At 65.7% G+C, this 56,848-nt stretch carries 52 protein-coding genes, 1 tRNA gene and 2 pseudogenes (1 of these 55 cut by a window edge); 25 read left to right on the top strand and 30 right to left on the bottom strand.

Annotation, left to right across the window (positions count from 1 at the left end; all coding sequences use genetic code 11):
* A protein-coding gene (locus tag FDW81_RS13710; protein WP_138134733.1) for a LacI family DNA-binding transcriptional regulator crosses the window boundary here: on the top strand, positions 1-628 show its 3' portion. Its footprint begins 410 nt before the window's first position; the window shows 628 of its 1,038 coding nt (coding positions 411-1,038); the start codon falls outside the window, past its left edge; the stop codon is at positions 626-628.
* Here FDW81_RS13710 and FDW81_RS13705 read toward each other — a convergent pair.
* Positions 625-1,350 (bottom strand): FadR/GntR family transcriptional regulator, encoded by a 726-nt coding sequence (locus FDW81_RS13705; protein ID WP_138134732.1) that lies wholly within the window; start codon positions 1,348-1,350, stop codon positions 625-627. The two genes, FDW81_RS13710 and FDW81_RS13705, sit on opposite strands and share 4 nt — an antisense overlap.
* A gap of 108 nt (positions 1,351-1,458) precedes the next feature.
* Between FDW81_RS13705 and FDW81_RS13700 the strand changes: the two genes are divergently transcribed.
* Positions 1,459-2,808, top strand: a complete 1,350-nt coding sequence (locus FDW81_RS13700) for an alpha-hydroxy acid oxidase (RefSeq protein WP_138134731.1) — start codon at positions 1,459-1,461, stop codon at positions 2,806-2,808.
* An 8-nt stretch (positions 2,809-2,816) separates the two neighbouring features.
* Here FDW81_RS13700 and FDW81_RS13695 read toward each other — a convergent pair whose 3' ends face one another.
* Positions 2,817-3,416, bottom strand: coding sequence for a helix-turn-helix transcriptional regulator (locus FDW81_RS13695; protein ID WP_138134730.1), 600 nt, complete (start codon positions 3,414-3,416; stop codon positions 2,817-2,819).
* Between the two features lie 151 nt (positions 3,417-3,567).
* On the opposite strand from FDW81_RS13695, the gene FDW81_RS13690 reads away from it, so the two are divergent.
* Positions 3,568-4,065 (top strand): hypothetical protein, encoded by a 498-nt coding sequence (locus FDW81_RS13690; RefSeq protein WP_138134729.1) that lies wholly within the window; start codon positions 3,568-3,570, stop codon positions 4,063-4,065.
* A 7-nt stretch (positions 4,066-4,072) separates the two neighbouring features.
* On the opposite strand, the gene FDW81_RS13685 is transcribed toward FDW81_RS13690, so the two are convergent.
* Positions 4,073-5,284, bottom strand: a complete 1,212-nt coding sequence (locus tag FDW81_RS13685; protein WP_138134728.1) for an acetoin utilization protein AcuC — start codon at positions 5,282-5,284, stop codon at positions 4,073-4,075.
* Between the two features lie 105 nt (positions 5,285-5,389).
* Between FDW81_RS13685 and FDW81_RS13680 the strand changes: the two genes are divergently transcribed.
* Together FDW81_RS13680 and FDW81_RS13675 are read left to right on the top strand one after the other, a co-directional pair.
* Positions 5,390-6,823, top strand: coding sequence for a TrkH family potassium uptake protein (locus tag FDW81_RS13680; RefSeq protein ID WP_138134727.1), 1,434 nt, complete (start codon positions 5,390-5,392; stop codon positions 6,821-6,823).
* Positions 6,816-7,502 carry a TrkA family potassium uptake protein gene (locus FDW81_RS13675; RefSeq protein ID WP_138134726.1) on the top strand — a complete coding sequence of 229 codons (687 nt, stop codon included), beginning with the start codon at positions 6,816-6,818 and terminating at the stop codon, positions 7,500-7,502. Before FDW81_RS13680 ends, FDW81_RS13675 begins: the two co-directional genes overlap by 8 nt.
* On the opposite strand, the gene proC is transcribed toward FDW81_RS13675, so the two are convergent.
* The 5 genes from proC to FDW81_RS13650 all read right to left on the bottom strand — a co-directional run bounded on the left by proC (position 7,499) and on the right by FDW81_RS13650 (position 14,703).
* Positions 7,499-8,335, bottom strand: coding sequence for a pyrroline-5-carboxylate reductase (gene proC / locus FDW81_RS13670; RefSeq protein WP_138134725.1), 837 nt, complete (start codon positions 8,333-8,335; stop codon positions 7,499-7,501). The genes FDW81_RS13675 and proC overlap by 4 nt on opposite strands.
* A 281-nt stretch (positions 8,336-8,616) precedes the next feature.
* Positions 8,617-9,615, bottom strand: a complete 999-nt coding sequence (locus FDW81_RS13665) for a Ppx/GppA phosphatase family protein (RefSeq protein WP_138134724.1) — start codon at positions 9,613-9,615, stop codon at positions 8,617-8,619.
* 63 nt (positions 9,616-9,678) lie between these two features.
* Positions 9,679-10,131, bottom strand: a complete 453-nt coding sequence (locus FDW81_RS13660) for an SseB family protein (RefSeq protein ID WP_138134723.1) — start codon at positions 10,129-10,131, stop codon at positions 9,679-9,681.
* A 71-nt stretch (positions 10,132-10,202) separates the two neighbouring features.
* Positions 10,203-12,929, bottom strand: coding sequence for a type I DNA topoisomerase (gene topA / locus FDW81_RS13655; protein WP_138134722.1), 2,727 nt, complete (start codon positions 12,927-12,929; stop codon positions 10,203-10,205).
* Positions 12,930-13,053: 124 nt separating this feature from the next.
* On the bottom strand, positions 13,054-14,703 hold the full coding sequence (locus tag FDW81_RS13650; RefSeq protein WP_138134721.1) for a methyltransferase: 1,650 nt from the start codon (positions 14,701-14,703) through the stop codon (positions 13,054-13,056).
* 226 nt (positions 14,704-14,929) lie between these two features.
* On the opposite strand from FDW81_RS13650, the gene FDW81_RS13645 reads away from it, so the two are divergent.
* Positions 14,930-15,463 (top strand): hypothetical protein, encoded by a 534-nt coding sequence (locus FDW81_RS13645; protein ID WP_240720271.1) that lies wholly within the window; start codon positions 14,930-14,932, stop codon positions 15,461-15,463.
* An 11-nt stretch (positions 15,464-15,474) separates the two neighbouring features.
* Here FDW81_RS13645 and FDW81_RS13640 read toward each other — a convergent pair whose 3' ends face one another.
* The gene (locus FDW81_RS13640) at positions 15,475-16,368 is read right to left on the bottom strand and encodes a rhodanese-related sulfurtransferase (protein ID WP_138134719.1); all 894 of its coding nucleotides are present in this window, start codon (positions 16,366-16,368) and stop codon (positions 15,475-15,477) included.
* A 116-nt stretch (positions 16,369-16,484) separates the two neighbouring features.
* Here FDW81_RS13640 and FDW81_RS13635 point away from each other — a divergent pair, with 116 nt between their 5' ends.
* Positions 16,485-17,177 carry a GNAT family N-acetyltransferase gene (locus FDW81_RS13635; protein WP_138134718.1) on the top strand — a complete coding sequence of 231 codons (693 nt, stop codon included), beginning with the start codon at positions 16,485-16,487 and terminating at the stop codon, positions 17,175-17,177.
* Positions 17,178-17,255: 78 nt separating this feature from the next.
* Complete coding sequence (locus FDW81_RS13630) at positions 17,256-19,637, top strand: DEAD/DEAH box helicase (RefSeq protein ID WP_138134717.1); 2,382 nt, start codon at positions 17,256-17,258, stop codon at positions 19,635-19,637.
* Positions 19,638-19,701: 64 nt separating this feature from the next.
* Here FDW81_RS13630 and FDW81_RS13625 read toward each other — a convergent pair whose 3' ends face one another.
* The 7 genes from FDW81_RS13625 to ssd form a co-directional block, all read right to left on the bottom strand.
* Positions 19,702-20,076, bottom strand: coding sequence for an Rv3654c family TadE-like protein (locus FDW81_RS13625; protein ID WP_138134716.1), 375 nt, complete (start codon positions 20,074-20,076; stop codon positions 19,702-19,704).
* 62 nt (positions 20,077-20,138) lie between these two features.
* Positions 20,139-20,513: a TadE family type IV pilus minor pilin gene (locus FDW81_RS13620; RefSeq protein ID WP_138134715.1), complete on the bottom strand. Its 375-nt coding sequence runs from the start codon at positions 20,511-20,513 to the stop codon at positions 20,139-20,141.
* 38 nt (positions 20,514-20,551) lie between these two features.
* Positions 20,552-20,899, bottom strand: coding sequence for a DUF4244 domain-containing protein (locus FDW81_RS13615; protein WP_138134714.1), 348 nt, complete (start codon positions 20,897-20,899; stop codon positions 20,552-20,554).
* 157 nt (positions 20,900-21,056) lie between these two features.
* A complete protein-coding gene (locus FDW81_RS13610; RefSeq protein WP_138134713.1) occupies positions 21,057-21,677 on the bottom strand; it encodes a type II secretion system F family protein in 621 nt (206 codons plus the stop codon).
* A complete protein-coding gene (locus FDW81_RS13605; protein WP_138134712.1) occupies positions 21,674-22,516 on the bottom strand; it encodes a hypothetical protein in 843 nt (280 codons plus the stop codon). The genes FDW81_RS13610 and FDW81_RS13605 overlap by 4 nt, the downstream gene beginning before the upstream one ends.
* Positions 22,513-23,820, bottom strand: coding sequence for a TadA family conjugal transfer-associated ATPase (locus tag FDW81_RS13600; protein ID WP_138134711.1), 1,308 nt, complete (start codon positions 23,818-23,820; stop codon positions 22,513-22,515). Before FDW81_RS13600 ends, FDW81_RS13605 begins: the two co-directional genes overlap by 4 nt.
* Positions 23,817-24,881, bottom strand: a complete 1,065-nt coding sequence (ssd, locus tag FDW81_RS13595; RefSeq protein WP_240720279.1) for a septum site-determining protein Ssd — start codon at positions 24,879-24,881, stop codon at positions 23,817-23,819. Before ssd ends, FDW81_RS13600 begins: the two co-directional genes overlap by 4 nt.
* 285 nt (positions 24,882-25,166) lie before the next feature.
* Here ssd and FDW81_RS13590 point away from each other — a divergent pair, with 285 nt between their 5' ends.
* On the top strand, positions 25,167-26,885 hold the full coding sequence (locus FDW81_RS13590) for a bifunctional 3'-5' exonuclease/DNA polymerase (protein ID WP_138134709.1): 1,719 nt from the start codon (positions 25,167-25,169) through the stop codon (positions 26,883-26,885).
* 195 nt (positions 26,886-27,080) lie between these two features.
* Positions 27,081-27,245 carry a YegP family protein gene (locus FDW81_RS13585; RefSeq protein ID WP_370279042.1) on the top strand — a complete coding sequence of 55 codons (165 nt, stop codon included), beginning with the start codon at positions 27,081-27,083 and terminating at the stop codon, positions 27,243-27,245.
* 2 nt (positions 27,246-27,247) lie between these two features.
* On the opposite strand, the gene FDW81_RS13580 is transcribed toward FDW81_RS13585, so the two are convergent.
* The 3 genes from FDW81_RS13580 to FDW81_RS13570 form a co-directional block, all read right to left on the bottom strand.
* Positions 27,248-27,925: a CoA pyrophosphatase gene (locus FDW81_RS13580; protein WP_138134707.1), complete on the bottom strand. Its 678-nt coding sequence runs from the start codon at positions 27,923-27,925 to the stop codon at positions 27,248-27,250.
* Positions 27,922-28,716: an endonuclease III gene (gene nth / locus FDW81_RS13575; protein WP_138134772.1), complete on the bottom strand. Its 795-nt coding sequence runs from the start codon at positions 28,714-28,716 to the stop codon at positions 27,922-27,924. The genes FDW81_RS13580 and nth overlap by 4 nt, the downstream gene beginning before the upstream one ends.
* 66 nt (positions 28,717-28,782) lie before the next feature.
* Complete coding sequence (locus FDW81_RS13570) at positions 28,783-30,192, bottom strand: hypothetical protein (protein WP_138134706.1); 1,410 nt, start codon at positions 30,190-30,192, stop codon at positions 28,783-28,785.
* Positions 30,193-30,601: 409 nt separating this feature from the next.
* Between FDW81_RS13570 and acs the strand changes: the two genes are divergently transcribed.
* A complete protein-coding gene (gene acs, locus FDW81_RS13565; protein ID WP_138134771.1) occupies positions 30,602-32,626 on the top strand; it encodes an acetate--CoA ligase in 2,025 nt (674 codons plus the stop codon).
* A gap of 91 nt (positions 32,627-32,717) precedes the next feature.
* The gene (locus FDW81_RS13560) at positions 32,718-33,518 is read left to right on the top strand and encodes a DeoR/GlpR family DNA-binding transcription regulator (protein ID WP_138134705.1); all 801 of its coding nucleotides are present in this window, start codon (positions 32,718-32,720) and stop codon (positions 33,516-33,518) included.
* Between the two features lie 9 nt (positions 33,519-33,527).
* On the opposite strand, the pseudogene FDW81_RS13555 reads toward FDW81_RS13560, so the two are convergent.
* Positions 33,528-33,819 (bottom strand): annotated as a pseudogene (locus tag FDW81_RS13555) (substrate-binding domain-containing protein); the annotation flags it as partial.
* A gap of 31 nt (positions 33,820-33,850) precedes the next feature.
* Here FDW81_RS13555 and FDW81_RS13550 point away from each other — a divergent pair.
* A pseudogene (locus FDW81_RS13550) lies at positions 33,851-34,125 on the top strand (alpha-galactosidase); the annotation flags it as partial.
* Positions 34,126-34,203: 78 nt separating this feature from the next.
* Entirely contained in the window at positions 34,204-34,665 is a 462-nt protein-coding gene (aroQ, locus tag FDW81_RS13545; protein WP_138134704.1) for a type II 3-dehydroquinate dehydratase, read from the top strand.
* Between the two features lie 12 nt (positions 34,666-34,677).
* Here aroQ and FDW81_RS13540 read toward each other — a convergent pair whose 3' ends face one another.
* Complete coding sequence (locus FDW81_RS13540) at positions 34,678-35,862, bottom strand: MarP family serine protease (protein WP_138134703.1); 1,185 nt, start codon at positions 35,860-35,862, stop codon at positions 34,678-34,680.
* Between the two features lie 186 nt (positions 35,863-36,048).
* Between FDW81_RS13540 and FDW81_RS13535 the strand changes: the two genes are divergently transcribed.
* Both FDW81_RS13535 and FDW81_RS18225 read left to right on the top strand, forming a co-directional pair.
* Positions 36,049-36,726, top strand: a complete 678-nt coding sequence (locus tag FDW81_RS13535; RefSeq protein WP_138134702.1) for a Crp/Fnr family transcriptional regulator — start codon at positions 36,049-36,051, stop codon at positions 36,724-36,726.
* A 319-nt stretch (positions 36,727-37,045) separates the two neighbouring features.
* Positions 37,046-37,234, top strand: a complete 189-nt coding sequence (locus FDW81_RS18225; RefSeq protein ID WP_138134701.1) for a hypothetical protein — start codon at positions 37,046-37,048, stop codon at positions 37,232-37,234.
* On the opposite strand, the gene FDW81_RS13525 is transcribed toward FDW81_RS18225, so the two are convergent.
* Genes FDW81_RS13525 through FDW81_RS13515 form a run of 3 tightly spaced genes read right to left on the bottom strand, consistent with a single transcriptional unit; the run spans position 37,231 to position 38,839 of the window.
* Positions 37,231-38,142, bottom strand: a complete 912-nt coding sequence (locus FDW81_RS13525) for an NUDIX hydrolase (RefSeq protein ID WP_138134700.1) — start codon at positions 38,140-38,142, stop codon at positions 37,231-37,233. The two genes, FDW81_RS18225 and FDW81_RS13525, sit on opposite strands and share 4 nt — an antisense overlap.
* A 15-nt stretch (positions 38,143-38,157) precedes the next feature.
* Positions 38,158-38,682, bottom strand: a complete 525-nt coding sequence (locus FDW81_RS13520) for a RidA family protein (protein ID WP_138134699.1) — start codon at positions 38,680-38,682, stop codon at positions 38,158-38,160.
* A gap of 1 nt (position 38,683) precedes the next feature.
* The gene (locus FDW81_RS13515; RefSeq protein ID WP_003797879.1) at positions 38,684-38,839 is read right to left on the bottom strand and encodes a DUF4177 domain-containing protein; all 156 of its coding nucleotides are present in this window, start codon (positions 38,837-38,839) and stop codon (positions 38,684-38,686) included.
* Between the two features lie 37 nt (positions 38,840-38,876).
* Here FDW81_RS13515 and FDW81_RS13510 point away from each other — a divergent pair, with 37 nt between their 5' ends.
* The 5 genes from FDW81_RS13510 to FDW81_RS13490 all read left to right on the top strand — a co-directional run bounded on the left by FDW81_RS13510 (position 38,877) and on the right by FDW81_RS13490 (position 46,188).
* On the top strand, positions 38,877-41,213 hold the full coding sequence (locus FDW81_RS13510) for a transglycosylase domain-containing protein (protein WP_138134698.1): 2,337 nt from the start codon (positions 38,877-38,879) through the stop codon (positions 41,211-41,213).
* A 5-nt stretch (positions 41,214-41,218) separates the two neighbouring features.
* Positions 41,219-42,163 carry a metallophosphoesterase gene (locus tag FDW81_RS13505; RefSeq protein WP_171027211.1) on the top strand — a complete coding sequence of 315 codons (945 nt, stop codon included), beginning with the start codon at positions 41,219-41,221 and terminating at the stop codon, positions 42,161-42,163.
* 134 nt (positions 42,164-42,297) lie between these two features.
* Positions 42,298-44,124, top strand: coding sequence for an ABC transporter ATP-binding protein (locus FDW81_RS13500; RefSeq protein WP_138134696.1), 1,827 nt, complete (start codon positions 42,298-42,300; stop codon positions 44,122-44,124).
* Positions 44,121-45,947, top strand: a complete 1,827-nt coding sequence (locus FDW81_RS13495) for an ABC transporter ATP-binding protein (RefSeq protein ID WP_138134695.1) — start codon at positions 44,121-44,123, stop codon at positions 45,945-45,947. Before FDW81_RS13500 ends, FDW81_RS13495 begins: the two co-directional genes overlap by 4 nt.
* Positions 45,948-46,111: 164 nt before the next feature.
* Positions 46,112-46,188, top strand: a tRNA-Pro gene (locus FDW81_RS13490).
* Positions 46,189-46,306: 118 nt separating this feature from the next.
* Here the strand turns inward: FDW81_RS13490 and FDW81_RS13485 are convergent.
* Positions 46,307-46,534: a hypothetical protein gene (locus FDW81_RS13485; RefSeq protein WP_138134694.1), complete on the bottom strand. Its 228-nt coding sequence runs from the start codon at positions 46,532-46,534 to the stop codon at positions 46,307-46,309.
* 133 nt (positions 46,535-46,667) lie between these two features.
* Here FDW81_RS13485 and FDW81_RS13480 point away from each other — a divergent pair, with 133 nt between their 5' ends.
* Positions 46,668-47,930 (top strand): helix-turn-helix transcriptional regulator, encoded by a 1,263-nt coding sequence (locus FDW81_RS13480; protein WP_138134693.1) that lies wholly within the window; start codon positions 46,668-46,670, stop codon positions 47,928-47,930.
* A gap of 37 nt (positions 47,931-47,967) precedes the next feature.
* Here FDW81_RS13480 and FDW81_RS13475 read toward each other — a convergent pair whose 3' ends face one another.
* Positions 47,968-48,906 (bottom strand): phosphoribosylaminoimidazolesuccinocarboxamide synthase, encoded by a 939-nt coding sequence (locus tag FDW81_RS13475; protein WP_138134692.1) that lies wholly within the window; start codon positions 48,904-48,906, stop codon positions 47,968-47,970.
* Between the two features lies 1 nt (position 48,907).
* On the bottom strand, positions 48,908-50,218 hold the full coding sequence (gene purD / locus FDW81_RS13470) for a phosphoribosylamine--glycine ligase (protein ID WP_138134770.1): 1,311 nt from the start codon (positions 50,216-50,218) through the stop codon (positions 48,908-48,910).
* 98 nt (positions 50,219-50,316) lie between these two features.
* Between purD and FDW81_RS13465 the strand changes: the two genes are divergently transcribed.
* From FDW81_RS13465 to FDW81_RS13455, 3 genes are all read left to right on the top strand, one after another.
* On the top strand, positions 50,317-51,909 hold the full coding sequence (locus FDW81_RS13465) for a molybdopterin-dependent oxidoreductase (protein ID WP_138134691.1): 1,593 nt from the start codon (positions 50,317-50,319) through the stop codon (positions 51,907-51,909).
* A gap of 36 nt (positions 51,910-51,945) precedes the next feature.
* Positions 51,946-52,962, top strand: coding sequence for an asparaginase (locus tag FDW81_RS13460; protein WP_138134690.1), 1,017 nt, complete (start codon positions 51,946-51,948; stop codon positions 52,960-52,962).
* Between the two features lie 68 nt (positions 52,963-53,030).
* Positions 53,031-53,408, top strand: a complete 378-nt coding sequence (locus FDW81_RS13455) for a sterol carrier family protein (protein ID WP_138134689.1) — start codon at positions 53,031-53,033, stop codon at positions 53,406-53,408.
* Between the two features lie 7 nt (positions 53,409-53,415).
* On the opposite strand, the gene FDW81_RS13450 is transcribed toward FDW81_RS13455, so the two are convergent.
* From FDW81_RS13450 to FDW81_RS13440, 3 genes are read right to left on the bottom strand one after another with little or no spacing between them, the layout of a single operon-like run.
* Positions 53,416-54,177 carry an SDR family oxidoreductase gene (locus FDW81_RS13450; protein WP_138134688.1) on the bottom strand — a complete coding sequence of 254 codons (762 nt, stop codon included), beginning with the start codon at positions 54,175-54,177 and terminating at the stop codon, positions 53,416-53,418.
* Positions 54,178-54,219: 42 nt separating this feature from the next.
* The gene (locus FDW81_RS13445) at positions 54,220-54,963 is read right to left on the bottom strand and encodes an aspartate/glutamate racemase family protein (RefSeq protein ID WP_138134687.1); all 744 of its coding nucleotides are present in this window, start codon (positions 54,961-54,963) and stop codon (positions 54,220-54,222) included.
* Between the two features lie 9 nt (positions 54,964-54,972).
* Positions 54,973-56,541 (bottom strand): NCS1 family nucleobase:cation symporter-1, encoded by a 1,569-nt coding sequence (locus FDW81_RS13440; RefSeq protein ID WP_138134686.1) that lies wholly within the window; start codon positions 56,539-56,541, stop codon positions 54,973-54,975.
* Positions 56,542-56,848 lie beyond the last annotated feature (307 nt).

The raw sequence follows: 56,848 nt of genomic DNA, 5'->3' as shown, positions 1-56,848 counted from the left end.
ACTGGAGGAGATTGCGCCGTCACTGCGGCCGCTGGTGCTGATCAACCGAACTACGGCAGCAGCCGAAGTTCCCAGCCTGGTGGTGGACTACGGGCAGGGCGTGCAGGACATCGCCGAGCACCTGGTGGAACTGGGCCATACCCGCCTTGCCTTCCTTGCCGGCCCTCCCCGCAGCGCCTCGAACGGCATGCGGCTCCAGGGCCTGGAAACATTCAAGGCGGCCCATCCCCAGGTGGAGGTCACCATGCTGGAGGGCGGCTCAGACTTCGATACGGGGCACGAGGCAGTGGACGCGGTCCTGGAAAGCGGCGCTACGGGAATCCTGGCGTTCAACGACCTGGTGGCCATGGGCCTGATGAGCGGGCTGCACGAACGCGGCCTCGACGTCCCAGGCGACATCTCAGTCACCGGCTTCGATGACATCCCCTTCGCGAAGTACACAACCCCGGCCCTCACCACCGCGGCCGTCCCCATCACCGAACTGGGGGAACAGGCGTGGCACCAGCTGCGCGCCCTGATCCGCAATGAAGAGAGCGCCGCCCCGGGCAGCAGCAGGTACCAGCCCCGGCTCGAAGTACGGGCCAGCACCGGCCCGGAGAAGGCCCCGCGCTCAACGGTGCACGGCTAAATCACAGGATGGTTAGGGCGGACTGGTACCGTTCCTCCGGAAGCCAGCCCCGCCTCCTTGTAGTAGCCCTCGATATGGTCGGCCACCAGCTTGGCTGCCCGTTCGCCGTCGTTGTTCTGCACGGCTGCCAGGATCCCGTGGTGCTCGGCCCGCAGCCTGGCCGCCGTGGCATCCCAGTCTGGGAGGTTGGCGGTGAGCCGTGACGCGTAGCCGGTGATGGACTCGCGCAGCGATCCCATCATTGCGCTGACCACCGCATTGCCGGCGGCGTCCGCCAGCGCCAGGTGGAAACGGACGTCCAGCGCCAGGAACGCGTCCACGCCAACGTCGTCAGAATCCATCTCAGCCAGCAGCCGCGAAGCATCAGCCAGCTCCGGGGAACCGGGCTTGGCGTGGGACACCGCCCAGGACTCCAAGAGCACGCGTGTCTCCACGATGTCCGCCACCGGAAGATGCTGGGTGGCAACGTGCAGCCGAAGCGCTGAGCCGAGCGCCGCCGTCGGATCCGAAATCACCACAGTCCCTGCATCCGGACCGGAACCCACCCCTGCCCGCACCACTCCCATGGCCTCCAGGATGCGGATCGCCTCCCGGACGGAGGTCCGGGACACCCTGAGCTGCTCAGCCAGGGACCGCTCGGCGGGAAGCCGCCCGCCCACGGCCAGCCGTCCCTCGGAAAGCTCATTCTCTATCCATGCCAGGACAAGCTGATGGGTCCTCATGGGGCAATAGTAGTTGATGTGGTTAGACCACATGGCCTACAGTGTGGTTAGACCACAGGTAGGGTCCGTGCGAGCGCCGGACCTGTCACCGGCCCAATGGAGGACGCCATGACCCACACCATCCAGCCCAACAATCCGGAAACTACGCCCGCGCCGGATGCCACGGACATCCCCGTTACCGCTCCCCCCGCGGCTGCTCCCACTCCCGCCGGCACCCCATCCGCGGTACCCGCCGCCTTGAAGCGCCGCGTTCCCAAGTACTCCGACCTGGCGCCCCTAATGCAGTTCAAGAAGCCGGAGTTCAGCAAGGAAGCTCGCCTCAAGCGTGCGAGCACCATTTGGGAGCTGCGTGACATCGCCAAGCGCCGCACCCCGCAGGCACCCTTCGACTACACGGACGGCGCGGCGGAGGAGGAAATTACCCTCCGCCGGGCGCGCCAGGCATTCCTGGACATCGAGTTCCGCCCGGGCATCCTCCGGAATGTTTCCGCGATTGACCTCGGCACCGAAATCCTCGGCAGGCCCTCCCGCCTCCCGGTGGGCATCGCCCCCACCGGCTTCACCCGCATGATGCAGTCCGAAGGCGAATATGCGGGTTCCCAGGCAGCCGAGGCAGCGGGCATCCCTTACACGCTTTCCACCATGGGCACGGCCTCCATTGAGGATGTTGCCGCAGCTGCCCCGAACGGTCGCAACTGGTTCCAGCTGTACCTGTGGACGGACCGCGACCGGTCCCTGGAACTGATCGAGCGGGCCGCCAAGGCCGGCAATGACGCCCTGATGGTCACCGTGGACACGGCAGTTGCCGGTGCCCGGCTCCGCGACGTCCGCAACGGCATGACCATTCCGCCGGCACTGACCATCAAGACCGTACTCGACGCGTCCTACCGGCCCGCCTGGTGGTTCAACTTCCTCACGCACGAGCCGCTCACCTTCGCCTCGCTCTCCCGGTACACCGGCACCGTGGCGGACCTGATCAACTCCATGTTCGACCCCACCCTCACCTTCGAGGACCTGGACTGGCTGCGCGAAACCTGGAAGGGCAAGCTGGTGGTCAAGGGCATCCAAACCGTAGAGGACGCCCGCCGCGTGGTGGACCACGGCGCAGACGGCGTTGTCCTGTCCAACCATGGCGGCCGCCAGCTGGACCGGGCACCCATCCCGTTCCACCTGCTCCCCGAGGTCAAGCAGGCCTTCACCGCAGACAACACTGACGCAGCGATCATGCTGGACACCGGCATCATGAGCGGCGCGGACATCGTGGCGGCCCTGGCCCTGGGCGCCGACTTCACGCTGATCGGCCGCGCCTACCTCTACGGCCTCATGGCCGGCGGCCGGGGAGGCGTGGACCGCACAATCCAGATCCTCGAGAAGGACATGGCCCGCACCCTGGCCCTGCTCGGCGTCAGCAGGATTTCCGAGCTGACTCCGGACCACGTGCGGCTGCTGAACAAGTAGGACGTTTCCTACTTCTTGCGTCCAAACTTGGGCAGGTTGGGGAGGTTCGCGAGCAGGTCCGCGGCTTTGGTTGCGGCACGGCCAACAGTCCTGCCGATCTGCTGGGGCACGCTGTCATCTGTGAGGGGAGCGCTGGTCCCGCCGGGGATGACGACGGCGGGACTGAGCTCTGCGCCGCCCGACTCCAGGACCCCGTCCGACACAGCCTCGGCTGCCACGGCGCCGGCGGCTGCAGTTTCCTTTTGGGCTGCATCCGCCTTGCGCTCCGGTGCGGAAGCAGGTTCCGGCTGGCCGCTTTCGCTCGCAGCGGACGGGGCTGGCGCCGTCGGAGGCACGGGAGCTGCAGAACCCACGTCAAGGGTTTCGAGCCAGCTGGCGATCCCCTCGAGCGGCTTGCGGTTCAGCGCGTAGTAGCGCTTCTGGCCCTGCGCCCGCATGCTCACCAACTGGGCTTCGCGCAGGACTTTGAGGTGCTTGGAAATGGTGGGTTGACTGGCGGACAGTTCCTCCACAAGTTCGCCGACGGCTTTGTCCCCGGAGCGGAGGGAAACAAGGATCTCCCGCCGGGTCGATTCCGCTATGACGGCAAATACGTCGTCTGTCACCATGCCTCCCACCCTAACGACATATACGCCGAAAGGCATCAACTATTTCGGCCAGCCGTTCACTATTGCCCGGTGACGGTCCTGGTGCTAGAACAGTTCCACCGCTGCCCGGCCGGGTGGCTGCCGCCGCCACGAGTGAAGGGGGTGGGCCGTCGTGGATGTCCTCCGCCAGCAGCTGTTTAATATCATCGCGTTCGTGTTCCTGAGCCTCTTCGTGGCGGTGTGGGGCAGCGTACTGCTCCGCGTCGGTTTCTGGGTGCCGGACGGGAGGACGGCCGCACCTCCCCTGAACGGGGCGCTGGTCACGGCTGCGGGGGTTCTGGCCACTTCCCTGAGCTCGCTGACGGCGTCCGCCCTGGGGTTCACGATTGCGGAGGTCCGCCAGGCGGAGGGAGCGGACCGTTCCGGCCGCGCCGCAGTCGCCGGCGTTGGAACCTCTGCGATCAGCCCGGGTGAGGTTACTGCCAGGCTGTCCGGACGGATCGTGGCAGCCATCGTCGTCTACCTGGCAGTGGGGCTGATGGTGCTGCTTCTCTGGCTGGTCAAGGGAACTGCGTCCACGGACCTCATCGGAGCGTTCGCCTTATCCCTGTTGGGCTGGCTGATTGGTGCCGCCGGAGTGGTCTTCCAAACCGAAAAGACCAGCTCCTGACCCGTAATTAGTCGAACCAGGGGTCCAGCCCGTGGAGCGGAAAGACGGCTTTCCTGGTGGCCATGACGGCACGGTCCACGGCATCGTTGGGGTCGAAGCCGACTTCCCACGAACGCCACCACAGCTCCACGTCATCGCTCATCAGCTCCGGCGCCGAACCTCCGAACTTTTCCTGCACGTATGCCCGCCAGTCCTGCGGGACCGGTGTGCGCAGCGGCACGGGCTTCCCGGCGGCGATGGCGATCAGGTGACTCCAGGACCGGGGCACCACCTGGAGAACGTTGTAGCCACCGCCGCCCGTGGAGATCCAACGGTTTTCGCAGTGGCGGGCAGCAAGGGCTGCGACGGCGGATGCGGCCTCCCGCTGCCCGTCGACGCTGAGGTTGAGGTGCGCCAAGGGGTCGGTGCGGTGGGAATCGCAACCGTGCTGGCTAACGATAACCTCCGGCTGGAACGCGGCAACCAGCTGGGGCACCACGGCGTAGAAGGCGCGAAGCCAGCCGGCATCGCCAGTACCCGACGGCAGCGCGACGTTCACCGCCATCCCCTCTGCCTGCGGACCGCCGGTCTCGTTGGCAAACCCTGTACCCGGAAAGAGTGTGAGGCCACTCTCGTGCAGGGAGACGGTGAGCACGCGGGGATCGTTCCAGAAGATACTCTCCGTCCCGTCCCCGTGGTGGGCGTCGACGTCGATATACGCCACCCTGCGGATGCCGCCGTCGAGCAGCTTCTGCACGGCGAGTGCGGCGTCGTTGTAGATGCAGAATCCGCTGGCCCGTTCGCGGGCCGCATGATGCATGCCGCCGCCGAAGTTGATGGCACGCAGCGCTGAACCGTCGAGAATTCGGGCGGCAGCCATCAGGGATCCGCCGGCCAGCCTGGCCGCGGCCTCATGCATTCCGGCAAAGGCGGGATCGTCCTCAGTTCCCAGTCCACGTGCCTCGTCGGGTTCACCCGGGTTCGCGCTGACCCTTCGGACCGCCGCAACAAAGTCGGCCGAATGCACGGATTCAAGATCAACGTCCGCCGCTACACCTGGCGCCTCCACGGCAACATGCTCCAGTTCGAACAGGCCCAAGCTCCGCGCCAGGCGGGCAGTCAGGTCCATTCGTTCCGGGGCCATGGGGTGGCCCGGGCCGAAGTTGTAGGCGGTCATGTCAGAACTCCACGCCACCACCGTTGGGAGCGCGGGCTGGCTTAGACCCGGGAGGTATGTCATCAATCACAGGCTACCCGAGCCGGCAGCCCTTCCTGCCCGGCCATGACGCGGGCATTAGTGGTTTACTACTGAAGGAAGCAGTTTCTACCGAGGAAAAAGCCACACATGACGCAAAGCCAGTCGAGGGCCCGCAAACCGGCCCCCTGGCATCCCGCGGTGCCGGAGCGGGAAGGCCTCTGGATCCTAACTCGGCTGCGCGACTTCATCGACGACATAGCGAACACCTCGCCGGCGAGGCTTGCCCTGACAGTGTTCGCCGCCGTGTGCCTGGTGTTCGCTTTCGTGCTGTCGCTGCCCATCTCCTCTGCCGCCGGCACCGCCACCCCCGTCCATCAGGCACTGTTCACCGCCGTCTCCGCAGTGTGCGTCACCGGGCTGACCGTGGTGTCCACTGCGGTGCACTGGTCCTTCTTCGGCCAGCTGGTGATCCTCATCGGCGTGTTCATCGGAGGTTTGGGAACGCTGACGCTGGCGTCACTGCTGGCACTGATGGTGAGCAAGCGGCTCGGGGTCCGCGGCAAGATCATTGCGGCGGAATCCATGAACAATGCCGGACGCCTGGGCGAAGTGGGCACCTTGCTCCGGATCGTCATCACCACGTCCGTGGTCATCGAAGGGATCCTGGCGCTGGCCCTGATCCCAAGGTTCCTGACGCTTGGAGAGCCGTTCTGGCAAGCCGTGTGGCACGGAGTCTTTTACTCCATCTCCTCCTTCAACAATGCAGGGTTCACACCACACTCAGACGGGATCGTGCCCTACGAGACGGACCTGTGGATCCTGGTCCCCCTGATGCTGGGCGTGTTCCTGGGCAGCCTGGGCTTCCCCGTAGTTATGGTCCTGCAGCAGAACGGCCTGAACTGGAAGAAGTGGAACCTGCACACCAAGCTCACCATCCAGGTGTCCTTCATCCTCCTGGCGGCGGGCATGTTCCTTTGGGGGCTCATGGAATGGGACAACGCCCGGACCATCGGTGGCATGGACCTCGGCGACAAGATCACCCATTCACTTTTCGCCTCCGTGATGACCCGCTCGGGCGGCTTCAACCTTGTGGACCAGAACCAGATGGAATCCACCACCATGCTCCTGACGGACGCGCTGATGTTTGCCGGCGGCGGCTCGGCGTCCACGGCAGGCGGCATCAAAGTCACCACCATCGCCGTGATGTTCCTGGCCATCGTGGCCGAAGCCCGGGGTGATGCAGACGTGAAGGTGTATGGGCGGACTATCCCCGAGGGAACCATGCGGGTGGCCATCTCGGTTATCGTTGCCGGCGCCACGCTGGTCTCCGTGTCCGCATTCCTCCTGCTGCACATCAGCGGCGCTTCCCTGGACCGTGTGCTGTTCGAGACGATTTCGGCATTTGCCACTGTGGGCCTGAGTACCAACCTCAGCGCCGAAGTGCCCGAAGAGGGCGTCTACGTCCTCACCGCCCTCATGTTCGCCGGCCGCGTGGGCACCGTGACCCTCGCCGCTGCCCTGGCTCTGCGCCAGCGCAGCCAGTTGTACCACTATCCCGAAGAGAGGCCCATCATTGGCTAGTTCCTCAGACGACGCTCGGCGCCCAGCCCACAATGCTCCGGTATTGGTGATCGGGCTCGGCCGCTTCGGTTCCTCCACCGCTGAACAGCTGGTCAAGCAGGGCCGGGAAGTGCTCGCCATCGAACGCGACCGTACCCTGGTGCAGAAGTTCGCACCGCTCCTGACCCATGTGGTGGAGGCGGACGCCACCAACATTGATGCGCTCCGCCAGCTGGGTGCACAGGAGTTCAGCTCCGCCGTCGTAGGCGTTGGCACCTCCATCGAGTCCTCGGTGCTGATCACCGTCAACCTGGTGGACCTCGGGATCGAACATCTGTGGGTGAAGGCGATCACCCCCTCACACGGCAAGATCCTGACCCGGATCGGCGCCAATCATGTGATCTACCCGGAGGCAGACGCCGGCGTGCGTGCCGCGCACCTGGTGTCCGGCCGGATGCTTGACTTCATCGAGTTCGACGACGACTTCGCCATCGTAAAAATGTACCCGCCACGCGAAACAGTGGGCTTCACTCTGGATGAATCCAAGGTGCGCTCCAAATACGGCGTGACAATCGTCGGAGTGAAGTCACCCGGTGAAGACTTCACCTACGCCCGGCCCGAGACCAAGGTATCCTCGCGGGACATGCTGATCGTGTCCGGCCACGTGGACCTGCTCGAACGATTCGCCGCCCGCCCCTAGCCCCCAAGCTGCTTCGTGATTTCGGCGGCGCGGTCCGCAGCCGCGCGGGCTCCGGCAGCAATAATCGCGGGCAGGCCCCGCTCGTCGAACGTGGCAATGGCCCTTTCGGTGGTCCCGTTGGGGCTGGTTACTGCTTCTCGCAGGTCGGTGGGATCAGCGCCGGGCTCGGCCAGCATGAAACCGGCACCTGCCACCGTTTCCCTGGCCAGGAGCAGGGACAGCTCACGGTCCAGGCCCAGCTCCGCCCCTGCTGCCGCCATCGCCTCGGCCAGGTAAAAGGCGTAGGCCGGTCCTGAACCACTGATGGCGGACAGGGCATCTACCTGCTCCTCGGGCACTTCGACGACGGTCCCCGCACCCTGCAGGACGTCCTTGACCCGCTGCAGCTGCTCCCGGGTGCAGTTGGTGCCCCGCGACACCGAGACGACTCCACGTCCAAGCTTGGCCGGGGTGTTGGGCATGGAGCGGATCACGGGCTGCCCTGCCGGAAGCGCGGCCTCCAGCTGGGCAATGGACACCGCAGCGGCCACGCTGACCACCACGGTGGAGGGCGAAAGGGCTCCGCTGATCTCCCGGGCCAGGTCGGCAATGCCCGCCGGCTTGACGCCCAGGATGACGACGCCGGAACCCTTCGTTGCCTGCTTGTTGTTGTCCGGTTCCTCCTCGCCGGCGATCGCGGTCACCCCGTGGTGCCGCTCCGCCAGCTCCGCGGCGCGCCCCGCACGCCTGACCGTGGCCACGACGTCCGCCGGATCAGTCCCGGCTTCCAGCAAGCCACTCAGAATTGCTTCGTTCATGGATCCACAGCCAAGGAAGGCGATTCGGTTGCTCATGGTCTCCATCATTACAGTTCCGCCCTGTCGGCGCAGAAATGCATGACTCGAATGGACGGCGAAACAGTGGGAACTTCCAAAAATTCATTCACAGGTTGCTCCCATGAAAGGCGCAGGTGCCTTTCACCTTCGGCCCCTATCGTAGTAACTACCTCATTGAGGGTGCGAGTGATGCGGCAGGGATGGGGATTCCTGCCAGGGCACCGGCGGTCGGCACCAGGTTTTCCCCCATTTTCCTGGCGCCGACGCCGGTGCTTCCGCTTTTGAAGGCGACGAGGGATTCAGACTGTCGCGTCGACCACGTCGATGGCCTCAGCAGGCGCTACGTGGGGCGCAGGCTCCAGCGGGCCGGAGAACACCAGTTGGTCGATCCGCCGGAGGATCAGGCCCTCCCGCAGCGCCCAGGGGCAGATTCGCAGCTTCTTGAACTTGAAAAGCTCCAGTGCGGCCTCGGCCACGAGCGCCCCGGCCAGCAGTTGGTGGGCGCGGGCCTCGGAAACGCCGGGAAGGTGCAGCCGGTCTTCGGCCTTCATCGCGGAAATGCGCTGCGCCCATACCCCCAGGTCAAGGGCGTTCAGCTCCCGCTTGACGTAGGGGCCGGCCGCGCTGGGGGCAGCGCCTGCAATCCTGGCAAGGGAACGGAAAGTCTTTGAAGTTCCAGCAACCAGGTTCGCACGGCCCAGCCCGTCGAATTCGCGGACGGCTGGCTTGAGGGTGGCGCGGATGTAGCGGCGCAGTTCCTTGACGCTCCTGGCGGAGGGCGGGTCCTCGGCGAGCCAGTCCCGTGTGAGGCGGCTGGCGCCCAGCGGCACGGACGTTGCCATCTCCGGAAGCTCGTCCTGACCGAACGCCATTTCAAAGGAGCCGCCGCCGATGTCCAGGTTCAGGATGGGCCCGGCACCCCAGCCGTACCAGCGCCTGACGGCGAAGAAGGTCATGGACGCTTCTTCGCTGCCGGTGAGCTCCTGCAACGTGACCGTGGTTTCGTGCTTCACCCGAGCCAGGACCTCGGGGCCGTTGGTGGCCTCGCGGATGGCGGACGTACAGAAGGCCAGCAGGTCCTCCGCCTTGTGCCTGGCGGCAAACTCCCACGCTTCCAGCACGAACTCGGTCAGCTCGTGCTGCCCCGCATCACTGATGCTGCCGTCCGGCTCCAGGTACTGGACCAGGGACAGCGGCCGTTTGTGCGAGGCGAACGGTACCGGCCGAGCGCCGGGGTGGGCATCCACCAGGAGGAGATGGACAGTGTTGGACCCGATATCGAGGACGCCTAGCCGCATGCTGCCATTATTGCCCGGCAGCGCCCTGCGGTTCCAACTGCTACCCGGCGGCGCGGAGTTGTGTCAGTTGCCGGGCTGGTCCGGGGAGCCGGCGTCCGGAAGCTCATCCGCCCGCTTGAAATCGCGTCTGATGTTCGCCACGCCTTCGGGATTGATCTCGAAGCCGTAGGCGGCACCAGGATTAATCACCATTCCCAGCTCCTCGCCAATGTTGGCAATGATGGCTGCGCCCTGCGTGCCGAGGATGTTGGGCGCCGCGTCTAGGTACTGCTGGTCAACCCGGCTGGGGTGCGAGAAAACGGCAAGGACGGGGTCGCCGTCGGCATTGCCCAGGACCAGGGGTTCCACCTGCGAGTCCTCGCCCTCGATGCTGTCCGAACTGACGATGTAGACCTCACTGTTCAGGAAGGACAGAATGACGTCCACCGGGCTCGCATCAGGCTGGCCACCCTTGGCGAGCTTCTCCTCGAGGTCGTTGAGCGGAGTGGGATCGGCGATTCCGGGCTGTTCAGTCATTCCCCTAGCCGATCACGTTCCGGTGCCCCATGCAAACGGATTCTCTCAAACACGGGGCGCCCTCCCCTCCCCTACTTCTTGGCGGTTGCCTTCTTCTTGGCCGGAGCCTTGCGGGTGGCGGTGCGCTTGACCGGGCCCTTGGCTCGCTTCTCGGCCAGGAGTTCCACGGCCTGTTCCCGCGTGAGCTCCTCCAGCGAGGTGGCACGGGGGACGGTGATGTTGGTGATCCCGTCGGTGATGTAGGGGCCGAAGCGGCCCTCCTTCACCACGATGTTCTTCTCTGATACCGGGTCCGGGCCGAACTCGGCCAGCGGGGGGACGGCTGCACGGGCGCCGCGCTGCTTGGGCTGGGAGTAGATCTCCAGGGCCTGCTCCAGCGTAATGGTGAAGATTTCCTCCTCCGAGCCGATGGACCGGGAGTCGGTTCCCTTCTTGAGGTAGGGACCAAACCGGCCATTCTGCACAGTGATGAGGTTACCCTCGGCGTCCTCGCCCAGTACCCGCGGCAGGCTCATAAGCTGCAGCGCCTCGTCCAGGGTGACGGACTCGACCGTCATGGACTTGAACAGCGAGCCGGTACGCGGCTTGGCCTTGACGGGCTTCTTGGGCGGCTTGGGCTTGCCGTTCTTGTAGTACTCCACAGGCTGGGCGGCGACCTGTTCATCGGTCATCTCCGGGATGATCTCGGTGACGTAGGCGCCGTAGCGGCCGTTCTTGGCAACGATGGTGTGCCCCGTGTGGGGATCGGTTCCCAACACGCGTTCCTCGGGAGCGGCGGTCTCCATCAGCTCAACGGCCTTCTCGGCAGTCAGCTCATCAGGAGCGAGGTCCTCCGGCACATTGGCCCGCGCCGACTCCACGACCTCCCCGGTCTTAGCGTCGACGGTGGCCGCGGAGCTTTCCAGGTACGGGCCAAACTTGCCCACGCGCAGCGTGATCTCGTCCGTGATGGGGATGGAATTGATTTCGCGTGCGTCGATTTCGCCGAGGTTGTTGACGATGCTCAGCAGCCCCGGGTCGGAGTCCTCGCCGAAGTAGAAGTGCCGGAGCCAGGACGCCCCCACGGCCTGGCCGTTGGCGATCTTATCCAGGTCACCTTCCATATCCGCGGTGAACTCGTAGTCCACGTAATCGCTGAAGTGCTGCTCCAGCAGCCGGATCACGGAGAAGGCGATCCAGCTGGGAACCAGCGCCGAGCCCTGCTTCCGGACGTAGCCGCGGTCCTGGATGGTGGAGATGGTGGAGGCGTAGGTGGACGGGCGTCCGATGCCCCGCTTTTCCAGCTCGGCCGTCAGCGACGCTTCCGTGTAGCGCGGCGGCGGCGAAGTCTCGTGACCGACAGCCACAATGTCGGAGGCCTTAAGCGCGTCGCCCCTGGCTACGTTGGGCAGCCGGCGGCCCTCATCGGAGTCCTCATCGCCGCGGGTTTCGTCTTTGCCTTCCTCATAGGCGGCCAGGAATCCGGGGAAGGTGATCACGGTGCCGGAGGCGGAGAACTCGGCGTCGCGCCCGTCCGCCGCGACGGCACCCAGGCGGATGGTCGCCGTCGAACCCTTGGCGTCGGCCATCTGGGAGGCAACGGTGCGCTTCCAGATGAGTTCGTAGAGCCGGAATTCGTCCCCTGAGAGCTGCTTGGCCACCTGGGCGGGCGTCCGGAAGGAGTCACCGGCGGGGCGGATGGCCTCGTGCGCTTCCTGCGCGTTCGCCGCCTTGTTCGAGTAGACCCGCGGGGACCCTGGAATGTACTCGGGCCCGTAGAGCTCCGAAGCCTGGCGGCGGGCGGCCGTGATGGCTTCGTCGCTCAAGGCTGACGAGTCGGTTCGCATATAGGTGATGTAGCCGTTTTCATACAGCCGTTGGGCGATCTGCATGGTGCTCTTGGAGGAGAAGCGGAGCTTGCGGCCCGCCTCCTGCTGCAGGGTGGACGTGGTGAAGGGGGCAGCGGGGCGGCGGGTGTACGGCTTGGTGTCGACGGACCGGACACCGAACTCGGCGCCCTGCAGCCCGGCGGCCAGGGACGTTGCCAGTTCCTCGTTCAGGTGGGCGACGTTCTTCGCGGTCAGGACGCCGTCGTCGTTGAAGTCCCGGCCGCTGGCAACCTTGGCACCGTCCACTGCGGCGAGCTTCGCCTTGAAGGAGCCGGCGTCTGCACCGAACTGGCCGGTGAGGTCCCAGTAGGAGGCGGCCTTGAAGGCCATGCGCTCCCGTTCGCGGTCCACCACCATGCGGGTGACCACTGACTGCACGCGGCCGGCGGACAGTCCGCGCGCCACCTTGCGCCACAGCACCGGCGAGATTTCGTACCCGTACAGGCGGTCCAGGATGCGGCGGGTTTCCTGCGCATCCACCAAGGCGGAGTCCACATCGCGCAGGTTGCCCATGGCGCGCTGGATGGCTTCCTTGGTGATTTCGCCGAAGGTCATCCGGTACACGGGGACCTTGGGCTTGAGCACTTCCAGCAGGTGCCACGCGATGGCTTCGCCCTCGCGGTCCCCATCGGTTGCGAGATAGAGTTCGTCGGCGTCCTTGAGCGCAGCCTTGAGCTCGGTGACCTTTTTCTTCTTGTCCGGCGAGACGACATAGTAGGGCTTAAAGTCGTGCTCGATGTCGACGGCGAACTTGCCCACCGACGTTTTCTTCAGCTCAGCGGGGAGCTCGGAGGGCTGGGGAAGGTCGCGGATGTGACCGATGGAGGCCTCAACGATGAAGCCCTCGCCCAGGTACTTGGCGATGGTCTTGCTCTTGGCCGGAGACTCCACAATCACGAGTTTCTTGCCGGTTTTGGCCTTGCTTGGCACGGTGCTCCTACAGAAAAAGGTTGCTCGGGCAGATGCGCCCATACTGGCCTAGTTCACCATATTTTGCTGAATTGTGCGCATCCATGTGGAAAAGAAGGGGGTTGTTCCGCAGGCCCCGCGCGCGTCACTCCGCGGCGGGGACCAGGAAACCGTCACGCATCAAATTGGCCACTTCGGCGAGCAGTCCGCTCCGGAACGGGCCGGCGTCGAACCCTTCCTCCCCCGCCATCCCGCCCCCGAGCAGCGCCTCCAAGGCCCCGGCAATCTGCCCGGCCGTCAGGTCGCCGTCACAGGCTGAGACGAACCCTGCCAGCTCGGTGCTGAGCAGGTTGGTCCGGCGCAGCCCGGCGCCCTGGCGCAGCAGGATCACGCCCGGGTGCTCGGCGCCCGGCCGCTGGTGACGCTCCTCGGTGACGTCGTCCGCCACCAGCAAGTGCGCATCCTCAAGGCTGTGCGCGGCCAGCCAGTCCATGCGTTCGACGGCGGCGCCCAGGTGGGGACCGATCGGGTGCTCGATGGGATAGGTGATCTCCTCAAACCGGCTGACAATATGCAGCTCCGGAGCCAGCGGGCGCCGCAGCCAGACCATCCCGAAGCCGATGCCGTCCACGTTCCTGGATTCGAAGTCCGCCAGGTAGGCAGCGTAAGCCTCCCGGTAGTGCTGCCGGTCCCGGCCCTCAGAGGCGTCCTGCAGCCAGGTTTCCGCGTACTGCTCCGGCCCCACCTGCTCACGCTGGATGAACCAGGCATCAATGCCCGCGCGGACCCACGCCTGCGGCCGCTCCTGCCATGCGCTGCCCGCAACCACCTCCCAGTTGCCCAGCATCTGCGCGGTGCCCCCGGGGGCCAGGACATCAGGCAGGGCGGCGACCAGGGAGGCGACGATGTTATCGCCCGGAAGCCCGCCGTCGCGGTAGGTAAACTGCTCCGACGCGTCCTCGCCGACAGTCCGCGGCGTGATCACAAACGGCGGGTTGGACACTACCAGGCCGAACTCCTCGCCCGCCACGGGGTCCAGGAGCGATCCGAGGCGCAGGCTTACCCGGTCCTCGAGGCGAGCAGGATCAACCGACAGCGCCCCGGCATTGAGCAGGATGTTGAAGCGGGTGAAGGCCAGGGCGCGTTCGGAAATATCCGTGGCCGTAACGTGCTGGCAGTGGTGCAGCAGGTGGAAGGTCTGGATTCCGCATCCGGTGCCCAGGTCCAGCGCGCGTTCGGTATGGCGGCGGATGGTGGTTTGGACCAGGGTGGTGGACGCCTGCCCGATGCCCAGCACGTGGTCGTGCCGGAGCACCCCTTCCTGCTGGTGCGCTGCGAGGTCGCTGGCAACCCACAGTTCCGCCCCGCCGGTGCCGTCGTCGTTCGCATCCCACCCGTAGGGCCGCAGGTCCGCCTTGGCGCGCAGCAGGCCGGAACCGGGCACGGGCTGCACCAGCCCCAGAGTCAGCAGGCCCACGGTACCGATACCCGGGAGGGCGGCGTCGAGTGTTTCCCCAGCCTGCGGTTCGGCGAGAAGCCACAGGCGTACGACGGCGGCGAGCGCCGCGTTCCCTTCGTCCCGCCGCACCGCCCGCTCAGTTTCCAGCAGGGCAGGAATAATCTGGTCCCGGTTCAGGGCAGCGGAGGCCGAAGGGCCGAGGAGCCGGGCGACGCCGTCGAGGGTGTAATCCAGTCGGCGCAGGTCCGCGGCCAATGCCGTCAGCAGTTGGGGAAGATCGCTGCGGGGTGCATCCGGGGTGTTGCCGGCGGTGAACTCGAAGGGGGATTTAGGCACCGCTCAAGTTTAGTCCGGTGGAAGGCCCGGCCCTGCCTTCAGTCCCGAAATCAGCACGTCCAGCGTGGAAGCCCCCTGGTCTGCGCCTACCGGCCGGCACCTGAAGAATAGGGTACTTGCTGCTCTGGCCCGCCGGCTGCGGCGGGCATAAAGTCTGACTATGCCCAGTGGGCGGAAAGCCTCCGCACCCCATATTGTGCGGGCAGCTCCCGCGCAGATACCCCCGGTGCGGACTTCCCCCGCGCCGGCGGCACGGAAGCCGGGGCCCGCCGCCGTCATTGCTGCCCTCGCCGGAGCCCTGCTGCTGGGCGGCTGCGAATATACGTACGACGACGGCCGGAACCAGCCGGGGCCCGTCGAGGCTGAAGCAACGCGCATCCCCGGGCCGGTGTTCACCCGTGACCCGCTGCAGAACGATCCCGTCAGTGAGGCTGACCTTGCCTCCTGGGTTGCCCGGACGCTGCCGGACACGGCCGAGCCGGCGATCCATGCCGGTGCAGGCCTGGTGGCCGCGGGGGAGGTACGGACCGAAACCACCCCTGAGTTGGGGACGGGCACCTACGCCCTTGCCCTGGCCTGCCGCAGCCAGCGCCGGGTGACGTTCACCGTCCGCAGTGAGTCGCTCACGCTGGTGGACCTGGGCCTCCGCTGCGGGGTCAACCGCGAAAACGTCATCTATCTTTCGGCAAAGACTGCCCTCAGCATCAGGGTGGAGGCCAGGACCGGCGCAAACTACGCCTACCGGCTGCGGCGTCTCTAGGAGCCCTACTGTCAGGCTGCGCAGCCCTCGGGGCAGCGCAGGGTTTCCGGGCTGGATGCGCATCCGGCGCAGTACAGGGTGAGGTTACGGCAGCTGGGGTTGGAGCAGTTCTCGAACTTGCTGGTGGGGGCCGAGCAGCGGGCGCACTGGCCGATGGTCTTGGCCTCGTCGCTGAATTCGAGGTGCATCCGCTTGTCGAACACGTACAGCGACCCCTCCCACAGTCCCTGGTCCCTGAAGGCATCGCCGTAGCGGACGATGCCGCCGTCCAGCTGGTACACCTCTTTGAAGCCCCGGTTCACCATGAGGCTGGACAGCACCTCACAACGGATTCCGCCGGTGCAGTAGGTGACCACCGGTTTGTCCTTGAGGTCGTCATACTTGCCGGAGTCCAGCTCCTTGATGAAGTCATGCGTGGTGGCGACGTCCGGGACGATCGCGTCCCTGAACCTGCCGATCTGGGCTTCGAAGGCGTTGCGGCCGTCGAAGAACACCACTTCCTCACCGGACTGCTTTTTGGCGTCCACGAGTTCGTGCAGTTCCTCCGGCTTGAGGTGCGTGCCGCCGCCAACCACGCCGTTGGCGTCCACCTTGAGCTCACCCGGCGCGCCAAAGGAGACGATCTCGTCCCGTACCTTGACGCTGAGTCGCGGGAAATCCTCCGCGCCTCCGTCGGACCACTTAACGTCAATGCCGCGGAAGCCCTTGTACTCGCGGGTGGTCTTCACATACTGCTTCACCGCGCCGATCTCACCACCCACGGTGGCGTTGACGCCGTCCTTGGAGATCAGGATGCGTCCCCGCAGCCCGAGCTTCTCGCACAGCGCACGCTGCCACAGCCGAACAGCCTCCGGGTCCGTAAGGGGCGTAAAGCCATAAAAAAGCACAATTTTGTTCAAAGCCACGTATTTAAGGGTACCGGCCCGGCACTCCCCGGCAGCCCGGCTCAGGTTGCATCACAATTGCATAAGCTCTCCGCCGCCCCCTGTTGCTGGTGATCGGGCTGGAATAGTGTTCATCCATGAGTCCGGAAACCATGGTTGAAGACATCACTGGCCTCCTCGAAGTGTGGGTGGCAGGCTGGGCCGGTTGTCGTGGCTACAGCACGGCGAAGGAGGGACGGTTCCCTGCCGCACTCCGGGCCGACACCAGCGGCGAATGGGAATACTTCGCTTCGGAACCCACGGACGACGAGTTCGCCGCACTGGCTGCGAAGACGGCGGAAGTTCCCCCGAGGGTCCTCACCATCCTGACCAATGACATCGCCCGCTATTCCGCCATGGCTGGCAGGTACGGCCTCAATGTCACGTCTGATTCCCAGACGATGATGATCGTGGACATGGAGACCCAGGATGCCGAGGATCCCTGGCTTTCCGACGACGACCTGAGCGTGTCAACGTGGGAAGAGAACGGCGTCCATTATGCCGAGGTCCGTTCCGGCGACTCTGTTGCTGCCAGCGGGCGGGTGTTCGTGGTGGGTGACACTGCGGTGTTCGACAAGATCATCACCGAACCGGGTTTCCAGCGGCGCGGCCTTGGCAGCTTCATCATGCGGGCACTGGCAGCGAAAGCCTTCGAGCACGACGTTCAGGAGGGGCTCCTGCTGGCCTCTGTGGATGGCCAGAAGCTGTATTCGCACCTCGGCTGGACCACGGTTTCCCGCGTACTGATGCTTTCCGCGTCGCAGGACGGTTCCGACCTTTCCCTGAGCTGAACCCTGCTGTTTTCTGCGGCTGTTACCCCCAGGGCGAACCGGGGCTGAGCCGCGCGCGCCGGGTGAAACAATGTTGGGGTGAACCCCCATGACTCCCTGATTCCCATGCTGGGCCGAGGCCCGGAACCGGAGCAGCTCCGTCATGTCCGCACTATCCCAGCCCGTCAAGCCGAGCATGAGCCGTGGCCGGAGTGGGTGCATCCGGACCTGGTTGAGGCGTACGGGTCACTGGGCATCCGGGAGCCCTACCGGCACCAGGTGGAGGCCGCCGGCATCGCCCACGGCGGCGAGCACGTGGTGGTGGCGACAGGAACTGCCTCCGGAAAGTCGCTCGCGTACCAGTTGCCGGCCATCGATGCCGTGCACCGTTCCGAACTGCGCGTCCTGGCGGATCCTGGAAAGATCCACGACGACGGGGCGGTGACGCTCTACCTGTCCCCTACCAAGGCGCTCGCCGCTGACCAGCTCAATGCCATCCGGGCCCTCAGGCTGCCCACGGTTCGGGCCGAAACCTACGACGGCGACACGGACCCGGCCTCCCGCCGCTGGATCAGGGACCACGCCAACTTCATCCTGGCCAACCCGGACATGCTGCACTTCGGGATCCTTCCCAACCATGCCTGGTGGGCCGGGTTCTTCCGCCGTCTGCGCTACGTGATCATTGACGAGGCCCACAGCTACCGGGGCGTGTTTGGCTCACACGTGGCAAATCTGATGCGCCGGCTGCGCCGGATCTGTGCCTATTACGGCGCCGGCACCGCCTATCCCGAGCCGGTTTTCATGGCAGCCTCTGCCACCGCCTCAGAACCTGATGCCTCCTTCTCGCGGCTCATCGGCGCACCAGTGAAGGCCGTATCCCGCGACGGCTCCCCGCACGGTGCCACCACCGTGGCTTTCTGGGAACCTGCCCTGACTGAAATCCGGGGCGAGAACGGGGCACAAGAACGGCGCACAGCCATGGCTGAAACGGCCGACCTGCTGGCAAACCTCGTTTCAGCCAGGATCCGGACCATTGCCTTCATCAAGTCCCGGCGCGGGGCGGAAACCATCTCCTCAATCACCAAACGGCTTCTTGACGAAGTGGACCCCAGCCTGCCGCAGCGGGTGGCCGCCTACCGTTCCGGGTACCTGCCAGAGGAACGCCGGGCCGTGGAGAGAGCCCTGCGCTCCGGTGAGCTCCTGGGCGTCTCGAGTACCTCCGCGCTGGAACTCGGCATTGACATCTCCGGCCTGGACGCTGTCCTGGTGGCGGGCTGGCCTGGCACCCGAGCTTCCCTTTTCCAGCAGATCGGCCGGGCAGGACGGGCAGGGCAGGATGCCGTTGCCGCCTTCGTTGCCAGCGATGATCCGCTGGACACCTTCTTGGTGAACCACCCGGAAGCCATCTTCGACGTGTCAGTGGAAGCAACCGTCTTCGACCCTTCCAACCCCTACGTGCTCGGACCGCACCTGTGTGCCGCAGCCGCAGAGCTCCCGCTCGGTCCCGCTGAACTTGACCTGTTTGGAAGCACGGCGGAGTCCCTGCTGGACCGGCTGGTGGCCCAGGGCTACCTTCGCCGGAGGCCTGCTGGCTGGTTCTGGACGCACTCTGAAAGCGCCGCGGGCATGGTGAACCTGCGGGGCGACGGCGGCGGGCCCGTCAGCATCGTCAATGCCGAGACAGGATCGCTGCTGGGAACCATGGATTCCCCTCAGACCCATTACCAGGCTCACACCGGCGCCGTGTACGTCCACCAGGGTGACAGCTACGTGGTGGAGGACCTGAACGAAGATGACCACTGCGTGATGGTCCGCCGTGCCAATCCGGACTACTACACCACCGCCCGGGACGTCACGCAGATCGAGGTACTGGAAACCCAGCGGACGGTCGAGTGGGGTGATGTCACGGTCCACTTCGGCGACGTCAAAGTCACCACCCAGGTGGTCTCCTTCCAGCGCAAGGCCCTGGTCTCCAACGAGATCCTCGGAGAGGAACCGTTGGACCTTGGCGCCCGCGAACTGTTCACCAAAGCAGTCTGGTTCGTGGTTGACAACCGCTCCCTCACAGCCGCAGGCCTCATCGAAGCCCAGTTCCCCGGCGCCCTGCACGCGGCAGAACACGCAGCCATCGGCCTCCTGCCCCTGGTCGCATCCAGTGACCGCTGGGACATCGGCGGGGTGTCCACCGCCCTTCACGCGGACACCGGGTTGCCCACCATCTTCGTATATGACGGGCACCCCGGCGGCGCGGGCTTTGCCGAACGCGCCTTCGACAAGGCGAAGGTGTGGCTCACTGCCACCCGTGACGCCATTGAGGCCTGCGAATGCGATTCCGGCTGCCCCTCCTGCGTCCAGTCACCCAAATGCGGAAACAAGAACAACCCACTGGACAAAGCCGCTGCTGTCTCCCTTCTTGACGTCCTCCTCAAAGACGCCACCGAAGCAGACAGCCTGAGTATCGAAGCGCAGCCCAGGGTGTAGGACCTGTGGCAGGACGGACGACCTGCTTCAGGTTAAGTACCTGAGCCAGCATGGACGACCTGCCTCAGGGTGGAGGGCCTGCACGGGCCTGTCCCGTGGCCGCTCCCAGTACGGTCCGCTCCAACAGCTCAGTCCGTATATCAATGGTCTGGCCTGGTCGCTCAGCGCAGCCCAGGATGGCGGCTCCCTGCCGGGCAGCAACCTCCGAAGCAACGGTGCAGGGATCCCCATCGGTAACGCCGCGGAGTGCGTCGGCTGCTGCGAGTGCTGCAAGGTCGGCAGCCGCCGCAGCCCTGCTGGCCAGGACGGCCGACTGTGCCAGCAGCAGCATTAGCGCCATGGCCGTCATCACCACCAGAGCGAGGCCGGCCGCCAGGACTGTCCCGGATCCGCGCTCGCAGCCACCTGACCCGTCCCTGCATCGCTGCCCCGGCCACATCAATCGCCGTCTCCTGCTCTTTTGACGTCCGGCTGGGCCTCGGGGTGTTTTAAGCCCTGCCTTCATCCTCCTGTCTCGCTCCTGGTGAAGGCCCTGGCCGTGAGCTGCCATGGAATAGAGGATCCAAGGGGACCCCCTACACGGTCAGTAACAGTAACGCTCAGCCATTCGCCCTCGGCCGAGACCGCCGCTGAAGCTGACGTTCCCGACAGGGTCCGCACGATCGCTTCAACAGTGGCGGGATCGTCACCGCGGGCAAGGGCGCGGGCGCCGGCCCGTGCTCCCTCCTCCAGCCGCAACTGGGTGACTCCGGCCGAGGCGCCTGCGAGCAGCATGGCCAGCAACAGCAGGACCGCGGGCAGCGTGACGGCGAACTCCGCCGTCACGGCCCCGCGCGAACGGCCTGGCCCGGGACCTTGGGAGCGGACCCCTGTCACGGCTAGGCCTTGAACGGGGAGCACGGCCGGCGCGCCTGTCACGGCAGGGCCAACGCGGTCCTGATCAGGTTCAGCAGGAAGCCACGGACCTCCTCGCTGCGGAGGATGAAGACCAGCAACCCTGCGAAACCCACGGCGGCGAGTGTGGCGATGGCGTATTCGGCTGTTGCCATTCCCGCTTCCGATCCCAGGAGGCGGCCAGCCCGCCGGGCGTCCTTGCGGAGGCTGCCACCGGGGTGGAGTTCCACCACGGTTGCCTGCTGGTCCGCAATTCCTTGCGGGTCGCCGCGGCGGTGCTTGATGCTGTGGTGCTCCCTCAAGGCTGGGCGTGCGGCGTCGAGCGCTGCAGTTCCGTCCATGTAGTGGCGGCGGTAGTGAGTGGACATATGGTGTTTTCCTTTCTTTCGGCCGGCGGAGTTGCCGGCTGTCTTGACTCTTCCGGGCCTTGGCAGCAGCAGTAAGGCCCGCGTACTGGTAAGTGGAAAAGCCGGGCCGTTGCCCTGTGTGGAGGAGAAGACCCGGTGTGGAGGAGAAGAGGAGTGCCTAGTACCCGGAAGGCACCAGGGCAAGGAGCACCGGCACCACACCCAGGCATATGAAGGCCGGAAGGGAACACAGGCCCAGCGGAACAACCAGTTTCACGCCCAGTGAGGCGGCGCGCTTTTCTGCTGCCCGGAACCTCTGCCGGCGTAGCCGGGCAGCCTGGGCGTAAAGAATGGCCGACGACGGGGCACCGGTCAGCGCCGCAAACCCCAGCGCATCCCGCAGTTCCAGCACCTCCGGCAGGCGGACCGCGCTGCTGCGCCAGGCCGTTTCCCAGTCAGCGCCTATGGCCAATGCAGCGACCACCGGCTGGAGGGCATCTCTGTAGCTGGCGGAAGCGGCAGCCAAGACCAGCTCGAGTGAGCGTCCTATGCCCGACCCGGCGTCCAGCATGGCGGCCACTAGTTCCAGCATCATGGCCGTATCCCGTAGGCCCCCGGACATCCTGCTGAAACGGAATTCTCCGGAGCCGGCGGCGGACGCATCTGCAGTGGGGAATGTTGCCCGTGAGCGCACGGCGCGCAGCCTCTTCCTCGCACTCCCCTGGCCCGTACACATAAAACCCGCCGCCCCGCTGAGGACCAGGAAGAGCACGAAAGCTGACGCAAAGGGCGAGGTCATGGCATGTCAGCTCCAGCTGCTGCCGCGACAAGCCGGGCCGACCACACTCTTCCGGCCACCGTCAGGCCGGCCCCCGCGGCGAGGGCAGCCAGCCCCCAGGGTGTTCCCAGCAGCATGGTCAGCGGATCCACCTCCAGTGCGATCCCAAGGCCCAGCCCCATCAAGGGAAGCCAAGTGAGAAGGCTTACCGTTGCTTTCGGGCCGGCCAGGGCAGTTTGGCGTGCGGCATCGGCGTCATCCTCCACTTCAAGCTGTGCGGCGAACCTGGCAAGTACATCTGCCAATGGGCAGCCGCTTGCTTCTGCAATGTCGAAGCAGGCGGCCAGGTCCGACCAGATCCGGGGCTCCCTGCCCCGCCGGGGAAACGCGATGGGCAGGGCCCGGCGAATTGCGTGTGAGACCGGAGTACCGCTGGCCGCTGCGGCACGGGCTGAGGCCAGCAACGCGGCAGATCCCTGGGAGAGGCCATGGGAGGGGGAAGCTGGGGAGCCATAAACCGTCCAGATTTCATCCCAAAGCCGGGCTTGTGCTCGACCGCCCTTGAGCAGGGCAGCCAGTTGCTGCACCACCAGGGTCATGGAAGTGGCAGGCTGTCCGGATCCTTTCGCGGCGCCGTGCCGAGTCCCTCGAAGAAGCTGTCCCCAATGAAAGCCCCCGATCGAAAAGCGCCGGCCGCTCGGAACGATGCCGGTCCGGCCTGCGCCGGCACCCGGCGGGGAGCTGGAACCTGAAGGAGTGCCGCGGGCCCAGGCACGGCGCAGCCTGGCAGGAGCGCCGAGCGGGGGCTTGACCAGCAGCACCGCGGCCAGTGCCAGGGCAACGGCAAGGAGAGCAGTCATTCCGGCTCCTCGAGTCCCAGTTGCGGACCCAAACCTGAGCCCGGGCCAAGTCCTAAGCGTTCCGCAAGCACGTGCCAGCCTGGACCCGGAGCCAGTGCACCCGCGCCAGCCTCCAGGGCCGGCAGAACGGCAAGGCCGTCCGGCCCGTCCCCCACCAGACCCACACAGGTAACCTCCCGGCCCTTTCGCGTCCTGTCCACATGGATCACCACGTCCAGTGCGCTCGCGGCCTGCAGCCGGATCGCCTGGGCATCCAGTCCCGCGAGCGCACCCAGCGCGGTGAGCCTGGCAGGAACGGCAGTAGCGGCGTTCGCGTGAATGGTTCCGCCCCCGCCGCTGTGGCCGGTGTTCATGGCCGTGAGCAGCTCCTGCACCTCGGCGCCGCGGCATTCACCCACCACCAGCCTGTCCGGCCGCATGCGCAATGCCTGCCGGACGAGGTCTCCCAAGTCCACCTGGCCGCCGCCTTCAAGGTTCCCGTGGCGGGATTCCAGGGACACGATATGGGGATGAACAGGATTCAGTTCTGACGCATCCTCGATGAGAACCAACCGTTCGGAGGGAGAGCAGAGGCCGAGCAGCGTAGACAGCAGCGTGGTTTTCCCGGATCCGGTGGCCCCGCTGATCAGGAAGCTCAGCCGGCGCTCCACCACCTTCTCCAAGACCTGCTGGAGCGCGGGGCCGAACATGCCGCCCGCCTGCAGCTCATCCATGGTGAAAACACGTTCGCGCCGGATCCGGATGCTCAACAGCGTCCCGGCCGTGGAGACCGGGGGCAATACGGCATGGACGCGGTAGCCGCCAGCCAGCCGGACGTCCACACACGGGGAGCCATCGTCAAGCCGCCGGCCGCCTGCGGCCACCAGCCGGCACGCCAGGGCACGCAGCTGGGCTTCGCTGTCAAAGGCCACCGGCATGCGCTCGATGCCGCTCCCTTTGTCCACCCAGACGGAGTCCGGGGCATTCACAAAGATATCCGTGACGGCGGAATCGCGGGTGAGCCCCTGCAGGGGTCCCAGACCGTTCAGTTCAGCGCTGATCCGTTCAACGGCGGCGAGCGAGCCCGCCGTTCCCAGCAGCTTGCCCGTTGCCTGGACCGCAGCTGCCACCCTGGACGGTGTCACCGCCTCCGCTTCGGCCATCATGGACTCGCGCACCGATTCAAGCAGCCCGGCGTCCACGGCCTGCCCTGAGCCGGGACGGCGTTCGCGCAGGCGCCAGTCACCCTGGCCTTGCTCCAAAATCCGTGCCCGTCGCCGGAGTCCTTCGTCCTGTCCCGGTCCCTCCGTGCGGTGCTGCCTCATCCAAGCTCCCCGGAAGGGACGTTGTCGCCGAGAAGATCCAGCACTGAAGCAGCGAAATGCCGGACACTCCGGCGCTTGCCCAGTTCCAGGAGGCGGCCGCTTTCCATGGCTGCAGGGACTCCCCGCAGCTCAGGCACGCGGCCTTGGACGGGAAGTCCGATCGCTTCGGCAATCATGAGGCCGTCCAGCGCCCCGCCGGGCTTGCTGCGGAGCAGGAGTGCAGCCTCCACCGGGGGAAATTCCTGCAGCAGCCGCACCGCCGCGACGGCAGCCTTCAGCTGGGCCGGAACCACCAGAGCGATCCGGTCGCAGTCCCAGGCGAAGGAATGGATGGGCTCCGTTCCCCGCCCGATGTCCACCACCACCAGCTCATAGCCCCGCCGTGCGGAATCAAGGACGCCGGCGGTGGCGGCAGCGGCAACCGGTACGTGCTGCTCCCGGCTTGCGGGCCAGGACAGGAACGAGAAGCCGCCGGCTACAGGAAGGGAGTCTGCAAGCTGCTCGGGATCGATGCTGCCCCTGGCCCCGGAAAGGTCGGGCCAGCGCAGGCCCGGGTTCTCTTCGGCGGCAAGGGCAAGTTCCAGCCCGCCGCCCCAGGGATCGCCGTCCACCAGCAGCACACGGACGCCGAGGCTGGCAGCGGCCTGGGCTATCCAGATCGCCGTCGTAGTGGCCCCGGCGCCGCCGCAGCCACCGGTCACACCTAGAATCAGGCCGCCCGGGCCGGGCGAACGGGACCGGCTCAGATGGTCGGCAAGCCATGCTGCGGCATCCGGCAGAACAGCCACCCGCTCGGCTCCGAGAACAGCGGCAAGGTGCCACAGGCTGTCACCCTCACCGTCCAGTCCCACCAGGACAGCCGGTGCCTGCCGGCGCGGCGGCAGCTCTCGGACGTCGCTTCCCACCAGGACGGCGGCAGCGCTGTCCCAATGCTTGCCTGCCGCAACCGCATCGGCCACCACACGCACCTGAGCTCCCGCGGCTGCGACGATCCGCTCCACCTCCGCCCTAAGCAGGGCGGACGACGTCACCAGCAGGACCTCGTCTCCACCCTCGGGCAGCCACGCGTGCGCATCCCCTCCCCCGGCACTTCCCGGCGCAACGGCGCGGGAAGGTTCCCGGGCACCCGGCTCTGCTGCAGTGAAAGCCCCAGTCTGGCCCGGTTCGGGATGGGAGGGAATTAGCTGATGCCTGCTCATGGAGCCACTCTCCGCCCCGGCAGGAGAAGCCGGCAGAGGGCCATCGCCGTATGTGGAAAAAAACCAGGGCTTTGGGTATTGGCGGTACCACTTCCAGGGCCGCAAAGGGGCGCTGGCACACCCCGAAAACAAGGCAGAATAGGACCCATGTACCTGCTGCTCGCCGCCCATCCATCCGGTGCGGCGCTGCAGGAAGTCACCCAGGCCGGGCAGCCTGTGCCCGCCGCCCCGGAACCCAGGATTATCGGCGCGGGCGAGCTGCCCGCCGTCGTCCGCGGTTTGGAACAGCGCCGGCGCGACGGTCTGCCGCCCCGATGGATCTGGCACCGCACCCAGGACTGGTACCCCGGCCTGCTCGCTGCCGGCGTCGAACTGGAGAGGTGCTACGACCTGAGCCTGTGCGGCAGCATCCTTGCATTCTCGCAGTTTGCCGGACGCACCGGCTATGCCAGGAACGCGGACCGGAGCACCGTTGAGGACCCGCTGCTGCCACCCAAAGCACTGCAGCCACCGCCACCTCCGGCGGAGCAGGCCGCCCTCTTCGAGGCTCCCTCACCCGGTCCCGGTAGACGGCATACCCTGGAAGAACTTCGCGCCGAATACGCAGCCCAGCAGACGGCGCTGGCCGCGGTCAGCCAGGAGGAGAACCAGCGGAGCCGACTGCAGCTCCTCCTTGCAGCTGAATCGGCCGCCGCGATTATTGCGGCGGAAATGCAGCACGCCGGCGTCCCGTGGCGGGAGGACCTGCACGAGCAGATCCTCGCGGACCACCTTGGCCCCCGCCCAGCCCTAGGCCACCGCCCAGCAAAACTTGAGGCGCTGAACCAGGAACTGCGCGGGCTCCTGAACTCGCCAACGTTGAATCCGGATTCCCCCCAGGAGCTGATGCGGGCACTGCACCGCAACGGCATCGAGGTCAAAAGCACGCGGAAGTGGGAGCTGCGGGAATCCAGCCACCCCGCCATCGAGCCGCTGCTGGCCTACAAACAGCTTTCCCGCCTGCATACGGCCAATGGGTGGTCCTGGCTGGACGCCTGGGTGGCCGGCGGCAGATTCCGGCCGGAATACGTGGTGGGTGGAGTGGTCTCCGGCCGCTGGGCCTCCCGCGGCGGAGGGGCCCTGCAGATACCGCGCCAGATTCGTGGTGCAGTCCACGCTAACCCCGGCTGCAAGCTGATCGTCGCCGATGCCTCCCAGCTGGAACCGCGTGTCCTGGTGGCCCTCGCCCGGGACTCTTCCATGGCGGAGGCGGCCAGGGACCAGGACCTCTACGCAGGCATCGCCGCCACGGGGTTCGGCGGAGACCGGGCGAAAGCAAAGACGGCTTTGCTCGGGGCCATGTACGGCGCCACCTCAGGCGAGGCCGGCCGCCTCATGCCGCAGCTCGCCCGGACCTATCCGCGGGCAGTCGAGTTCGTGGAACAGGCGGCGCGCACCGGTGAGGCCGGCGGGACCGTCACCACAAGGTTGGGCCGGAGCAGCCCGCCGCCGTCGGAACGATGGTCCCAGAGCCAGCGTTCCACCACCGCGGAAGAGCAGCGCCGGGCGGAATCCATTGCCCGGGCGCGGGGACGTTTCACCCGTAATTTCGTCGTCCAGGGTTCGGCCGCTGACTGGGCGGCGTGCTGGCTCGCGGAATTACGACGGCAGCTGCGCACCCTCCGTGAGGAGGGCGGGGGCAGGGCGGAGCTCGTCTTCTTCCTGCATGACGAAGTGATGGTGCATGCGCCGGTGGAAGCGGTTGACGCCTGCATCAAGGCCATCGAAGACGCAGCCAGCACTGCCAAGGAGCTACTGTTCGGCCCCATACCTGTCGAATTCCCGGTAAGCGTCGCCGTCGTCGATTCCTATGACCAAGCCAAGTAGCCAGTTCAGCGCCTGAAGAGTCTGTGATGTCCGGGGCCGTGACTACTGAAGTAACCTACCCGGGAGTAGCTCGACCATGCCGCGTGACGGGCGTTACAGTTCATAGTGACTGAGGCAAAGCGGTCGGCAGGCTGATGCAAAGACGCACACCAGGGGAGGTCCCGGCATATGGCGGGCAGGTTTGAAATACATCGAGTGGGAGACGAGTCGTACCGGCTCCGGCTCACCGACGCAGAAGGCAACACGGTGGCCGTATCACCAAACTTCAAGTCACTGAATTCACTGCTTGAAGGAGTAAAGGCGATGCGCGAAAACGCCGCAACCGGCGTCGTTGTGGATCTCCGCCAGCAACAAGCCTGACGCTACACGCCCACGGTGTGGCGCCGGCTCCGGTCCCACGGAACGGACCAGCCCAGCTGTTCGAACAGCCCGTTCAAAACAATTCCTGTGAACCCCCACACCACCACGCCATTAACGGTGAAGGCAGGGCTGTCGAAGCTGCGGCCGGCGCGATGCACAGTGGCCATCACGCGGTTATCCGGGTCCAGCAGATCCCTGACGGGGACCCGGAAAACCTGGGCGGACTCGGCGTAATCCACTACACGGATGGGCGAGGGCGAGCGCCACCACGCAAGCACGGGCGTGACCAGAAAGTTGCTGTGCGCAAGGCCCAGCTCCTGCAGGCAGCCCAAAACTTCCACGCCGCCGGCGTCGAGCCCGGTCTCCTCTTCGGCCTCGCGCAAGGCCGCCTGAACAGGCGTTTCCCGAAAGTCAATGGCGCCGCCCGGAAACGCCACCTGGCCAGGGTGCGAGCCCAGAGTATGCGCACGTTCCAGAAGCAGGATATCAAGGTCGGCGGGGGCCAGCGGCTTGCCGGAGGCTGCGGGGACGTCATCAAGGGCCCCAAAAAGCATTAGCACAGCCGCTTTCCGGGCCACCGCTGCGTCTACCGTCAGCGCGGCCCACAGCGGATCCGGAGCGGCGGCCGCTCCGGACTCTGCCCGGCGGACCAGCCGGAGCAGGTCGTCGCGGGCGCTCATGTGCTCCTCTTCTGCGATTCCATCCGGATCTCCGCCGCGCGGTGGCTTTCCTTGAGCAACTGCTCCAGCAGCGCCTCGCTTCCGGGCGAGAGCTCGTACTTCAGCAGCTTCGCCGCCTTCCCGGGGTCGGTCTCTCCCAGCCCGTAGCTGGGGCACCAGGTGGCAACAGGGCAGGCGCCGCAGGCCGGCTTCCGCGCATGGCACACCCGCCTCCCGTGGAAAATCACCCGGTGGGACAGCATGGTCCAGTCCTTGCGCTCGAACAGCGCGGCCACGTCCTGTTCAATCTGCACCGGGTCCTCAGACTGGGTCCAGCCAAACCTTTTCGCCAGCCGGGCGAAGTGCGTGTCCACGGAGATGCCAGGAATGCCGAAAGCGTTGGCCAGCACCACGTTGGCGGTTTTGCGTCCCACACCCGGCAGCGTGACCAGCTCCTCCAGCCGCCCCGGGACCACGCCGTTGAAGTCGTCCACCAGGCGGGTGCAGAGCGAAATGACATTCCTAGACTTGGCCCGGAAGAACCCGGTGGGCTTTAGGATTGTTTCAAGCTCCACGGGGTCCGCCTCTGCCAGGGACCTGGCATCCGGATACCGGGAGAACAGCACCTTGGTTACCTGGTTCACGGTGACGTCGGTGGTCTGGGCGGACAGGACCGTTGCCACGAGCAGTTCGAACGGGTTGCGGAAATCGAGTTCGGCGTGGGCGTAGGGGTACTTATCGGCCAGCGCCCGGTGGATCCGCCGGGCCCGCCGCTTCAGGGCCAGAACCGATTCGGAGGAGACCACGGGCATTCCCGCGGACTGGCCGGCGGAGGCCCTGACTCCGCCGGCCTTCGGGACCCGGGGCAAGGCCATGGGTCAGCCGCGCTCGATGTTGCTGAGATCCCGCAGGACGCCCAATCGCCCGTCGGTGTGCTGTACCAGGAACTCGTGGCCGCGGTCCTCCAGGGCCAGAACCCAGCCGCCCGGCTCAATCACGAACGCGGGTGCGCCGGTGCGGGGGTCATAGGCGGTGCGGTGCTGTGCGACCGCAAACCAGAAAGCTTCGTGAATGGGCTGGTCTTCCGGCTCCTCCGGGCGGCTGGATGGATCCACCGTCGCCCCGATCGGCTCCTCGGTACGGATCTGCGGATGCACAGCGGTGGCGGCCGGCGGCTCCCAGCTGCCCTGACCGCTCTGCCGGGAACCGGCAGCCTGGCCGGACGGGGCAGACTGCCGCGCGCCGCCGTCGTGGTTGCCGCCAGAGGCTAGGGAGCTTCCAGTGCCTGTGGCCGGAATGTCGCCCAGCTGGGTTTCTTCGGCAGCGGGTGTTGCGGAAGGGCTTACGACGTCGGCTGCCTGGGTTGCGGGTCCGGGGTCACCGGAGGGAGTCCGGTCGGACACCTCGGGAGCGGTGGAAACGGGCGGGGCCGTGCTGGGAATTGCTGCCGTGGCGGGCGCAGCCGCTGCCCCGGCCCGCCCGGCGGACACTGCCTGTCCGGCCGAATGTGCATGTACTGCCGGACCGGCATGCACTGCCGGACCGGGCTCGGAGCCAGGCTGGGCAGAACCGGACTCAACTGCCGAGGACCCTGCCCCTGCTCCCCCGAACAGCCCGCCACCGGACAGCACTTTGGAGCCGAATCCTGATGCTTTTGAAGCGGACTCCACCTTCGGCTTTTTGGGAGCCCGGGGCTTCTGGACGGGGACAGCAGCTTCACGGGCCACCACATGTGCCGGGACTTCGGCGCGGTCCTGGAAGTCTGCGGAAATGTAGGGCAGGAAGCGGCCCAGCACCGTTGCGGCAAACAGGACCAGCGAACCCACCAGGCCCACCAGGAAGCTGGGGACGTAGGCTGCGGCCACGGAAAGGAAGAAGAAGGCCACGGCGAAGGAAGCCACCACTGAGGCGAACTGGTCGATGGAAAGGGAACCGATCCGAATCTTCGTGGCGGGAGCCAGCCTGCGGGCGGCGAAGAGTGCGCTGACGATCAGGGGCAGGATGATGCCCAGCCCCAGGAAGAAGAGATTGTTAAGATTCCACAGGTTGTAACGGGCACCAAAGATCGGCAGCAGCGAGGCCACGAAGAGGATCAGGGTGCCGCCGAACACCGCAAGGTCCCGGATAGTGAACGGGCCGAGCACTGCCTCGTTGGCGTTCCCAGCCTTGCCTCCCTTGAGGGCGGTGCCCCCGGCGGCCTGGGGGCCTGCCCCCTCAGCCGGTCCGGTGCCCTGCCCGGAACCTGCTGTCTCGGGGCCGCTCTTCTGGCCGTAGCTCTGCTGGTTCATTCTGCTCTCCTTAGCGTGGCGGCACCGGGGCCGGAATGCCCCTGTATGGTGCCGCCTTGACGGCGGTTCCGGTGCGGCGAGGCCCTTGTGATGCCTGGCCACAGCGGTCCGCAGTGAAGTCACAATTCCATCTCAGCCTAGTCAACAGCCAGGCTGATCACTAGCCGGGCAGCGCCGGCAAGGGCTTGTCCGGGCCGCCTCGCAGACCATTCACCGCTTAATAAATGCCGTTCACGGGCCACTCTGTGACACCGCACACATCAGCGGCGGTCAAGCATTAGTCTTGATTCCGGAACAGCTCTTTGCGGAATGTCCGTGACCAGCCGGTGCCCGACGCCGTGCAGGCGCCGAAGCCCCGGCCGGTGGCGAATGTCCCGCCCAGCAAAGATCGATGAATGATGAGGTTCACATGTCCCAGGACACCACAGGCGTCGTAGCAACCGCTTCCGCAACCGCGTCGGCAGGTGCCGCCCAGCAGGGCGAGGCACACGGCGACGCGTTCGAAAACCTGCTGCATGAGACCCGCGCCTTCCCGCCCACGCCCGAGTTCGCTGCGAACGCCGTTGTTACCGCTGCGGAGTATGAGGAGGCCGACGCCGACCGGCCGGCGTTCTGGGCAAAGAAGGCCCGCGAGCTGCTGACCTGGAGCAGGGATTTCGACCAGGCCCTTGATTGGTCCAACCCGCCATTCGCCAAGTGGTTCGTGGGCGGTGAGGTCAACGCCGCCTACAACGCGCTGGACCGTCACGTGGAGAACGGGCTGGGGGAGCGGGTGGCCATTTACTTCGAGGGCGAGCCCGGGGACACCCGTACCTACACCTACGAGCAGCTGACCGAAGAAGTGAAAAAGGCCGCCAACGCCTTCGAGTCCCTGGGTGTGGCGAAGGGCGACCGGGTGGCCGTGTACCTGCCCATGATCCCGGAGGCCGTCATCACGCTGCTGGCCTGCGCCCGGATCGGTGCGGTGCACTCGGTGGTGTTCGGCGGGTTCTCCGCCGATGCGCTTCGCTCCCGCATCGATGACGCCGAGGCCAAGCTGGTGGTGACCGCTGACGGCACCTACCGCCGCGGCAAGCCCAGCGCCCTGAAGCCCGCCGTCGACGAAGCCCTTGCGAAAGAGGGCCACACCGTTCAGAACGTGGTGGTGGTCAAGCGTAACGGCCAGGACGTGGACTGGCATGAGGGCCGGGACCACTGGTGGGCGGACACCGTGGACGCTGCCTCCGCCGAGCACACCGCCGTCGGGCATGATTCCGAGCACCCGCTCTTCATCCTGTACACCTCTGGCACCACCGGCAAGCCCAAGGGCATCCTGCACACCACCGGCGGGTTCCTCACCCAGACCGCCTACACCCACAAGGCGGTGTTCGACCTGCACCCCGAGACGGACGTCTACTGGTGCACGGCCGACGTCGGATGGGTCACCGGCCACTCCTACGTCACCTACGCCCCGCTCATCAACGGCGCAACGCAGGTCATGTACGAAGGCACGCCCGATTCCCCGCACCAGGGCCGCTGGTGGGAAATCATCGAAAAGTACAAGGTCTCCATCCTCTACACCGCGCCCACGGCCATCCGTACCTTCATGAAGTGGGGCCGCGAGATCCCGGACAAGTACGACCTCTCCGCACTTCGCGTGCTCGGTTCGGTGGGTGAACCCATCAATCCCGAAGCCTGGATGTGGTACCGGAAGGTCATCGGTGGGGATAAGACCCCCATCGTGGACACCTGGTGGCAGACCGAAACTGGCGCCCAGATGATCGCGCCCCTCCCCGGGGTCACGGCAACCAAGCCGGGGTCGGCCCAGGTGCCGCTGCCCGGCATTGCCGTGGACGTCGTCGACGAAATGGGCGAGTCCGTGCCGAACGGGCATGGCGGGTTCCTGGTGATCCGTGAGCCGTGGCCGGCCATGCTGCGCGGCATCTGGGGTGACCCGGAGCGGTTCAAAGCCACATACTGGTCCCGCTTCGAGAGCATGTACTTCGCCGGTGACGGCGCCAAGAAGGACGAGGACGGGGACATCTGGCTGCTGGGCCGCGTGGACGACGTCATGAACGTCTCCGGGCACCGGCTCTCCACCACGGAGATCGAGTCAGCCCTGGTGTCCCACCCTGCCGTGGCCGAGGCCGCCGTCGTCGGTGCCGCCGACGAAACCACCGGCCAGGCCGTCGTCGCGTTCGTCATCCTCCGCGGTGACGCCGTGGATTCCGGTGATGACATCGTCCAGGAACTCCGCAACCACGTGGGCAAGGAGATCGGGCCCATTGCCAAGCCGAAGAACATCCTCGTGGTCCCCGAACTGCCGAAGACCCGCTCCGGGAAGATCATGCGCCGCCTCCTCAAGGACGTAGCCGAAGGCCGCGACCCGGGCGACGCCACGACCCTCTCCGACCCCACGATCATGCAACAGATCGCAGCTTCCCTCAGGAAGTAGCAATTCCTGGACGACGGCGGCGCCCGCCTTGGGTGCCGCCGTCGCCGTATGCTGGGAGCAGACCTGTCCCCTGCCCGAAGGACCAGCCCGGATGCTCGCCGTCGCACGCCATGAGGCCATTTTGGACGCACTTCAGCGCGAGCGGGTTGTGCGTGTCTCGGATCTTGCGCAGCAGCTCGGCGTTTCGCTGATGACGGTCCGCCGTGACATCGAGGTGCTGGAGGAGGGCGGCCGGCTGGAGCGGATCCACGGCGGCGCCAAGCTGCCCGGTGATGCCAGCACGCATGAGCCCGGGTTCGAGCTGAAGTCCACCCAGCTGACCGTCGAGAAGCGGGCCATTGCGGTGGAGGCGGCCGGGCTGGTAACGGAGGGCATGGCCGTGGGCCTGAGCGCGGGAACCACCACGTGGGCGCTGGCGAAGGAGCTGGCCGGCGGCCCCAGAATCACCGTGGTGACCAACTCGGTGCGGATCGCGGACCTGTTCCACCATGCGGCATCGTCCGGTTCGGCCCGCTACACATCAACGGTGATCCTGATCGGCGGCGAGCGTACACCGTCGGACGCCTTGGTGGGACCCATCGCCACCGGCGCCCTGAAGCAGCTGCACCTGGACATCCTCTTCCTCGGCGTCCACGGGATGGATGCCCAGGCGGGTTTCACCACCCCCAACCTTTTGGAGGCGGAAACGGACCGGGCCTTTGTGGCGGCGGCCCGCAAGACCGTGGTCCTGGCTGACCACACGAAGTGGGGGATGCTGGGCATCAGTTCCATCGCGTCACTCGATGATGTGGACGAGGTGATCAGCGACCCCGGCCTGGGCACGGAGGCCCAGCGCATCCTTCAGGATCGGGTGGGCCGGCTGCGGCTGGCAGCTGTGCGCGAAGCTTCCTGAGGGGCCTTACTAGGGGCAGCCGCAGGACTGGCGCACGTTCAGCTTCGTTGGGAAGATGCGGTGCCGGGGCTCCTCGCCCCGGCTTGCACCCACAAGTGCTGCAACCGCTGCTTCCGCCATGGCGGTCACCGGCTGCTCCACAGTGGCCAGCGGGGGCCAGGAGTGTTCGGATTCTGCGGAAGCATCAAAAGAAGCCACGGCAATGTCACCCGGGATGCATGTCAGAGGTGGCGAAAATGGCTGTTGGCCTGTTGATCGAGGCGAGCAGCCGCTGTCCCGCAACATAACCTCCGGGGCGGGTCCTGCGCTCCTGGTCAGGGCGGAAGGGGCCCGCCCTGTTCGCCTTGGTCAGCACCCGCTCCTCTGCGGCCGAGGCACCGGGACGCATTGGCATCCCGGGGCTCGAGGCGGAGCGAAGCTACCGGGGCAGGTGGCCTTCCCCACTCCTGAAGACGCTGATTTCGGCCACACCTTCACCCAAACACAGCCGCCCGTGTGGCTTGCGGAGGGTGCCGTGGCCAACGGTACATTCCTCGCCGAGGTGGGACTGCCCATGCCCATCCTCAATCCCGAGCACGCCCTGCTGCTGCAGGTGACCGCTCTCTAGGCACGGCCCTTGCCCGTTGCCGCGCATTCCACACGTAAGAATGCGCGGCGGCGGGGCCCAGCCGCTAGATTGGCATCCATGACTGAAGCCTCCACCGAAATCGCCGGCAGCCGCACCATCCTGGTGGTCAACGGACCCAACCTGAACCTTCTGGGAACCCGAGAGCCGGAGAAGTACGGCACGTCAACGCTGGCGGACGTGGAGCAGCTGGCGGCGGAAGCGGCCAAAACGCACGGCTTGGCGGTGGAGTGCGTCCAGTCCAACCACGAGGGCGTCCTGCTCGATGTCATCCACGCAGCCAGGAACAATGCAGCGGGCATCGTCATCAACGCCGGCGCTTTCACGCACACCTCAGTGGCACTCCGTGACGCCCTCGCGGCGGTGCAGCTTCCCGCCGTCGAGGTTCACATCACCAACGTGCACCAGCGGGAGGAATTCCGTCACCACTCCTACCTGTCGCCTGTCTGCGCCGCGGTCATCGTGGGCGCAGGTGTGCTCGGCTACAAGCTGGCCATCGACTATCTGGCAGAGGTCCTCTAGCGGCGCACGGACCTATTTTTGGATGCACTGCCCGGAGGACACGGGCGAAGACAGGGACGCCGCCTGCGAAGCGACGGGATTCAGGTCGTCCATGGTGATGGCGAATCCCATGTCCGTATCCGCGGTGGCCTTTGCGAAGATCACGCCGGCAACCTGACCTTCCATGGTCAGCAGCGGCCCGCCCGAGTTTCCCGGCTCCACGTCTCCGGCAAGCCGGTAGATTTCCTCCGGCGACGCGTTGCTGCCGTAGATGTCCGGCACCAGCACAGTGGTGATGTCCTGGACCGTGGCGGGCCTTGACTGGAAGGGGCCGCCATGCGGGTAGCCGGCAAAGGCGGCAGGACTACCGCCGGGGAGGTCTGGGCTCAAGGCAAGCGGACCCGCTGGAAGATCCTCCACTGCCAGCACCGCAAGATCGTGCTTGGTGTCGAAGTAGACCACCCGCCCGGGCATTGCGCCGCCGTCGGACATCTCCACCACTGGCTCCGACACGCCCGCCACTACATGCGCATTGGTGACCACGCGGTCCTCCGAAACCACGAACCCCGTGCCTGTCTGGTTCTGGCCGCACTGGTAGGCGGTTCCCGCGATCCTCACCACTGACTCGGCGGCCCGGTTCAGGGCTGGAGTGTCGGTGCTGGCATTTGGTACGGGTACCGCGGGCCCCTGCTCCAGGCCCTCCAGCAGCGTGGGGATGCCGTTGCCGATCACCGTGGAACGCAGCTGCGCCATGGTGGCTTTGACGGGGTCGGGAGTCAGCCCGTCAATGAATCGGATCACGCGGGACTCTGCCAGCTGCTGGGACACAAACGGCACGCCCAGGGAACTGATACTGAAGGCCAGCATGGACATGACCAGCGCGGAAACCACCAAGTTCACGGCACCGCCAACCAGCCGGTCAACCGCACGCAAAGGCCGGATCCGCATCACTCCGCGAATGCTTCGCCCCACCATGGTTCCAAGGCCATGCCCCAGGACCACCAGTACGACGGCGGCCGCGACGATGGCGGTCAGCCGCCACCCCGAGTCCTGCACAAACCCGCTCACCAGGGGAACTGCGAAAAACGCAGCCACGGCCCCGGCCGCGAATCCTGCGATGCCCCCGGCTGTCACAAGGAATCCATTGCGCAGCCCGTAAACCAGGTAGGACAGCAGCGCCAGGATCAGGATCAGGTCCAGGACAGTCAAGCCGACCACGAGGGCTCCTTATTAAGCAGTTGAACCTTCATTCTAAGGGCCGACTCTGACAATAAACTGTGGGTTGCTGCCGCCCCCGAGGCCTCCCCCCGCGGCGTCTTGCCTGCCAAGTTCGTCACAGAACATTGAAAATTCTGAAACAATGGCACAAGCGCCACAGCCGATACTTTTTACTCAGGAGATTTTATGGACATCGAGGTACTGCGCCGAGCACCCCTTTTCGCCACGCTCGACGACGACGCATTCCGTCTGCTGACGGACGAGCTCACCGAGGTGGACCTGTCCCGCGGCGCATCGGTATTCCGCGAGGGCGACCAAGGTGATCAGCTGTACTTCATCGTGTCCGGCAAGGTGAAGCTGGGACGCACCTCCCCCGACGGCCGGGAATCGCTCCTGGCCATCCTGGGCCCGGGTGAACTGTTCGGCGAGATGGCCCTCTTCGATCCGAGCCCCCGCACCGCAACGGCAACGGCTGTTTCCGAGACCCGCCTGGCCGGACTCAAGAACGAGAGCCTGAACAACCTCCTCCGCAGCCGTCCTGAGGTCTCTGCGCAGCTGCTGCAGGCCTTGGCCCGCCGCCTGCGCCGCACCAACGATTCCCTGTCCGACCTCGTGTTCTCCGATGTTCCCGGTCGAGTGGCCAAGGCGCTGCTGGACCTCGCCGACCGCTTCGGCCGCCCGGCCACGGACGGAGTCCTGGTGGCCCACGAGCTCACCCAGGAAGAGCTGGCCCAGCTGGTTGGCGCGTCCCGCGAGACCGTCAACAAGGCGCTTGCCGAGTTCGTCCAGCGCGGCTGGCTGCGCCTGGAAGCCCGCGCCGTCGTCATCCTGGACATGCAGCGCCTCCGCCAGCGCTCCCGCTAATCGCTTCAGCAAAGGCCGCCCCCCGGGGCGGCCTTTTTGCGTTTGATGCCCTGACGCTCTCTCCCATCCTGCGCGTTTTTTGCGAACGTTCTTTCACTTACTGTCAGTTTTTCCCATTCCCTCTCGCACCGCATCGGAGGCACGGGCAGCCAGGTGCGGAAGCGTTGCCAAGGAACACCCGGGAAGTGATCGAGCGTTGCCGGAAAACACCCGGGAAGTGATCGAGCGTTGCCGGGAAAGCCGCGTTAAGTGAGAGAGCGTCCCGGGGCCAGCCACGCCACTGAAGGGCCGTCCGGCGGTAAAATCAGACCAGAGGTGCATGGCGATGTCTGTGGCTCTGGCTGTCTTGTTAATTCTGCTGGGCCTTGCGTCTTTGGCTGCCATAGCCGGGACGGTGGTCCTGGTGATCCGGGACGGCCGCGGTGAGATCCCTCCGGAACCCTCTCTCCGGCCCTGGAGTGCAGGAACACTGCCCAGCCGCCCCTATTCCACCCTGCGCAGGATTTAGCGTTCGCGCTGGGGGTCGTCAGGGGTGGTCTTGGCGGCTTCGACCTCGAGCATCAGCTTGCCGTCCTCTTCCACCAGGACCGGCTGGTAGACGTGGGCCTTGCGCTTGTAGCTCAGGTACGCGATGCAGCCGTTGGCCATGGCCATCTTTTCGAGCATGATCTCAGAGCCGGGAACCAGGAGTTCCCCCAGGGTGCGGCCCACGGTGTTTTCCTGGCCCACCTCGTCGCCGAGCGAAGTGGTATTGCGTCCGGCAATGACCTCGGCAGCGTTTACCCACCGGCCCCAGATTCCTTTGCCCTCAAGCAGGGTGGGCTGCTGGTTCAGCGGCACGGTTGCGGCGAAATAGCGGGTGTCGAACCGTCGGTGGGCGAAGTCCGGGGTGCGCCAGTTGACCAGGGATTTCAACAGGTCGGTCCGGACTGACAGGCCGCGCTTCGCCAGCACTTCGGGGAACGTCTTTTCCTGCTCGGCAACAGCCAGGCGGGCGCGCATCCAGTCAGGCGTTGAGGTCGCTTCCACCGTGCTGGCCATATCGGGGCCGGCAAGCAGCACGCCGGTCTCCTCGAAGAGTTCACGGATGGCGCCCAGCACGTGCCGGCGCGCCAGCCCGACGTCATCCGTTCCCATCTGCTCAGCCCAGTGCTGTGGTGACGGGCCCAGCCAGCCGACGGCGTCGTCGTCGGCTGCATCAAGCGAACCGCCGGGAAACGCAAGAACCCCCAGCGGGGAGGAACCTGGCCGGTAAGCCAGCCAGGTCTCCAGTCCCGTGGGGGAATCGCGCAGCAGTACCACCGAGGACGCCAGGCGGGCCGCCCGCGGTGTCCGTTCGCCGTGTTCGAGCCAGCTCTGTGCCGCCCCTTCAAGGTCCTGGGGAAGTGCAAAGAGCCGTCGAGCGAGGTGAGGCAAGGGAAACGACCGGCCCTAGCTGAATTCCGCTATCAGTTCGACCTCTACCGGAGAATCGAGCGGCAGGACGGAGACGCCGACGGCGGAACGGGCGTGCTGGCCCGCGTCACCGAGGACGCGTCCCAGCAGTTCGGAGGCTCCGTTGATGACGCCCGGCTGCCCCGTGAAGGACGGGTCCGAAGATACGAATCCCACAACCTTGACGACGCGGGTAATGCGGTCAAGGTCGCCGATGACGCTCTTGACGGCTGCCAGCGCGTTCACGGCGCAAATGGCTGCGTACCGCTGAGCGTCCTCGGGAGAAACGGTGGGTTCGTCGGCGAAACCTTCGGTTCCGGCGGACACTTTCCCGGTTGCCGGAAGTTTCCCGTTAACGAAGGGCAGCTGTCCGGAGGTGTAGACGTGGCTGCCGGAGATTACGGCAGGGACGTAGGCGGCTACAGGGGCGGCGACCTCGGGAAGGGCGAGGCCGAGGTCCGCAAGCCGCTGCTCAACAGCGGAAACAGGTGCTGCAGACTGGGCTTCTGCGGAGGTGCTCATGCTACTGCTTCTCCCTCTTGAGGTAGGCGACCAAGCCATTGCCGTCGGGTCCGGGGACCACCTGGACCAGCTCCCAGCCGTCGTCTCCCCACTGGTCGAGAATCTGCTTTGTGGCGTGAATAATGAGCGGAATCGTCGCGTACTCCCATTTGGTCATGAGAGAAAGACTAGTCCTTGCCGGTAAAGTGGAAAACATGGCGACTCGTACGAACCCATTATTCGACACTGCCACCACCCTCGGTAAGATCCTTGTCTTCCTTGGCGTGAGTGCAATTTGCGGTGTCCTGGTAGCAGGCCTGCTGGTTCCGGCGGCAGCAGTTTCCGGCAGTGCGGCCAGCGGTTCGATCGAGTTTTTCGACACCCTCCCCGCCGAACTGAAGGTGGATCCCCCCAACCAGACCACCAGGATCCTGGCGGCTGACGGCAGCGAGATCGCCAACGTCTACACGGAAAACCGCACGAAGGTTGCCCTGGACCAGATCTCGCCGTTCATGAAAGAGGCTGTCATCGCCGTCGAGGACAGCCGTTTTTATGAGCACGGCGGGGTGGACACCACGGGTATCCTGCGTGCGCTCGTCAGCACCGCCCGCGGCAACAGGCAGGGTGCATCCACCATCACCCAGCAGTACGTGAACAACGTCCTCAACGCAAACCTCGCCGCCGAGGGCAACGAAGACCAGATCAAGCTCAACGGTGTCAACAAGGGCGTGGGCGACAAGCTCCGCGAGATGAAGCTCGCCATTGCGCTGGAAAAGGAGTTCTCCAAGGAGCAGATCCTTGAGGGCTACCTGAACATCGTGTTCTTCAACCGCGACGCCTACGGGGTGGAGGCTGCCTCCAAGTTCTTCTTCAGCACCACTGCCAAGGACCTCACCCTCCCCCAGGCGGCGCTGCTGGCCGGGTTGGTCAACAGCCCGTCCGCCTTCGACCCCATCAACAATCCAGAGAGCTCCAAGCAGCGCCGCGACCTGGTTCTGACCCTGATGCGGGACCAGGGCAAAATCACCCAGGCTGATTACGATGCCGCCGTCGCCACCCCTGTGGAGACCAAGGTCACCCCGGCACGCCAGGGCTGCGCGTACGCGTCCACCGCGCCCTACTTCTGTGACTACGTCCTGCACCTGCTGGAGAACAACCCCGCCTACGGCGCTGACCTTGACGAGCGGAAGCGCCTGATCTACGGCGGCGGCCTGACCATCACCACAACCCTTGACCCGAACGCCCAGGCTGCCGCCCAGGAGCAGGTTAACGCCTCCGCCGGTGCCAACCCGGACAAGTGGGGCGCTGCCCTGGTGTCCGTGCAGCCGAACTCCGGCAAGATCATTTCGATGGCGCAGAACACCACCTTCCTGCCTGCCGAGGGCTCCTTCGACTCGCAGGTGAACTTCAACGTGGACAAGCTGGACAAGGACGGCAATGACCTCAACGGCCTGGGCGGCGCCCAGCCCGGCTCCACCATGAAGCCGTTCACGTTCGCCGAGTGGCTCAACGAGGGCAAGTCCATGAACACCGTGGTGAACTCGGCCCAGCGCGTCTACCCCCTGAGCTTCCCCTGGCGCCACACCTGCGGCAAGGTGACCGGCGGCTACAGCACCGTCCAAAAGAACCAGGGCCTCGGAACAGCTGACGACCTCCAGAACGCGGAACCCCAGTGGTACCGCCCACTCTCGGTCCTTGAGGGTCTCTACAACTCGATCAACACTGTCACCTTTGCCTCGGCAGCACAGCTGGACTTCTGCGGCATCCAGAAGGTGGTTGACTCGGTCGGCCTCCACAGCGGCCTCCCCTCGGCAGACGGTTCTGAGCCCAATCCGAAGATCGACATGTCCCTGCTGGGCAACCTGCTGGGTTCCACGCAAACGTCCCCGCTGACCATGGCCAGCGCCTTCGCAACGTTCGCGAATGACGGGAAGTTCTGTGAAGCCATCGCGATTACGTCGGTGACGGACCAGACCGGCGCCACGCTGCCGGCCCAGTCCACGAACTGCCGCGATGCCCTCAGGCCCGAAGTTGCCCGCGGCGTGAACTACGCCCTTCAGGAAGTGCTGAACCGCGGCTCAGGGTCTTTGATCCAGCCCCGGATCTCCACCCGGACCAACTTCCCCATCGGAGCCAAAACCGGTACGTCCAACAACAACGAGTCCACCTGGGTTGTTGGCCACACCACCGGTCTTGCAACAGCCGCCTGGTTCGGCGACCCCTTGGGCGCCCAGGACCGCCCCGGCCAGAATGTCACCGTCAATGGAAAGTTCTATAAGGGCATTGACGGTTACATGATCGCCGGTCCCATGTTCTCGAACTTCATGTCCCGCATTGCCCCAGCCTTTGGCACGGATCCCTTCCCGGCACCGCCGAGCAACCTGCTGAACGGCGGCGGCACGCGGAACACGTCCCCCGGCACGACCACACCGCAGGCCCCGCGGGCTTCGCGGGCTCCGGCTCCTGCACCCTCAGCGCCGGCAGAACCCGCCCCCGCACCCCAGCCGAGCGGCAATGGCAACGGGAACGGCAACGGAAACAACGACGACTAGTGCCAATGACAGACAGCACCCTCGCCAGCCGCGCCCGAAGCATCGGGCGCGGCTTCGCCGTCACCGCCGGAACCGGGGCAGCCGCCGGAGCGGCAGCCTTCGGGTATGGCCTGTGGGAAAAAAACCAGTTTGTCCTCCGCGAGGAGACGCTCCCCATCCTGCCGGCGGGACAGAGCCCGTTCCGCATTCTTCACCTGAGCGACATCCACTTCGTCCCTGGCCAGAAGAAGAAAGCGGCCTGGCTGCAGTCCCTGGCCGACCTGGAGCCGAACCTGGTGGTGAACACCGGCGACAACCTGAGCCACGCGAAAGCCGTGGATCCCCTCCTGGCAGCCCTGCGCCCGCTTCTCGAGTTTCCGGGCGTCTTTGTTCCCGGTTCCAACGACTACTTCGCGCCGAGCCTGAAAAACCCGGCCCTATATCTGCTCGGCCCGTCGAAGGTAAAGCCGAAAGCCAACCTGCTTGACTGGCCGCGGCTGCGGTCGGGTTTCGGGATGGCCGGCTGGGTGGATCTGACCAACCGCCACCAATCCCTGGCCCTGAACGGCATGCGGTTTGATTTCTCAGGAGTGGACGATCCCCACCTGAAACGGGAAAAGTACGCCGGCTGGCCCCGCGGAACCGTGAACCAGGATGCCAGCGACCACCTCAAAGTGGCAGTCCTGCACGCGCCCTACCAGCGGGTGCTCGACCACTTCACGGAAGAAGGCGCCGACCTCCTGCTCGCGGGACATACCCACGGCGGCCAGCTGTGCATTCCCGGCTACGGCGCCGTCGTGTCCAACTGCGACCTGCCCGCGTGGCGGGCAAAGGGCCTGAATGACTGGACCAACAATGGACGTACGACGCCGGTCAACGTCTCAGGCGGCATCGGCACCTCCCGCTTCGCCCCGGTAAGGATCGCCTGCAAACCCGAAGCCGTCCTGCTGACCCTCACCTCGCCTGCCTGACGGACTTTTTATTACGGGATGCAAAACTAGGCAAGCATATAAAGCGGCGAAGTTTTCCTGTGAACCGGCTCACCTCATGACATAGGGTAGTTGCTACGGGAAACTACATTCGTTTTAGAGCTTGAGAAGCGGGCATGGCCAAGCAAACGCAAACTTCATTTTTTCAGTCGATCAGTCGTCTCTACCCCCATGTCCGGCCCATCATTCCCCGGCTCCTGCTGGGCCTGCTCTGCGCGCTGCTCGCGAGCGTGGTTGCCCTTGCCATCCCCCAGGTCCTGCGTGTCCTGATCAACGAGTCGTTGCAGCCCGGCGGCAGCACCCAAGCCATCTGGGCATCCGCCGGGATCATCCTGGTCCTGGGCATCGCCGAGGCAGGCCTGGTTGCGCTCCGCCGCCAGTTCGTCATCAACCCGGCCACGACGGTGGAAACCCGGATGCGCGTTTCCCTCTATGACCACCTCCAGGAACTGACGGTCTCCTTCCACGACCGGTGGGGTTCCGGCCAGCTCCTGTCCCGCGCCATGACAGACCTGAACTTCCTGCGCCGCTGGATGGCATTCGGGGCCATCATGCTGGTGGTGACCACCCTCACCGTGGTCATCGGCACTGCCGTCATGTTCGCCATGAGCTGGCAGCTCGCGCTGATCTTCCTGGCCGCGGCCGTGCCCATCATGGCCTACAGCTTCCGGTTCCGGACTCGCTTCAGCAAAGTGGCCCGCCGCAGCCAGGACCAGGCGGGAGACCTGGCCACCACGGTGGAGGAATCTGTCCACGGCATTCGTGTCCTTAAGGCCTTTGGCCGCAGCCGCGAAGCATTGGACAACTTCGAAGAGCAGGCTGAGGAGCTGCGCCAAACGGAGATTGACAAGGCGCGGCACCAGGCAATGTTCACCATGATAGTCACGTTGCTGCCGGAGCTCGCCCTGGGTGCCGGCCTGGTGGTTGGCATCATGCTGTGCTCGACCGGACAACTGAGCATCGGCGCGCTGGTGGCATTTTTTGCAACCGCTGCCGTCATAGCTGCGCCGGTGGAATTTTCCGGGATGCTGCTGGCCATGGCACTCACTGCCAAGACCGCCGTCGACCGTCATTACGAGGTGATGGACTCGAAGAACACCATAACCAGCCCACCCAAGCCCCGCCGCCCACGCCAGCTGGCCGGGGCGCTGGGGTTCCACAGCGCCACTTTCGCCTTTGAGGACGCCCCGGACAAGCCCATCCTGAAGGACATCAACCTGGAAGTCCGTCCGGGCGAAACCATGGCCCTGGTGGGAATCACGGGAAGCGGCAAGAGCGCGCTCATCCAGCTGGTGCCCCGGCTCTATGACGTCACTGCGGGGTCCATCAGCATTGACGGCGTGGACCTGCGCGACTTCGATGTGGCGGAGCTCCGCCGTATCGTGGGCGTGGCCTTCGAGGACACCACCCTGTTCTCCAGCTCGGTCCGGGACAACGTCCTGCTCGGCGCCCCGGTCCGGTCTGATGCTGTCTTGGAGGAAGCCCTGGACGTTGCGCAGGCGCGCTTCGCCTATTCCCTGCCCGAGGGCGTGGACACCCTCATCGGAGAGGAAGGCCTGAGCCTGTCCGGAGGGCAGCGCCAGCGGGTTGCCCTGGCGCGCGCCATCGCTGCGCGCCCCAGCGTGCTCGTATTGGACGACCCGCTGTCCGCGCTTGATGTCCACACTGAGGAACTGGTGGAAGCGAGGCTCCGGCAGGTGCTGAAGGACACCACCACGCTGATCGTCGCCCACCGCCCGTCGACCGTGGCCCTCGCGGACCGGGTGGCGCTGCTTGAGGAAGGCAGGATTGCCGCCGTCGGAACCCACACAGAGCTGCTGGCCGGCAACGACCATTACCGTTACGTCATCGCAAGCCTGGACCAGGAGCCGCGGGATCTGGATTCGGAACTCTCGAATCTCAAGGAAGGGGCCGATATCCAGGCAGAGGAGGCCACCCGATGAGCGCCGCAGCCTTTGGCACCGCCAACGAGGACAACGCCCACCTCAGCAAGAGTGAGAGCAGGGCGGTACGACGGCGGTCGCTGGCCTTGCTGCGCTCACTGATCCGGCCGGTGCGGCTGCGGTTCTGGCTGACCATCGCCACTGTGGTCCTCTCCCAGGCCGCACGCGTGGCCGGTCCGGCGCTGATCGCCTTCGGCATCGACCACGCCCTGCCTGCCCTGCAGGCCGGGGATAACGCTCCCCTGGTGTTTACCGGCGTGGCCTACCTGCTCGCGGCGATTGCGACGGCGGGGCTCACGGCCCTGTACGTCACGTCCACGGCGAAGCTGAGCCAGGCAATGCTGCTGGACCTCCGCCTGCGGGTCTTCCGCCACACCCAGCGGCTGAGCCTCGAGTTCCACGAAAAGTACACTTCCGGCAGGATCATCGCCCGGCAGACCTCGGACCTGGAGGCCCTCCGCGAACTCCTGGACTCCGGTGTCAGCTCGCTGGCCTCCGGATTGCTGTTCATGATTTTCACGGCAGTGACGGTGTTTGCCCTGGACTGGCGGAGCGGCCTGCTGGTGCTGGCCGCCGGCGTGCCCATGTTCTTCCTGGCGCGCTGGTACCAGAAGCATTCCCAGATCACCTTCCGCGAGTCGCGCGTCGCGTCTGCGAGCCTGATTGTGCACTTTGTGGAGACCATGACCGGCATCCGTGCAGTCAAGGCCTTCCGCAAGGAACGGGAAAACTCCGAGCGCTACAGCCAGCTCGCAGAGGACTACCGGCGGGTCACCGTACGCTCCATCAACCTCAACGGCGTCTTCCAGCCGGGTCTGGTGCTGATCGGCAACGTTTGCGTGGCAGTGGTCCTGCTCTTCGGCGGCTTCCGTGTCCTGGGCGGGGACCTGGAAGTCGGCGTGCTGCTGGCGCTCATCCTCTCCACCAAACGGTTCTTCCAGCCGGTGGACCAGATGGCCATGTTCTACAACTCATTCCAAAGCGCGCAGGCTGCCCTGGAGAAGGTGTCGGGGCTGCTGGAGGAGGTGCCCACGGTCCGGCCGCCCAGAAATCCCGTTGCCCTGAAGAATGCCAAGGGTGGCATCGACTTCACGGATGTGGAGTTCCGCTATGGGGACGGCCCGGTCATCGTCCCAACCCTGAACCTGCACATCTCCGCCGGACAGACGGTTGCCCTGGTGGGGCGGACGGGTGCCGGGAAGTCCACCCTGGCCAAGCTGATAGCCCGGTTCTACGACGTCACCTCCGGTTCGCTGACCCTTGACGGGGTGGACCTCCGGGACCTCGGCACAACGGACCTGCGCCGTAACATCGTGATGGTCACGCAGGAGGCATTCCTGTTTAGCGGGTCCGTTGCCGACAACATTGCGCTGGGCCGGCCGGAGGCCTCACGGGCGGAAATCGAGGAAGCGGCGAAGGCAGTAGGTGCCCACGGTTTCATCACGGAACTGCCGGAAGGCTACGACACCGACGTCAACAAGCGCGGCGGGCGGGTCTCGTCCGGGCAGCGGCAGCTCATCAGTTTCGCCAGGGCCTTCCTTGCGTGCCCGGCCGTGCTGATCCTGGACGAGGCAACGTCCTCCCTGGACATCCCGTCCGAGAGGCTCGTGCAGCAAGGCCTGGCCAGCCTGTTGGCCGGCGCTGAAGCAGACCGCAGGACCGCACTGATCATCGCCCACCGCCTGTCCACGGTGGAAACCGCAGACAGGGTCCTGGTGGTGCACGACGGCCGCATTGTGGAGGACGGCAGCCCGGCCGAACTCATTGGCGGCGGCGGACGCTTTGCCGACCTTCATAGCGCCTGGAAGGACTCTCTGGTTTGACTCCAGTGGAAAGGACGTTCCCGGCGGCGGTTAGGCCATGAAAAACGAGCGTCCGAAGAGCAACCAATGGAGTCAACCAGTCCGCTAAGGCAGAATCGGTTTACCAGGATTTCACATCGGGACCCCAGATCGGCTATCCTTGTAAAGTTGCTTTTGCAGCGGATCGGGATGTAGCGCAGCTTGGTAGCGCGCTTCGTTCGGGACGAAGAGGTCGCAGGTTCAAATCCTGTCATCCCGACCATGACAAAGAGGGTCTCCCACTGGAGGCCCTCTTTTCGTTACCTCGATGTTATTCAAACGGATGGCCCCGGAGCTTTCGCTCCGGGGCCATCCTCGCCTCCATTGTGTGAGGAAGCTGTTTACATCGGGTCAGGCCAGTTGCCAACATAGGTGGTGTACGTGGTGTCCGTGGTCTCGGTCTTCTTGCTGTCCTTGGTCTTGCCGGACATCGGGTCGGGCCAGTTCCCGACCCTTGCCGAAATACTGGTGGAGTCCCCGAGGGAACCGGCGGACAGAACGGCCGGAGCCGCAGCAGAAAAAGCGAGGGCACCAGCCAGGGCAGCCGCAGTGGCGATCTTCTTCAACATAGTTATGTTCCTCAATACGAGTCGGATTCGTTACAAAGCCAGCACTGTCCTTGTTGACATACATTGTAAAATGTTTTCCACAGGGACTGTCAAGCATTTGGCACGAAGACTGTCCGGAAGAGGAGGAAATGCCGTGGGCAACGGATTCGGGGAGAAGCTCCGCGCGGAGCGTCTCGAACGGGGGCTGACACAGGCGGAACTGGGAAAGGACCTGTATTCCCCGAGCTATATCTCATTGCTGGAAACCGGCCGCAGGGAACCTACGGCCGAGGTCATTGAGGAACTGGCACGGAGGCTGGAACTGGCGCCCAAAGCGCTGGAGGCGTGGAGTCAGCCCATATCGGTCAGTGACGCCGAGTACGTCCTGGCGGGTTTATACGCGCGCCAGGCCTGGGACCTTCGGGACTATCCGCTGGCGGCAAGCCACGCCGCCACCGCAGCCCGGATAGCGTTGGAAGGCAGGAACACCAGCGCCTGGTGGAACATGACCTATATGCAGGCGGAGTGCCTGATCAAGCAGGGCAACTGGCAGGAATGCCAGCGCATTATGCAGCATCTGCTGGAGCACCCCATGGCCCAGGAATCCGCCGGCCTGGCGGTCCGTGCCCGCCAGATGCTCGCCGGCATCGCCCAGGGCCAGGGCCAGCTAAGCGTGGCGGTGGACCACGCCATGGAGGCGGTGAAGCTCTGCTCGCAGCTGCCGAAGGGCTCCACGCTGATCATCGGCGCACACCGTGCCCTGATCGGCGCTTTGGCTGAAAGCGGCCGGCTGGACGAGGCCTGGAAGTATTGCAAGGCCATGATCGACCACGTGGACGAGCATTCCATGTCCCAGCTTGCAGGCGAAGTGGCTTGGGTCATCGGCAACGTGGCTTTCATGCGGCACGACTACCAGGAGGGCATCAAGCACCACGAGCGCGCGGCCCGGCTGCTCTCCCCCGCCAACGACATCGAACTGTGGGCGCGGTTCAACAAAGCCTCCGCAGCCGTGCGGCTGTCGTCGGGAATCGTTGAACCAGAGACCCTTGCGTCGATCGAGCGGGCCGAGCTGGCGCTGTCCATCGTGGGCGGCAACAAGTCGGACCAGCTGGAGGTTGCCTTCATCCGCGCACGGTGGCTGTATCTGACCGGGGACATTGTTGCCGCCGTCGAGAAACTCCGGGAGATCCATGCGGAGCGGGCGTCACTGGCCAAGCACACGGCAGGGGAGGTCTCGCTGCTGCTGGGCAAATCCCTCAAGGCCGCGGGTGAACCCGAGGAAGCCCTGGTACACCTGGAGGAAGCGCAGAAAGCCTTCAGTGCGGCAGGAGCAGCTGATCGGGTCCAGCAGGCACTGGACGCTGTCCTGGAAATAAAACTGGCCCAAAAGCGCGCCGCCGCTAGCAAAGCCAGCTAAGCAAGACGCCGTCCGCCGGGAGCAGCTGGGGCTCCCGTCAGGCGAAGGTTCTCCCGGTGAGCTTCTCGTAGGCCTCGACGTAGCGGCTGCGGGTGCGGGCAACCACCTCGGCAGGCAACGCCGGCGGAGGAGTATCGGAAGACCTATCCCAGCCCGATTCGGCCGATGTGAGCCAGTCCCGTACATACTGCTTGTCATAGGATGGCTGTGCCCGGCCCGGCTGATAGGTGGCAGCATCCCAGAACCGTGAGGAATCCGGCGTCAGCACTTCATCTCCCAGTGTGATGGATCCCGAGACCGGATCGTAACCGAACTCCACCTTCGTATCCGCCAGGATGATCCCGCGCTCCCGCGCAATCTTCTCGGCAGTGGTGTAGATATTCAGCGTGAGCTCGCTCAGTCGGGCGGCAATGTCGTCACCCACCATCGCCACCACAGCGTCGTAGGTGATGTTCTCGTCATGCTCGCCCACCTCGGCCTTGGCAGACGGAGTGAAGATGGCGTGCTCCAGCCGCGAACCGTCCACCAGGCCTTCCGGCAGGGGGATGCTGCACACGGTCCCCGAAGAACGGTACTCCTGCAGGCCTGAGCCGGTGAGGTAGCCGCGGGCGATGCATTCCACCGGGAACATGTCCAGCTTCTTGCAGATCATGGCGCGGCCCTCAACCTCGGCCGGCACGCCGTCCTCCACGGTGGATCCCAGCACATGGTGTTCCACGTCCAGCTGGTCAAACCACCACAGGCTCAGCTGGGTAAGGATGCGTCCCTTGTCCGGGATCCCGCTGGAGAGGACGTGGTCGAACGCACTGATCCGGTCGCTGGCAACCACCAGCACGCAGTCCTGGCCGACCCGCTGCACGATGGCCTCGTCAGCCGGCTCATAGAGGTCCCTGACTTTCCCGGAGTAGACGTGTGTCCATCCCGGCAGGTCAAGTGTCTTCGTGCTGAAGCCGCGGGGTGATGGGGTTTCGCTCATGCTAGGCCTTCGTCTTGTTCTGGGATGGGGCAGCGCCGGAGGGAACCTTGATCTCCCCGCGAGCGGCCTTGCCACCGATGTCACTGCGGAACTGCGAGCCCTCAAGCTGCACCAGTTCCACGCCGTCGTACGCTTTTTCGCGCGCCTCAACCAGGTCGCTGCCCAGCGCGACGACGGCAAGCACGCGGCCACCGGCGGACACCACTTTGCCGTCCTCGTCAAAGGCGGTGCCGGCGTGGATGACGTGCACGCCCTCCAGCTCCTCCACCTTCTTCAGTCCCCGGATGCGGTCCCCGGTACGCGGGGTGTCCGGGTAGTTTTCGGCGGCTACGACGACGGCGACAGCAGTTTCCTTCGCCCAGCGCAGCTCTTCCGCCTTGTCCAGTTCGCCCTTGGCGGCTGCGAGCAGCAGGGCGCCGAGCGGAGTCTTGAGCCGCGCCAGGACGGCCTGGGTTTCCGGATCGCCGAAGCGGACGTTGAATTCGATCACGCGGGTGCCGCGCGAGGTAAGTGCCAGCCCCACGAACAGGACGCCGACGAATGGGGTGCCGCGGCGGGCCATCTCATTGACGGTGGGCTGCGCCACCCGGTCAATGACTTCCTGGACCAGGCCTTCGGGCGCCCACTCCAGCGGGGTGTAGGCGCCCATGCCGCCGGTGTTCGGGCCTTCGTCATTGTCGAAGATCCGCTTGAAGTCCTGGGCAGGTGAGAGCGCAACGGTGTTGTGGCCGTCGCAGAGGACGAAGAGGGAGACCTCGGGTCCGTCCAGGAACTCCTCGATCACCACGGAACCGCCCGCATCAAAGCAGGACTGGGCGTGGGCCAGGGCTTCCCCGCGGTCTTTGGTAACCACCACGCCCTTGCCGGCGGCAAGTCCATCGTCCTTCACCACATACGGTGCGCCAAAGGTGTCCAGCGCGGACGCGGCTTCCTCCGCGTTGGTGGCAACCATGGCCATGGCCGTGGGAACCCCGGCCTCCGCCATGATCTCCTTGGCGAACGCCTTGGAGGCCTCAAGCTGCGCGGCGGCTTTGCTGGGGCCGAACACGGGGATACCGGCTTCACGGACGGCGTCGGAAACACCTGCTGCCAACGGCGCCTCGGGACCCACCACCACCAGGTCAACGGTCAGCTTAGTGGCCAGCGCGGCCACGGCCTCGGGATCATTGGCGTTGATCTTATGGGTGGGGACCAGCCTGCTGATGCCGGCGTTTCCGGGAGCTGCGTGGACCTCGGACACGTTGGGGTCTGCGAGCAGGGAGCGGACAATGGCGTGTTCGCGGCCTCCGGGGCCAATGACGAGTACCTTCACAGTCTCCAAGCCTACTTTGTGCACCCTGCCCGCTCCTAAGCTGTGTCTTTCCCTGCCGGCACATCAATCCGGGAGCCCGCCCGCTCCGAATCCTCTTCATGAAGAAGATGACGGACTGGCTCAAAGGACCCGCCGCAATGGCCGCGCTGGCAGGCGTGGTGGCTGCCGCCGTCGTCCTTGCCGTGGCCGAACTGCTCGGGGCGTTCTTCACTGCCCGCGCCACTCCGATGATCGCCCTGGGATCTACCTTCATCGACTTCACGCCGTCCTGGCTGAAGGACTTTGCCATCGCCACGTTCGGCACCAATGACAAGGCGGCGCTCTTCGTGGGCATGGGCCTGACCATCGCCGTGCTGGCCTGCGCACTGGGGGTCGTGGCGTACCGGCGGTGGGCATGGGGAGTGCTGGGCGTCCTGTTCATGGGCGGTGTCATTGTGGCCAGCGTGGTCACGCGGGCGGGGGTCGGAGCCCTCGACGCCGTCCCATCGGTGGTGGGAACCTTCGCCGGGTTGCTGGTGCTGCGCCTGCTGGTGGCCAGGGTCCGGGGCGTGCAGACGTGGCCGGAAGTGCCGGCCAGCGCCGCCGTTGACGCTGACCCCAGGGAAGACGCTCCCCGCCCGGGGGCGAGCCGCCGCCGCTTTTTCGCGGCCGCAGGAATCACGGCGGCCGCCGCCGGCCTGGCCGCCACAGGCGGAAGGCTGCTAGGTGCAGCCCGCAGCAACATTCTCCAGGCCCGCGATGCGTTGCAGCTCCCCGCCCCGGCCAGGCCTGCTCCGGCTGTTCCGGCGGGAGTCCAGTCACCCGTGCCGGAAGTTACGCCGTGGCTGACGCCGAACGGCGAGTTTTACCGCATTGATACCGCCCTCAGCGTGCCGGAGATCGATGTGGACAATTGGGAGCTCCGCGTGCACGGCATGGTTGAGGAGGAGGTCCGCCTCACCTTCCAGGACCTGCTCGACGCCAAGCTGATCGAGTCCCACGTCACGCTTACCTGTGTGTCCAATCCGGTGGGCGGAAACCTGGCCGGAAACGCGAGATGGCTGGGCCTGCCCCTCCGCGAGGTATTGAAGCAGGCCAGGCCGATGGCCGGCGCCGACATGGTGCTCTCCACGTCCGTCGACGGTTTCAGCGCTTCCACCCCGTTGGAGGTCCTGCAGGACGACCGGGACGCCATGCTGGCTATCGGTATGAACGGCGGGCCGCTGCCGCTGGAGCACGGCTATCCCGTACGGATGGTGGTCCCCGGTCTGTACGGATTTGTTTCCGCCACCAAATGGGTGGTTGACCTCGAAGTGACCCGGTTCGCTGACAGCAGGGCGTACTGGACAGAGCGCGGCTGGTCGGAGCGCGGGCCGATCAAGACCATGGCCCGGGTGGACGTGCCCAAGTCCTTCGCCAAGGTGCCCGCCGGGACAGTTGCCGTGGGTGGGACGGCCTGGGCCCAGACGCGCGGCATCTCCAAAGTGGAGGTCCAGGTGGACGACGGCGAGTGGATGGAGGCGGATCTCTCTGCAGAGGCTTCACTGATTACCTGGCGGCAATGGTCCTTGCAGTGGGAGGCCGCTCCCGGGCAGCACTACCTCAAGGTCCGGGCTACGGACGGCACGGGCGAAGTGCAGACGGACCAGCGGGCAGACCCGGTTCCCGACGGCGCGTCCGGCTGGCAATCCGTCATGGTAACCGTCCAGTAGCGCGGCATTCGAAAGGGCGGCCCCTAGACTGGCACCATGCCCCACAACCCGCATGCCACCTTTACCGTCGACTCCGCAGTGGAACTGGCCGTGATTGAACGGAGCGGTTTCGTGGAGTCGCGGCACATCGGATCTGCCGTGCTCCTGGCAGCGGACGGAACCGTGGTCACCGAACTTGGCGACATCACCACGCCCGTTTATGCCAGGTCCACCCTCAAACCGTTCCAGGCCCTGGCCGCCATGCAGTCCGGCGTTCCGCTGCGCGGAGCCCAGGTGGCCGTGGCCTGCGGCAGCCACACAGGATCCCTGGACCACATGGACGTGGTTGCCGGGATGCTCAAGGCGGCAGGCGTGCGCGAGGACCAGCTGCAGTGCCCGGAGGCCTGGCCGCAGGACGAGACGGCCCGTAACTGGCTGGTGCGGTCGGAAAACGGCAAGTCCCGCCTGGCCTACAACTGTTCCGGCAAGCACGCCGCCTTCCTCTGGGCCTGCACCGAGAACGGCTGGGATACTCACAGCTACCTGGAACCCAACCATCCGCTGCAGCAACGAATCCGTACGGTGATCGAGGAATACACGGGCGAGAAGATCGCCCATCTCGGCGTTGACGGCTGCGGGGCGCCCGTGGCGGCGGTGTCCCTCAAGGGCCTGTCCAAGGGATATTCCCAGCTGGCGAAAGCCCCGGGCGACCAGAGTTTCAGCGCCCGTGCTGCCACCATTGCCACCTCCATGCTGGACTATCCCTGGGCGGTGCAGGGCATCGGCGAGGCCAACACCCTGGTCATGGACGAGCTGGAAATTATCGCCAAGATCGGCGCAGAAGGTGTCCTGGCGATGGCCACGGCGCAGGGTGTTTCAGTGGCAGTGAAAATCCTGGACGGCAACGTGCGTGCCACGTCGCTCGTGGCTTTGACCCTCCTGGCAGCGGCCGGCGCGGTGGATATCCCTGGCGTTGCGAGCGTCCTCGAGAAAGTGGTTGATCCCGTCATGGGCGGTGGCCGGCCAGTGGGCAGGATCCGGCTTGGCCCGGCTGTTTCGGCGCTGCTGGACTAGCGGTCACCGCACACTGCTAATCTGGTTGCCTTTGCCGCCCGCATCCTTAAGTGAAAGAAGCCGGAACCATGGCTGTTGCCCGTCGCCGCATCGACCCGGAGGAAGGCGCCGCCGCTCTCGCCGCGTGGCGGGAAGCCGCTGCGCCGCCGTCGGACATTCCCGTTCCGCGTGCCGTGCTCGCCACTGCTGTCCGCTATTCCCTGGAGGAAGTCACCGCGCGGGCGCCCGGCAACTCCGTGGAGGTGCGCGTGCCGCCTTTCGGCGTCACGCAGTGCGTGGAGGGGCCGCGGCACACACGCGGAACGCCGCCCAACGTCATTGAGTGCGACGCCGCCACGTGGCTCGGGATGGTGACCGGTCAGCTGACGTGGGCTGATGCTGTCACTGCCGGCAAGGTCGCAGCCTCGGGGCTCCGGGCAGACCTCTCGGCGCTGTTGCCCCTTTAGTCCCGCTTTAGCCGCGGCCGATGAACGGCATGCCGGCGGCGGTCACCACCACGGAACCGACGCTGGCAGACGGCGGCATGTTGGCCATCATGAGCACGGCACGGGCTGCGTCCTCCACAGGAAAGGTGGGTTCAACCCGGCGGCTGCCGTCAGCCTGGAGTGCGCCTTCGCCTACGCCGATGGTGTCCATGATCTCCGTTGCCGTGTTGCCGATATCGATCTGACCGCAGGTGATGCCAAAGCCCCGGCCGTCCAACTCGATGCTTTTGGTCAGCCCGGTCATGGCGTGCTTGGTCACTGCGTAAGCCACCGTCCGGGGCCGGGGCGAGTGCGCGGAAATGGAGCCGTTGTTAATGATCCGCCCGCCCTGCGGCTGCTGCGCCTTCATGGTCCTGACGGCGGCCGCCGCGCACAGCATGGATCCGGTGAGGTTAACCGCGACGGTGGCGTCCCAGTCCGCCAGCGAGATTTCATCCACGCTGGCGGACGGGCCGAACACACCTGCGTTGTTGAACAGCAGGTCCACCCTCCCCCACCTTTGGCGGGCGGCCTCGAAAAGGTGCTCGACGTCGTCGGGCCGGGTGATGTCGCAGATGACCGGAAGCGCGTGGGGATGGCCGTCCGCCGTCTCCACCAGCTGCGCCTCACGCCGTCCGGCAAGGGCAACACCGTAACCGTCGGCCAGGAGCAGGCGGGCCACCGCCCGACCGATGCCGGAGCCTGCCCCGGTAACCACCGCCACGCGCGCCGGGATCTGGGGACTGTTCACACGGTTCTCCTCGTACTGACACTTGTTCCCTGGCCGCAGCAGCTAGAGCGAAGCCTGCACGGCGGGACTGTTCAGCGGCCAGCCTATGACGGTCTTGGGCCGCGGCGCAGCGTACGTCCGGACCTTCGAGGTGGACAGGCCCATGCGCACCAGGGATTCGGCGATGGTCACGGCGGACGCCACACCGTCCACCACGGGTACGCCCGCCCGGCGCCGGATCTGCTCGTCCAGGCCCGCCATGCCTCCGCAGCCCAGCACGATCACTTCGGCTTTGTCCTGGCTGACGGCCTGCATTGCCTGGCTGATGATGGCTTCCACCGCCCGTTCCGGTTCTTCCTCAAGCTCCAGGACGGCCATGCCGCTGGCCCGGATGGAAGCACACCTGGCATCCAGGCCGGCCAGCTTGAGCCGGTCCTCAATCAGCGGCACGGTCCGGTCCAGGGTGGTGACCACCGAATACCTATGGCCCAGGAACATGGCCGTGCTGGCGGCGGCCTCGGTAATGTCCACCACTGGAACGTCCAGCAGTTCCTGCAGTCCCTCCCGTCCGTGCTCGCCGTAGCCCGCCTGGACGACGGCGTCGAACGGGTCAGGGTAGGAGGTCACAGCGTCCATCACGGCGATGGCCGCCAGGTAGCTCTCGAAATTGCCTTCACAGGAGTCGGCGCCGAAGCGTGGCGTGATGCCCACGATTTCCGTTCCCGGCGCCGCAATACTGCGGGCCTGCGCGGTGATGGACTCCGTCATGGAGGCGGTGGTGTTGACGTTCGCAACGAGTATGCGCATGGGCTTTCCTTAGTGGGTGCTGGCGACGGCGATGGTCTCGCCGTCGCGGTCTTCGAGGCGCTGCGAGCGGTCGGCGACGAAGAAGTACACCACGGCCGCGATGCCGGCCGCGAAGAACCAGGCGAAGGGTGCTGCCGGGGCCAGTGCGGGGACAAACGCAATGAGGAGCGCCAGGACGGCTGCCGGCACCATGGCAATGATTGCCCTGGGGTTGACGCCGTTCCTGTAATGGTAGGCACCTTCCGGGGAGGCGGTGTACAGCTCAGGGACGTTGACCTTGCCGCGGCGGATCAGCCAGTAGTCAGCCATTACGACGCCGAACAGCGGGCCCAGCAGGGCACCGAGGCCGCCGAGGAAGTACACGATGACCAAGGGGTTGTTGTAGAGGTTCCACGGCAGGATGACCAGTCCGATAACGGCGCTGGCGATGGCCGCCCTGCGGAAGTTCAGGTGCTTGGGGAGCAGGTTGGTCAGGGCGTAGACGGGGGCCACGAAGTTGGCCATGAGGTTCACCGCGATGGTAAGGATCAGCAGGGCCAGGCATGCGAGGACCAGGAACAACGTGTTGGGGATGGTTTGGACGATGTCCGAGGGGCTTTCAATGATGGTGCCGTTGATCTTGAACTGGCCGCCTGCCATGACGACGACGATGGCCCCGAAGACGAGCATGTTGATGGGGATGCCCCAGAAGTTGCCCCGGACCACTGCCTTCTTCGAGACAGCGGAGCGGGTGAAGTCGCAGAAGTTCAGGACAAAGGTGCCGTAGATCGAGACCCAGAGAGCTCCGCCGGCGAAGATGGTGAGCCACATTTCGGGACCTTCAAGGGCATTGTTTGAGGACCAGGCGATTGAGCCGCCTGCCTCGACGAAGATCCAGACGGCGATGGCCGCCATGGTGGCCAGGATGACGGGTCCGGCGAACGCCTCGTACTTGCGGATCATCTCCATACCGAAGCTGACGATCACCAGCTGTACAACCCAGAGAATAACGAATGCGATCCAGCCGAGAGTGGAGAGTCCGAGGATGGAGTCCTTGTCCAGCCCGCCGAGTGCCGGGAACATTGCCACGAGCATGACGCGGAAGACAACGGAGGCCAGGTAGGTCTGGATGCCGAACCAGGCGATGGCGACGGCGCCGCGGAGCAGGCTGGCAATTTGGGCGCCGCGAATGCCGAAGCTGATCCGGCTCATCACCGGGAAGGGAACACCGGTCTTGACGCCCATGAAACCGGAAAGGTTCAGGAGGCCGAAAAGCAGGGCAGCCCCGATACCCAGCGCGAGCAGGATCTGCCAGCCCCCGAGTCCGAGGGCGAACAATCCGATGGCGAAGGCATAGTTGCCGAGGCTGTGGACATCGTTGGCCCAGAGGGTGAAGATGCTGTAGCCCGACCAGCTGCGGCCGGCACGTTTGGTGGGGGCAAGGTCCGCGTTGTAAAGCGTGGGGCTGATGTCTTGGCCTGATGCTGCGCTCGCTGATGCACAGATATCTTCAACACTGGCGGACTGGTGGCCAGGCACAACCGGCTTCACTGTCGGGTCCTGGATCGCGTCAACGCCGACCTGGGGAGGGGTCTGCATAATGCGTCTCAATTCTGGAGGGGATTTCGTGGCGGTGAGACCGGCTGATCGCCGTTTCTGTTATTCCACATCGCGAAATCAAGATATTGGATAGTGGAACAACTGTATGACCTGGATCACTGCGGGTCAAGAGCCGGTAAGCTTGGCGCCAGTCACAAACGGCGCATTATGGGCGCCTTAGGCATTTGGGGGGCAAGCCGCGACCGCCTGTTTGACCGGCCGTCCTGAAGCTGGCTAATCTCGGAAATCAATAATGCTTTCTCGCATTATGAAAAGGCCCAAGGATTCAAAGACGAAATGAGGCTGC

The organism is Pseudarthrobacter sp. NamB4 (assembly GCF_005796185.1).
Taxonomy (GTDB): domain Bacteria; phylum Actinomycetota; class Actinomycetes; order Actinomycetales; family Micrococcaceae; genus Arthrobacter.
The sequence above is the reverse complement of the archived record's forward strand: the minus strand, read 5'-3'. Positions and strand labels throughout refer to the sequence as shown.

Coding starts and splice junctions, on each gene's coding strand:
- FDW81_RS13705 (WP_138134732.1), bottom strand. CDS start 1,350: ATGAGGACCCATCAGCTTGTCCTGGCATGGATAGAGAATGAGCTTTCC.
- FDW81_RS13700 (WP_138134731.1), top strand. CDS start 1,459: ATGACCCACACCATCCAGCCCAACAATCCGGAAACTACGCCCGCGCCG.
- FDW81_RS13695 (WP_138134730.1), bottom strand. CDS start 3,416: ATGGTGACAGACGACGTATTTGCCGTCATAGCGGAATCGACCCGGCGG.
- FDW81_RS13685 (WP_138134728.1), bottom strand. CDS start 5,284: ATGACATACCTCCCGGGTCTAAGCCAGCCCGCGCTCCCAACGGTGGTG.
- FDW81_RS13680 (WP_138134727.1), top strand. CDS start 5,390: ATGACGCAAAGCCAGTCGAGGGCCCGCAAACCGGCCCCCTGGCATCCC.
- proC (WP_138134725.1), bottom strand. CDS start 8,335: ATGAGCAACCGAATCGCCTTCCTTGGCTGTGGATCCATGAACGAAGCA.
- FDW81_RS13665 (WP_138134724.1), bottom strand. CDS start 9,615: ATGCGGCTAGGCGTCCTCGATATCGGGTCCAACACTGTCCATCTCCTC.
- FDW81_RS13660 (WP_138134723.1), bottom strand. CDS start 10,131: ATGACTGAACAGCCCGGAATCGCCGATCCCACTCCGCTCAACGACCTC.
- FDW81_RS13635 (WP_138134718.1), top strand. CDS start 16,485: ATGAGTCCGGAAACCATGGTTGAAGACATCACTGGCCTCCTCGAAGTG.
- FDW81_RS13625 (WP_138134716.1), bottom strand. CDS start 20,076: ATGTGGCCGGGGCAGCGATGCAGGGACGGGTCAGGTGGCTGCGAGCGC.
- FDW81_RS13615 (WP_138134714.1), bottom strand. CDS start 20,899: ATGTCCACTCACTACCGCCGCCACTACATGGACGGAACTGCAGCGCTC.
- FDW81_RS13610 (WP_138134713.1), bottom strand. CDS start 21,677: ATGACCTCGCCCTTTGCGTCAGCTTTCGTGCTCTTCCTGGTCCTCAGC.
- FDW81_RS13605 (WP_138134712.1), bottom strand. CDS start 22,516: ATGACTGCTCTCCTTGCCGTTGCCCTGGCACTGGCCGCGGTGCTGCTG.
- FDW81_RS13600 (WP_138134711.1), bottom strand. CDS start 23,820: ATGAGGCAGCACCGCACGGAGGGACCGGGACAGGACGAAGGACTCCGG.
- FDW81_RS13590 (WP_138134709.1), top strand. CDS start 25,167: ATGTACCTGCTGCTCGCCGCCCATCCATCCGGTGCGGCGCTGCAGGAA.
- FDW81_RS13580 (WP_138134707.1), bottom strand. CDS start 27,925: ATGAGCGCCCGCGACGACCTGCTCCGGCTGGTCCGCCGGGCAGAGTCC.
- nth (WP_138134772.1), bottom strand. CDS start 28,716: ATGCCCGTGGTCTCCTCCGAATCGGTTCTGGCCCTGAAGCGGCGGGCC.
- FDW81_RS13570 (WP_138134706.1), bottom strand. CDS start 30,192: ATGAACCAGCAGAGCTACGGCCAGAAGAGCGGCCCCGAGACAGCAGGT.
- acs (WP_138134771.1), top strand. CDS start 30,602: ATGTCCCAGGACACCACAGGCGTCGTAGCAACCGCTTCCGCAACCGCG.
- FDW81_RS13560 (WP_138134705.1), top strand. CDS start 32,718: ATGCTCGCCGTCGCACGCCATGAGGCCATTTTGGACGCACTTCAGCGC.
- aroQ (WP_138134704.1), top strand. CDS start 34,204: ATGACTGAAGCCTCCACCGAAATCGCCGGCAGCCGCACCATCCTGGTG.
- FDW81_RS13535 (WP_138134702.1), top strand. CDS start 36,049: ATGGACATCGAGGTACTGCGCCGAGCACCCCTTTTCGCCACGCTCGAC.
- FDW81_RS18225 (WP_138134701.1), top strand. CDS start 37,046: ATGGCGATGTCTGTGGCTCTGGCTGTCTTGTTAATTCTGCTGGGCCTT.
- FDW81_RS13520 (WP_138134699.1), bottom strand. CDS start 38,682: ATGAGCACCTCCGCAGAAGCCCAGTCTGCAGCACCTGTTTCCGCTGTT.
- FDW81_RS13515 (WP_003797879.1), bottom strand. CDS start 38,839: ATGACCAAATGGGAGTACGCGACGATTCCGCTCATTATTCACGCCACA.
- FDW81_RS13510 (WP_138134698.1), top strand. CDS start 38,877: ATGGCGACTCGTACGAACCCATTATTCGACACTGCCACCACCCTCGGT.
- FDW81_RS13505 (WP_171027211.1), top strand. CDS start 41,219: ATGACAGACAGCACCCTCGCCAGCCGCGCCCGAAGCATCGGGCGCGGC.
- FDW81_RS13500 (WP_138134696.1), top strand. CDS start 42,298: ATGGCCAAGCAAACGCAAACTTCATTTTTTCAGTCGATCAGTCGTCTC.
- FDW81_RS13495 (WP_138134695.1), top strand. CDS start 44,121: ATGAGCGCCGCAGCCTTTGGCACCGCCAACGAGGACAACGCCCACCTC.
- FDW81_RS13485 (WP_138134694.1), bottom strand. CDS start 46,534: ATGTTGAAGAAGATCGCCACTGCGGCTGCCCTGGCTGGTGCCCTCGCT.
- FDW81_RS13475 (WP_138134692.1), bottom strand. CDS start 48,906: ATGAGCGAAACCCCATCACCCCGCGGCTTCAGCACGAAGACACTTGAC.
- FDW81_RS13465 (WP_138134691.1), top strand. CDS start 50,317: ATGAAGAAGATGACGGACTGGCTCAAAGGACCCGCCGCAATGGCCGCG.
- FDW81_RS13460 (WP_138134690.1), top strand. CDS start 51,946: ATGCCCCACAACCCGCATGCCACCTTTACCGTCGACTCCGCAGTGGAA.
- FDW81_RS13455 (WP_138134689.1), top strand. CDS start 53,031: ATGGCTGTTGCCCGTCGCCGCATCGACCCGGAGGAAGGCGCCGCCGCT.
- FDW81_RS13445 (WP_138134687.1), bottom strand. CDS start 54,963: ATGCGCATACTCGTTGCGAACGTCAACACCACCGCCTCCATGACGGAG.
- FDW81_RS13440 (WP_138134686.1), bottom strand. CDS start 56,541: ATGCAGACCCCTCCCCAGGTCGGCGTTGACGCGATCCAGGACCCGACA.